A 57,671-nucleotide genomic window follows, 5' to 3' on the forward strand; every position below is an offset into this window, starting at 1 on the left:
TTTTACCGGCGAGCATTCTATTTTAGACCGCGGCTACAGCCCGATGACCGTTAAGTTCTTTATTTTGCAGGCCCACTACCGCAGTACACTCGATTTTGGCAACGAGGCTATGGAAGCATCTGATAAGGGCTTTAAGCGTTTAATGAATGCCGTTAGCCTGCTGGATAGCCTGAAGCCATCAGCCACCAGCGATGTTGAAGTGGCGCCGCTAAGGCAGCGTTGCTATGATGCCATGAATGATGATTTTAACAGCCCGGTATTAATTGCCGAGTTGTTTGAGGCCAGCCGCATCATCAACTCTGTGCATGATGGTAAACTGAAACTGGACACGGCTAATCTTGAAGTTTTAAAAAACATCATTACCACTTTTGTGTTTGATGTTTTGGGATTAAAAGACGAACAAGCCGCTAATGATGACCTCCCTAAAGTATTGAACCTGATTGTTAATTTACGCAACGAAGCAAAAGGTAACCAGGACTACGCCACCTCTGATAAAATACGGGACGGGTTGCAAAAAATAGGCTTCCAGTTAAAGGATAGTAAAGAAGGAACAAACTGGAGTAAAATTTAATTCAGTAATTAGCGTTAATAAAAAATAAAAACAGGACTTGGTCCGAAAATCGACCCGATAAACATTAATTAATAAATCTCCCTAACTCACAAAAAATGAAAAAAATTGCATTGGCTACCATCTCCTTTATCTGTTATGCCGCTATAGCTGCAGCGCAGGTACCTGCCCGGGTTAGTAAAGTAGTTGAAGCCGAAGATGCCTTTAATAAATTGGTTGCCCGTAAGGGTATTAAAGCAGGCTTTTTAGCCGTTGCTGACCCCGAAGGCATTGTATTCAGACCCAAAGTTGTTAAAATAGCAGATTTTTATAATAGCGTTGAAAAACAACCCGGTACCCTGCAGTGGGAACCAAAATTTGCGCGCATATCCTACAACGGCGACCTGGCTTTTACCGCCGGCCCCTACGTTTATTTGAACGGTAAAAATGAGGATGATAAAGTATATGGCGACTACGTTTCGATCTGGCGGGCTGACGCTGATGGAAAAATGAAGTTGCTGATTGACCTTGGCATTCAACATCCCGAAATGGAAAAAGAAGCTACGGTAGATTTTAAAGAACCTGATGCTACCAAAAAACCGGTGGTGAACAAAGATCCGTTTAACGGGAAAAACATCATCATAGCTACCGATAAATCATTAAATCAAGCTTTAACCCTGTCGTCATTAGGTGCCTACAAAGAGTTTTTAAGCCCTGAGGGTCGTTATTACTTCCCCGGCTTTGAGCCCATGACCGGTACGGACAAAATACTGAAATTTTTAAATAACGAAGCGATCAGCATATCTGCCGAAAACATTAGTGGCGGCCGCTCAACCAGTAATGATCTTGCTTATACTTATGGCCGTGCCCGGATTAAAAAAGGTAACATCGTAAGCAATTACAACTATGTGCGGATCTGGGAGCTTGACGCTTCTCATAAATGGGACATATTGCTGGAAGTATTCTCTGCCATAGAAAATTGATTTTGGAGATTAGTAGTGACCCTTCCATAATAAAAGAGGCTGACCAACTGGTCAGCCTCTTTTATTATGAGGTATTTTTAGCCTTTTGAAGGGAATATAGTAACTAATCTCCAATCACTAAAATAACTGCGATATAATATCATCAGTAGATAAGCCCTCGGCCTCGGCGTGATAGCTGCGGACGATCCGGTGGCTTAATATAGGTTTGGCTACGGCTTGTACATCCTCAATATCAGGCGAGTATTTCCCGTGGATAACGGCATGGCACTTTGCGCCCAATATTAAAAATTGCGATGCACGTGGGCCGGCTCCCCAGTTTAGCAGGCGTTTTACCTGGGGTGCCGCAAATTCACCGTCGGGACGTGTTTTTGAAACCAGCTTTACGGCATATTCAAGCACATTGTCGGCCACCGGGATATTTCTGACCAACTGTTGGAAATAAATGATCTGTTGGGCATTTAATATTTTAGCAACGCTTTGGTTTATTGTGCTGGTGGTGTTTTTTACAATCTGCAACTCTTCTTTAAACGATGGATAGTTTAAAGATACCTTAAACATAAAACGGTCAAGCTGTGCTTCAGGCAGCGGGTAAGTGCCCTCCTGCTCAATGGGGTTTTGGGTGGCTAAAACAAAAAATGGTTGTGACAGCTTATGCGTAACGCCTGCGGCAGTAACCGATTTTTCCTGCATGGCCTCTAATAAAGCGGCCTGCGTTTTAGGCGGCGTTCGGTTTATCTCGTCAGCCAGAATAATATTTGAAAAAACCGGGCCGGGGATGAACTTAAAGTTGCGGTCTTCGCCCAGGATCTCAGACCCGATAATGTCTGACGGCATCAGATCGGGGGTAAACTGTATCCGGTTAAAATCAAGATCCAATACCTGCGCCACGGTGTGCACCAATAACGTTTTAGCCAGCCCCGGTACGCCCACCAATAAACAATGGCCGTTGCTGAATATAGATATCAGCACAAATTTCACTACTTCATCCTGTCCAACTATAACATTGCCTATTTCTTTACGAATTTGCTCGTAAGCATGTTTTAAAGCATTTGCAGCTTCTACGTCGGATTGGTGTTGCATGAGCTTTATGGGTTAACCTGGGCGCTGCTTGCTGTTGCCCAATCTTTTAGCACCGGGCAGGCCTGGTATTTAGGGTCGATTTTAATGTAAGTTTCTTTTCTTTTTTTAGCGAACCACTGGCTAACGGTGCGGTTTATTTTATCATCGGTTGCAAACGCCTTTATTTTAGGGAAATCCTGCTCCAGGTTAGCCTTATGCGCGTCAATTACAGATTTTAAATAAAATATGCGGTAGCTTTTTTTGCCTCTTTCGTCAGTATATAATACCGGTTTTGAAACACCGCCCACTTTCATGGTATCAACTACCAGTGCAACTTGCGGGTCTAATTTATCGGTTGGGATAAAAGACGTGCGCACTTCAACATTGTTGGGGTTTAGCATTAAACCACCATTGTATTTGGTTTCTTTATCGTCTGAGTAATCCGTAGCTATATGCGAGAAAACATCCGGCGTATGGTACTTGGCCACCAGTTTATATATGGTATCAGCTTTGCCTTTTGCCCTGTCTAAACTTTCGGGTGTAATAGGCGGGGTTATCAGGATATGGCGTACGTGTACCTGTTCGCCGCGGCGCTCAAGCACCTGCAAAAAGAAGAACCCATAATCCGGCGACTCAAAAACCGGCGAATATTCTCCGGCTTTTAACCTGAATGCCCAGCCCGTAAATTCTTTAACAAAAGTATTACGATCTGCAAAGCCGACATCACCGCCTTGTGCAGCTGATCCGGGATCTTGTGAGTAGGCAGTAGCCAGGGTGGCAAAATCTTCACCTTTCTTTATCCTGTCCAGCAGGTCCTGTGCTTTTTGACGATAAATATCTTTTTCTTCCTTGCTTAGTTTAGGCTCAAAAACTATCTCGGCTACCTCAACCTCTTTGTTAAAAGTGGGCAGGCTGTCGGTAGGTATTTTTCTAAAATAATCTCTTACATCCTGCGGGGTAGTATTTAATTTTTCGGTAATATGCGCCTGCATTTTTTGTGCAACCATCATTTCCTTTACGTCTCCGCGGATCTCTTCCTTATATTGCAATAATGAGCGGCCCAAAAACTGCTCAAGCTTGTCCTGTCCGCCGGCGCGCTGTGTCATGCTGCGCATGCGGCGGTCTATTTCCTGTTGAAGCTCATCCTCTTTCACATCAATACTATCTACCGCGGCTTGCTGTACCAGTAATTTTTGAGTGATTAAATTTTGTGTCAGTAAGCATTTGTCAGGATGCTGGTTTTGCACCTGGTACTGCGCATTTAATCCCTCGATGTCTGATTGTAATATAACACTGTTGCCTATAACTGCAATAATTTTATCTAATACCACTTGCTGCGCGTCAGCAACAGCTGTAAACAAAACAAAACCTAAAACTACTATCCCAAACTTTCTCATTTATGCTATTTAAATATGCTACGGGCCGGTACCCGTAAAAACGTCCGAATTTCGGTAAAATTTATCAATTTATAACTGTAAAACCTAGTCTTTTAATACGCCGGTTTTATAATTATGCGAATATGCCAATAAAGCTTCAAACACTTTAACTATTTTTGGTTAAAATTTGTTAAAGTGAGAGCAGACAACCCCGCCGCGTTAAGGTTTATACTTCAGGACGATATCTACCTGTTACCAGGCGACAAAACGCTTGCCGGGCCGGCCACAAGCCGCCCCGTTGCCGATGTGTTGCCTGAGGCCGCTTCACTGCCCCCTGCCGAACCTGTAAGCCACCCTGTTGTACAAACGCCGGCGGTACAATTTAATTACCTGGGTAAAAACAAAAAAGCATTTTTAATTATCACACATTATACCGGGCACGATTTTATTGACGATGTGCATTTAACCGCACTCCAAAATATATTGAAACGTAAAGAGCATGAGCTAGATGATATCGCTATCTTTAATATGGCTAAAAACCGCAATGCCGCATTAGATGAACTGTTAAGTTATTTTAAACCCCAAAGGCTGCTGATCCTGGGCAAAGATGCTTTGCCCGCAAATATGGAGGCGTTAGCGCTTAACGAGCTTAAAGATGCCGGGGGATATACGGCACTATACAGCTTTAGCTTTGATGAAATGATGGACAGCACCGCACACAAAAAAGCTTTCTGGGATCAAATGAAAAATTTGTAATACATGAAGCAATTAGTATTTGCAACCAACAACGCCCACAAGCTGGAAGAAGTTGAGGCTAAACTGGCCGGACGCATACAGTTATTAAGTTTTGACGATATTGATTGCCATGATGATATTGCCGAAACGGGTACCACCTTTCGTGACAATGCATCCATCAAAAGCCATTATATTTATGATAAATACCGGGTTAACTGCTTTGGTGATGACAGCGGACTGGAGATAGACGCTTTAAACGGCGAGCCGGGTGTTTACTCGGCACGTTACGCCGGCCAGCAGGGTAATCACGCAGCAAATAATGCCCTGGTTTTAAAAAATTTGGCAGGCAAAGGAAATCGAAAAGCGCGTTTCCGGACGGTGATCTCTTTGATGTGGGAAGGCGCGGAATATTTTTTTGAAGGGATGGTTGAAGGGACCATTCGCGAAGAATTAAGCGGCACCGCCGGTTTTGGTTACGACCCGATTTTTCAGCCTGACGGTTATGATATCACCTTTGCCGAAATGACGCTGGCTGAAAAAAACAACATCAGTCACCGTGCTGCCGCGGTAGCGCAGCTGATAACGTTTTTAAACGCGCAATAATCCTTTTATTAGGGTTTTAAAATGATGGATTTCCGCACTGCCGGTGCCGTGTCCTTTTTCACGCTGTCCTTACCCGTTTTTGGTATTGCCGGCGGCTTGGCCAATGTATCACGCTTTAAGTTAATTACGCCCGGCCTGGTAAGGCTATCCGTGTGTATTTTAAGATTAGCCGGTTTACCGGACGTGTCTTTACCGGCTTTAAGGTCTGCCGGTTTTTTAAGCGGGGCCTTGCCCGGTTTGGAAGCGGCGGCGCCGGCTTTTGCAGGCGGCTTTGGGGCAACAGCTTTTTTGCTGTGGTACGATGATAAAACAGACTCTTTGGATACCGGCCGGTCCTTTGGTTTCCAGATAAACCCTTTCAGGATCTTGTCGTCTTCTTTTACCTTCCCTATCGGCATCCCCCGGGCTTCGTATTTTTCTACAAAAGAGTTATTTGCCAGTTCGCCGTTTTCAAAATTAAAATAAGCTTTACCGCTCACCGTCCTTGACATATCTGTTACGATATTTTTTACCGTATCGCGCTTAAAATAAATGGTTTCGGCATTGCCGATAATTGCAAACGAATTTAATTTACCGTTTTTAAACGTGCCATGCATTCTCTTGCCGCCAAACTGATTGTAAAACGTAGAATCTTTCTTTTCAATATTTACAATGAAAGCCGCCGGGTACATATCCAGGTTATCCAGCTTTTTATTTTTCATTTGCAGGTTGATCGTATCACCCGAGAGTTGCGATGCCTGGGTCCAGATCATCGGGTTTACATACATCCGGATGGTTGAGTCGCTGCTGGCATAAAACATCGAGTCGGCCTTGGCCTGCAGGTCAGATTTAAATATTTTGGTGTGGTTATAAGCCCTCACTATCCTGATCCTTGCCGTATCACTCAGGCCTTTTGGCGCCAATAGGGCCAGCGAATCGGCTGTTTTTTTACGCCGTAACGTATCCTGGGCCGTAGCTTTTGGTTTATCTCCTTTTTTAGGGGCGGCCGGTTTGGGTGGGGCAGGTTTTCCAAAATATTCGCGGCGGATAAAGCTGGTATCTACCGGCCATTGCATCGGCTCAAGCTTAATAAACTTAGGGGCTTTGGTATAAACGATCGGCGCTGCCTTTTTTACAATTTTAATTGACGTGTCGCGGTGGCTGGCATCATATTGCTGTTGTTTTAACGCCTTAAGCTGCTTGTACGTTATTACTTGTGTGGCCAGCGTATCGCCAACCAAAAACAGAGAGTCGTAATGGATATTAGGGCGCGCCTTAGGTACGTCTTTTACTGTATCGGCAAATTTGTAGACACTGGTAAAGGTTGGGATGATTTTTTTAACGGTTTGTGCCTGCGTGGGAGATAAAGGCGTGTTTTTTAGCCCCGGTAATTTTTTGTTGACCGAGTCGGTCAGGCTTTTGATGGTACTGCTTTTGACCGGAATGGTTGGCCTGGGGCCTGCCGGCAGTTTTTTGGTAATCGAATCTGTTATGCCTTTCAGCGTAAGTTTTTTATCGCCGGGCTTAATATCACCCTTTAATGCCGGTGCCTGTTTAGCAATACTGTCGACTTTTAAAAGCCTGGTCGCTTTGGTTAGCGCTGCAGGCTCGGTCGCCGCTTTTTTATCGGCGGCAGGTTTCGCGGCCGTGCTATCTTCCGTCACAAAGATCATGTAGGCGTTCCGCGTCATCACCGCTTCTTCATTTGATTTATAATATTCGCCCAGGTCTCCCTTTAGCGTTATCCGCTGTTCGCTGTCATTAAAAGTAACATGCCGGGTTGCGCGGCCATAACCTTTAAGGCGGTCATAAAATAAACTATCGCCCCTGAGTGTTTTGGTTTGCTGGGTGTATAAATTCCTTTTGCCAAAAAAAGCCTGCTCGGTAATCGTATTATAGGTGCCGTTTTCGGTGTACAAGTTATCTTTATCCTTACCCGTTATAATGGTGGGCCCATAAAAATAGGTAATCCGGGTGCCCGAGTTATAGCGCATGGTATCCGTTTTAATCACCGCATCAGGCGTGGTGCAAACAACATCATACCTGAAATAAGCGTCGCGGGAGAATGCAAAATAGTAGCCGTTTTTACTTACAAGCGTGTTGCCTTTGTTTACCAGTTTGCCGCCATCAACATAAGTACCAATGCGGGTGGCTGTATTATAGGTAAAGTTATTGGTGGTTAAGGTAGCGTCCTTATCAACCATTATCACGTGATCTGTTAATAAGGCAATTTTAGTGTTACCGTTATAGTTTAACTTGTCTGAGTAGATGTGTACCGTATCGCCCTGGTTAATAACAACGTGACTAAACGCGTCAACCATGTTCAGATCCGGGTAAAAGTAGGCGCTGTCAGAGGTTAATGTTGAATAGTCCTGTTTAAATACGCCGTTATGCACCTTGATTATCCGGCCGCCGTTTGGGCCCGGTACGGCCCGCATGGTGCTTGAGCTAACCAGGTTTACTTTTGATTTGCTTTGGCCCCAAACCGACGCTGCCGCCAGTAAAAACAATAAACTTAAAACGTATTTATTCACTGCTGCAAAATTAGTTTTTTGTTGGGGTTATTAAATTAATAATTTTGATGATGCTCCCGGATAAAAAATTCACCGATTTTATTGACCAAAACCGCCTGTTTGAACGTAGCGGCACGCTGCTGGCCGCGGTAAGCGGCGGTATGGATTCTGTATTAATGGTGCATTTATTAAAATCATCCGGTTATAATTTTGCAATTGCGCACTGTAATTTTCAATTACGCGGCGCCGAAGCTGATGCCGATCAGCAATTTTGTAAAACCCTTGCCCAACAAAATAACGCAGCCTTTCATACCATCAATTTCGACACCCAACAATATGCCGCTGAAAATAAAATATCCATCCAGATGGCAGCGCGCGAGTTACGGTACACTTGGTTTGAGCAGTTAAGGCAACAAAACAATTACACCGTCATCGCGCTGGCGCATCACCAAAACGACGCGATTGAAACAATATTGTTAAACCTGGTGCGCGGCACCGGCATTGCCGGCCTGCATGGCATTTTACCAAAAAACGGATGGCTGGTAAGGCCCCTGTTATTTTTAACGCGCGGCGAGATAGAAGCGCTGATTAAGCAAAACGGCTACAGTTATACAGAAGACAGCTCAAACGCATCTGTAAAATATGCCCGAAACAAATTAAGACATGAGGTGATCCCCAAGCTGCAGCAGCTTAATCCCAACCTGGAACACACTTTCGAAAATAACCTGCGGCATTTCAGGGATATGGAGGTGCTGCTTGGACTGCGCCAGGCCGAACTAAAAAAAGAGCTGTTTATTGATAGTGGTGATGATGTTTATCTGCAACTGGATGCTGTTAAAGCCCTAAACCCGCAAAGGCTTTTGTTGTTTAAGCTGTTGCAGGATTACGGCTTTAATGAGACCGCCGTGGATGATTTGATATCGGTATTAAATAAACATTCGGGTAAGGTTTTTGAGGCGGCAAATTTTAAGCTGATACTTGACCGGGACAAACTGATCATCACCCCAAAAAATAAGCCGGCAGATGAGCCGGTCGAGCTATCGGGTACTGATAATAGTATTAATTACGGCGATTATAAACTAACGGTATTGCATGATGATACACCCCTTATTGTAAAAGATAACCCGATGGCAGTTTCTGTTGATGCGGATAAACTGGTTTATCCATTAAGCATCCGTACGTGGCAGCAAAGCGATGCTTTTTATCCCCTGGGGATGAAAACGCGCAAAAAACTGAGTGATTTTTTCATCAATCTTAAAATACCGCTGCACGAAAAAAATAAAATACCGTTATTAATAAATGGTAACGGCCACATTATATGGATAGGCGGCCACCGGCTTGACGAACGTTATAAAGTAGCTGATAACACCAAAAAAGTAACTATATTCGAATTGTATAAAGTAAAATGAGCGGAAAAACAGTTTACACCGAGAAACAATACCTGGGCAGGGAATTTATCCCGCTATCCATCCGTTTGGTATTGGCTATATTTTGTTTTGCCGCCTACGCCCTTACCGATGTGGACGATAAAAACGGCGATTTGCTGGCGGTTGTCGGTTTTGCTATTTTGATTATTTCTATCATCATGGGTTTCCTGCTGCATTTCAGAACCCGGGTTGAGAATAAAAGCATTTTGCTAAATGGCCTGTGGACAACCCGCCTGGTTAAAATTGATCTGAACAGTATCGTTAAAGCAGAAATAGCGCCTTACAGCCGTTATTTATTTAACAACCCGGTATACAACCTGCACACCAAAGGCACCATCCGCTTTTTTGCTGCCGGTAAAGATGCTATCCACTTAACAGACAGAGATGGATTGGTTTACATCATTGGCTCGCAGCACCCGCACGAATTGTTAAGGGCCATCAAAGCTGAGATGGATGGCAAATTGTAATTTACGGGCCGACACAGCTTTAGTTTTAACAGGTATAGCCGGTAATTTTATTAGCCGGGTATTATTAACAGCGATTTTTCTCGTCGGTTCCCTGGGCGCCGTATCAGCCGCTCAACAATTTATTGATAGTACGGTTACCATACCGTTGGGCGGTAATAGCTGGCTTGCCCCTAATGCAAAGGCTTCAATTACTGACGAAGGTTTAACCAACTGGTATAACAGCGACGATGTGGTCAGCATTTATTTTCGCGCCGAAGCAACGGGTAATTTAAATATAAGCTTAAAGCTACGCGTCAACAGCGGATCAAGCGGAATAGGTGTTAACGTTTTAAATAACAATTTAATCCGGTCAGTTTCAAATACTGAATTTCAAACAGTGAATTTTGGCAGTATAACGGTTAAAGAACCCGGCTATATTAAAGTTGAGCTACGCGGTCTGTCAAGAACCGGGCCTGTCTTTGCCGGGATAAGCGACCTGGTATTAGCCGGGCCGGCACTAAAAAATGGCGCGGCTTACGTTAAAAACAACCAGGGCAATTATTTTTACTGGGGACGGCGCGGCCCGTCGGTGCATTTAAACTACGTAGTACCTGCAGAAGCAAAAAATACAACAGAATGGTTCTATAATGAGGTTACGGTACCGGTTGGGCAGGATGTTACCGGGTCTTATTTTATGGCAGATGGCTTTAGCGGTGGTTATTTTGGGATGCAGGTAAACTCGGCAACTGAACGGCGCATTTTGTTTTCGGTATGGAGCCCGTATGCTACTGATGACCCCAAAAGCATCCCTGGTAATTTAAAAATACAACGCTTAAAAAAAGGCAGTAAGGTTCACAGCGGCGAGTTTGGCGGCGAAGGGTCCGGCGGGCAAAGTTATATGATCTATCCCTGGGTGGCAGGGCAGACTTATTGCTTTCTGATCCATGCCCAGGGTGATATAGCAGCCGAGACCACGATATATACCGCTTATTTTAAACCGCTAAAGTCAGCCGGCTGGCAATTGCTTGCCAGTTTTAAACGGCCGCAATCCGGGTCGTATTTAAAGGGATTACATTCGTTTTTAGAAAATTTTGATCCGGAAAGAGGCGATAAGTCAAGGAGTGTTTCTTTTGGTAACCAATGGATAGTTGATATCGACGGCAAATGGTATCCGCTAAATGAAGCGCTTTTCACCGGCGATGCAACCGCAAAGATCAATTACAGGAAAGATTATAACGGCAGTGTTGCAGGTAGCCTGTTTTATCTGCGTAACGGCGGTTTCTTTAATGACTTTACGCCATTGCTTACGCCGTTGACAAGATCAGTTACCGGTAACCCGCACCCGCAAATTGATTTTACCAGTTTACCTTAAACAACAAACAGGCATACCGGGTTATGATATGCCTGTTAAAAGTTACTTATAAACGCTAAACTATTTCTTCAACCCTATTTCGCGAAGGCGCTCATCCAGGTATTCGCCGGCGGTAATGTCTGTATATAGTTTTGGATGCGCGGCATCAACAGTTGAAGGTAAGGACGTCAGATCCATATCAGACACCGGGTGCAGGAAGAACGGAACCGAATACCGCGAGTTCTTCATTAATTCGCGCGGCGGATTAACCACCCGGTGAGTAGTTGATTTTAGTTTGTTGTTGGTTAAACGTTGTAGCATATCGCCCACATTAACTACCAGGTCCTCGCCATGCGCTTTCACCGGGAACCATTTATCGTCACGGGTAAGCAGTTCCAGGCCGTCGGCGCTGGCGCCAATCAGTAAAGTGATCAGGTTGATGTCCTCATGCGCGCCGGCACGTACAGCATCCGCCGGTACTGAATCCGGGTCCTCGATAGGGAAATAATGCAGCGTGCGTAAAATAGAGTTACCGTTATGCACCTTATCATCAAAATAATGCTCATCAAGGCCCAGGTATACGGCAATAGCGCGCAGTAACTGCTTGCCGGCTGCTTCCAGCTTGCTGTAAACCTCTAAAGTGGTGGTATTAAATTCGGGCAGTTCTTTTACTACCAGGTTCTTCGGGTACTCTGCTTTAAGTGCCGGGTTATCGGTAACGGTTTGGCCAATCTGCCAAAACTCTTTCAGGTCGGGGGTTTTAAATCCTTTGGCGGTTTCTTTTCCCTTGCCGGTATAGCCGCGCTGGCCGGCAAGTTCAGGTATCTCATAGCTTGATTTTACGCTGTCGGGCAGGGCAAAAAGCGCTTTTACCTGTGCGTAAAGTTTATCAATTAATTCTTTGCTTAAACCGTGATTGGTAATGGTAACAAAGCCGGTTTCATTAAAAGCTTTGCCAATATCGTCCGAAAATTGTTTACGCTCTGCCGCAGTACCGTTTACATAGGTATTAAGGTCAAGGCGTGGAATATTTACTTCTGTGCTCATATTATGATCTGATAAAAAATGAATGTAAAAATATTCAAATAAAAATTGTTTAGTATAAGGTGAACCCGATTGTTGAAATTTAAGCCGCTGTTTTGTTTGCGATGGTTACTTTTAATATATTTAGGCATCCTATGAAATGCCTTTATCTATCAATTCTCGCACTGTCGCTTTGTGTTTTCTGCCGGGGGCAGGACACCGTAAAAAGCAATTTCGGTAAATATTATTCAGTAAACCAATTAAAAACTGATTTTGTTTTCTTTCGGACGACTTTAGAAAAGGCCCACCCAAGCCTGTACCGGTACGAGTTTAAGGATACCATCGACTATTATTTTAACCAGGCTCAGGTTAAGCTTGACCATCCAATGAATGAGCTGGATTTTTGGAAAGTGCTTCAAACAATGGTAGTCAAAATAGAATCGGGGCATACCCATGTGTCTTTTGCAGACGAAACTATCCGGCAGTTAAACCTCACGCCCGCATTGCTACTGCCGTTTACTATTTATACCGAGGATAACCGGCTGTTTATAAAGCGCCGTGCCCGGGCAGACGACTCGCTGTTAAAAGCCGGGAGCGAAATTTTAGTGATCAATAATGAACGCGGCACTTCAATATTGCAGCAAATGCATAGCCTGGAATCAGGTGATGGCTATAGCAACAGCTTTAAGGATTTTAGAATTGAAAAGGAGTTTAACTGGCTGTATAATTTATTGCATGGCAATCAGGGACAATTTTTAATTACCGTTAAATATAAAGGGGTAATTAAAACCCGTCTTTTTAAGGCAGCCAAAGTAATGCCGCGCACTATAAATCCCGAAAGATTGCCCTCGGTTAGCTATCCCGCAGATATGCCAAATACGGCGTTTTTGCGCGTCCCCGATTTTGTCTATAAAAAAGAATATGAATCATTACACCGCCAACTATTTAAGGATATTAAACAGCATAAGGCAGAGAACCTGGTAATTGACCTGCGCGATAATCCGGGCGGTAAAACTTCGGTAGCGGCGGACCTGATGGGCTATTTCATGACCAACGATTTTAAATTTACCCTGGCCGATGAAATGTATGTAAATCCTACCTTTTTTAAGCACCTGGCCGACAATACTGCCAAAGACATGACTATCCTGCATGATATCGAAAATATTAACAGGCAGCTGTACCGCGAGGTTTATAATGATGATGTTATACAGCAAACCCGGATGGGTAGTTTTAAAGGCAATGTTTACCTGTTAATAAACGGCGGCACCTTCTCGGCAGCCGCCCTTTTTGCGGCGGCTGTAAAACAACAGCGCAACTGCACAATTATTGGCGAGGAAACCGGTGGCGGCGCTGCCGGCTGCGATGGCGGCATACTGGTAGATGTTACTTTGCCAAATACCCGTTTAAAACTGCATTTGCCCTTGTTTTGGACCTATGCGGTAAATGCTAAAAACGACCGGGGCAGGGGCCTGCTGCCTGATATCCGGATGACACCTGAAAAGAATGAAAAATATTTTGGTGCGGGCCTTGACCCGGTTATAGAAACCTTAAAGGAGGTTATTAATACAGCCGCTAATAAAACGCCGTAAAGCGCCTGCTTTATTTAAAACAATTAGCGGGCTAAACGTTTTATATTTTGTTAGGTCAAATCAGTAAATAAAGTGATGGATCGCTTTTCAAAATATAAAACTATGAAAATCTTAAATAAAATAGCGGGCATTGGCCTGTTGGCGTTGTTGCTGATAGTTGCCGCGCCGCGCGAAACCAGGGCTCAGGACTATGGGATCTCTGAGCAGGATTTCTATGATAATTTAGCCCCTTACGGTACCTGGGTAAGCGACCCGGTGTATGGGGATGTTTGGGTACCCGATGTTGACGACGATTTCAGGCCTTATGCAACGCGGGGGCATTGGGTGCTGACAGAATATGGTAATACCTGGGTGTCTGACTATCCGTGGGGATGGGCAACTTTTCACTACGGCCGCTGGCGCTATGATGATTATTATGGATGGGAATGGATACCGGGTTATGAGTGGGCACCTGCGTGGGTTAGCTGGCGCCATGGCGGTGGCTATTACGGCTGGGCACCATTACTGCCGGGGATAAGTATAAGTTTATCATTTGGCAGCAGTTACCGGGTGCCGAGCAGCTATTGGGCATTTGCACCCGAGGCTTATATCACCCGCCCTAATATTTACGACTATTATGTGCCGCATACCCGGGTGGTTAATATTATAAACCGCACAACTGTTATCAATAATACTTATGTAAACGGCGGCAGCAGGTATATTGCCGGCCCGCGCGCCGCAGATATTCAGCGGTATACGCATAGCCGTCCAACTGTTTACGCTATTAACAATGCCAACAGCCCCGGAGCTATGAGGGTTGAAAACAGAACGGTAAATATTTTCAGGCCGGCCGTAAGGCGCGCACCTGATGCCCGCCCGGCGCGTGTGGTAGATGCAAACGCTTATAAACAACAAAACCCTAACCAGGGCATAGCCCGCAGAGGACCGGGCGGGGCGCCCGGATTTGACCGTGTTAATGCGGCAAAATTGGCTACAGTGGCACGCAGTGCTAACGATAATAACAACGTAGTGCGCGTAAACCGCCGCCCTGATAACAATAATGGCAACCAGGGGCAGCCTGCTAACCGTCCTAATCAGGGTAATCGCCAGCCTGATCAGGGCCAACCGGCTAACAGGCAGAGTGGCCGCGGTCGTCCCGAAAACAGGCCTAATATAGCGCCGCCAAATCAGCAGGCGGGCAACAACGGGCAGCAATTGCAACAACAGCAGGCCACACAGCGCGAACAGCAAAGGCAGCAGCTTCAACAGCAGCAGGGCCAGGCTCAGCAGCAACAGCGCGGCCAGGCACAGCAAGAGCAACAGCGCGTGCAACAACAGCAGGACCTGCAGCAAAAGCAACAAACCATACGGGACGAAAAGCAAACTTTGCGCAGGGAGCGTGTACAACAAAACCAGCAACAGCAAAATATGATCCGACTGGGGCAGGGCGAACAGGTGCAACAGCAGTTGGATCAGCAGGCAGCCGGGAATACGGTGCAACAGCAGCAGGGGCGGGCTGTCCGGGGTCAGCAACGCGATATGCGTGATCAGCAGGCGCAGCAAAACCAGCAACAGTTCAACCAGCGCCAGCAGGCGCAACAAGCGGCCCAGCAGCAACAGGCTCAACAGGCCGCCCAGCGCCAGCAGCAGCAAGCGGTCCAACAGCAGCAGGCTCAAGAGGCCGCTCAGCAACAACAGGCTCAACAGCGCCAGCAGCAACAACAGGCTGCCCAGCAACAGCAGCAGGCTCAACAGGCCGCACAGCGCCAGCAGCAAGTTCAGCAACAGCGCCAGCCGCCACAGGCCCGGCAACAACCAAAGGCGCAGCCTCAGCAGCAACGCCAGCCCCAGCAGCAGCGGCAGCAACGCCGGCCGCCGGTACAGCAACAGCAGCAATAATGATATTAATGTGAAATAAAAAAAGCCTGCTCCTGATATACAGGAAGCAGGCCTTCACATTTAACCGATCAACAACAAACGATTAAAACTCTTCTTAAGGCTATTGCGCTACACACCCCGGATAATTTATACCGGGAAGTAGGTTGCAATAGAAATATAATTTATTTTTATACCTGAGTTGATATAGCAGTTGGCCGGATTTTTAAATAAAGGCTGATCCCCCTCGGACCAGCCTTTCCTTCTATAGTGAATCTTTATTAACCGTCGATGTCGAGTCAAAACGGGAGGGTCAGCGCTTACAAATAGTGCACGTATGGTTAGTATTGTTGTAGCAATCAATCAAATCCTAATAAATGTGCCTGTAATGCTGGCCCGATAAAGATGTACAAGAGGCTTATTAAATTATCGGGTGCCGTATTGCTTATAAAGCAACGGTAAATGGAGGATAGATACCGGGGCGGCAAAAAGCTATACCTGCACGTGCCACAGCACGCGGTTATCAATTAATAAATAATATTGACAGGATTGTTAGCTAGTTACAGCTGATATCTTTTTTGGTGCTACCAAAAAACGTGGAAAGGGAACAGAAAATCTGCGTTTTGAAGCGTATATCTGTGGTCGTTATATCCGGAGAAAAAATTAAAATGCTTGATACAGGCGGTGCCGCTTTGGGGCGACAAATAAGCCGTTGATATCGGGTTGTTTACCTTATGAACCTGGCGTATGGCTTCCTGGTTGCCGCCGATAAGATTAAATTTAATAAAAGGATTTGCCGGGACATTTTCATTACGGAAAGCCTTTGATATGGTGGTGTGTTTATTGTTTTGATAAGATGGAGCAAGCGGCTTGCTTTTGCCCGCAAAAAATGCAACGCAAAGCAGCAAGAGGGTAATTGATTTTAAGAAATGTTTCAGCTCCAATTTCATTAAAACGATATGCTATATATAAATATAAGGAAAACTATTTTATTTAGTGTTAATAATTTCCTTTTTTTCTTCCTGTTTTCAAGATCCTTCTGTTTCGCCGCCCTTATTAAACAGTGTATCAGCACCGATGGCGGTTTACCGGGCCGCCTGTATTTTGGGGCCATAAGTTTAAATATGGCCGGCTAACTCATTACAGCCGGCCATTATTTTTGCTGTTACAGTTCCTCGTCGTGCTGGCTAACATCCAGTCCGACAAGCTCTTCCTGCGGGGTTACACGCAGCGGGCTTATCAGGTCTGTAATTTTTAATAAAATAAAGGCGCCTATAAATGCAAATGCAGATACGGCAACCAGGGCTATAAGGTGTTTAACAAACAAACCGGTTTCGCCATAAAACAACCCTTCGGCGCCGGCGCTGTTTACACTTTTGGTAGCAAAAACACCGGTAAGTAACATACCTACCATGCCGCCCACACCATGGCAGGGGAATACGTCGAGAGTGTCATCGATGTTGGTTCTGCTTCTCCAGATCACCACCAGGTTACTCACTACTGCTGCAACGATACCTACTATTAATGAACTTGAAACAGTTACAAAGCCGGCAGCAGGTGTTATGGCCACCAAACCTACAACCGCACCTATACAGGCGCCAACTGCCGAGGGTTTTTTGCCTCTTAAGATATCAAAGAAGATCCATGCCATAGCTGCTGCGGCCGATGCGGTAGTTGTAGTAGCTAATGCCGTTGATGCTAATTCGTTAGCGCCCAGGGCCGAGCCGGCGTTGAAGCCAAACCAACCGAACCAAAGTAAACCGGTACCTAATATTACGTAGCTGATCCGTGCAGGGGTATGTGATGCCGGAATTTCATTGCGTTTTTTAAGATATAAAGCGGAAGCCAGCGCAGCCCAGCCTGCAGACATGTGTACGACGGTACCACCTGCAAAATCCAGTACGCCCATTTTAAAGAACATGCCTTCGGGGTGCCAGGTTGCATGCGCAAGCGGTGCGTAAATAAATACAATAAACAGGGTGATAAAAATAAGGTAGGAATTAAAGCGAATACGCTCGGCAAAGGCTCCGGTGATCAGCGCTGGTGTAATAACCGCGAATTTTAACTGGAACATGGCAAATAAGATAACCGGGATAGTGCCCCATGGAACGCCCAGGGTGTTTTGCATCATAAAGAACGATTTGGGGTTGCCTATCAGCCCCAAGCCGCCAACGTCCTCGCCAAAGGCAAGGCTAAAGCCAAATACTACCCATATAATGGTGATCAAACCCATACAGACAAAGCTTTGCAGCATGGTTGAGATAACGTTTTTCTTTTGAACCATACCGCCGTAAAAAAAAGCGAGGCCGGGTGTCATTAATAATACCAGGGCGGTTGATATCAGCAACCACGCGGTGTCTGCCTTGTCAATAGGTGTTTTGGATGCAGGTGCCACTGTTGTCCCCGGGAAGGCGAACGCCAGGATGACTACAATAATAAGAATGCCAAAGGGTACGAATTTTTTCATGTTGAAATTGTTAAAGGTGATTAAATAAGAATGCAGGATTGGAACTATGATTTGCGGTAACAGCAAAAATGAATGCTCCGGCTTTCGCCTGCATCAAATTCAAAAACAATAAAATTTCCTGGTGAAATTGATAGCACCGCCAATGGTGCGCCTGCTGACAGGCCCGGTGAGGGTTTTTTGAATAAGTTTTTGACAATCATAGTTGGTTGGTTTAAATAAATTGAGTTGAAATGAATTAGTGCCGGTTTTGACACGTAATTATTTAACAAAATGTTAAAAAACAATAAAGAACGCTATGATTTGATCGATTGCTTTTGCTAAATTAACAATATAAATAGTTTTTCCTATAAAATTTCGCAAAAAATGTCAAAAAAATATAGAAATACAATTTTTAAGAATAGTTTAAGCTGAAAAGAAACAAAAATAAAAAGGTTATCCCATATTTGACCGGATCATGCCAGTTTTTTAACGCCATGTTGGTATTAAACAGGAGAATTCACGTTTATCAGGAATGGTAATATGGAAATAACAAAATATTGTCACGCTGGCTGCAACGCTTTTATAAAAAACGCGTCGTATGGCTTTACCTTATCTGTAGTGATGTATGAAGAATATTCTTTTAGCCTTTGTATTTTGCGGCGTAACAACAAATGTCGCCGCACCCAAAACTGATCCTGATCACAAATTCTCGCCCCGGCAACTTAAAGCCGATCTGGCTTTTATGGAAAAACAGCTTTTTGACGCCCACGCTGATCCGTTCACCGAATTATCCAGGCCGGCCTATGAGAACGTTTTTGCCGGGATTAATGCCCGTTTAAAAGACTCAATGACAGCTACCGCTTTTTTTAAGCTGATAAAACCCTGCATCGCGCCGCTGTCTGATGAACACTCGCAGTTAAGCATTGACACGGCACTGCAAACCGGCGACTACAAAAATGGAACTACCTTTTTACCCTTCAGTCTGCTGAAAAAAGGAAAGCTCTTTATTGTAGATGAATTACTGGCCGAAGGCACGGGCCTGCAGAAAGGCCAGGCTATAAATGCTATAAATGATGAACCGGTAAGTACATGTTTGGCCAGATGCGCAGGCTATAGTACCGGTTTCCCTTCGCAGCGGATGCACAATGCGCTTGAACAGTTTGGGTACCTGTATACCATATCCCGCCCCGGTACTTACTATAGTTTCAGGGTAAAGACGGCGACAGGCAAACTGATTACTTTAAAAGGTGTAAAACTTAGTGCCTGGCAAAACTATATGACCGCGAAGTCCGGGCAAAACAGCGGGCAGGACCACGAAATTACCTACACCCGCTACGGCAACGCCGGTTACCTCAATGCCAGCTCCTTTTACGTTGGTGATGACCGGCAGCTGGATTCGTTAAAGAAACAGCTATCCGGCATGTTCAAACAAATGAAAGTTGACGGCGTAACCAGCCTGTTTATTGATGTAAGCAGGAACAGTGGCGGTAACTCGGCCGTTGGTGACGCATTGATCGGTCATTTTTATGACAAGCCTTACCGTAATTACCAATGCAATTTCAGGCGGAGTGACGAGTATCTGAACCTGCTTAGATCGTGGGGATTTAATGATGAGGCATATGCCAGGGAAGCGCCGGGAAAACTGATCCATTCCGAATCATCAGAAAGCTATCCGCCGGCGAATGACCCCGACCGGTTTAAAGGGAAGGTATATGTTATTGTGGGCAACGGCACATTCTCAAGCGCAATGATGTTTGCTACGGTTATAAAAGATAACCATATTGCTACATTGGCGGGCCAGATCCCCGCCGAAGGCCATCCTAATCATTTTGGTGAGCTCTACAATACCAAATTACCTAATACCAGGTTAGATCTTAGGTTCGGCGTAAAAGAGTGGGTGCGCCCCGCAGGCAAAACCAGCGACAATGTACTGCGCCCGGACATCATCATAAACGTTGACAAAACCCCTGAAGAGATGATCAAAGCGATAACAAAATAATCACCCTAAAACCGCTATCAATAAAAAAGACCCGCGGTTTGGCGGGTCTTTTTTATTATTCATCAGGATCGTTTGCTTATTCTTCTACCATCTCACTGTTTGGTGCGCTTTCCTCAGGCACCTCCTGCTTGAAGTAGTGTTTTTGAAATATCAGTATTAAAATAACGCCAATGGATATCGAGGCATCAGCCAGGTTAAACACCGGGCGGAAGAAAATAAAATCCTCGCCACCCCAAACCGGTACCCATTTAGGGAAATTGCCGGAGATCAGCGGGAAATAAAACATATCTACAACCCGGCCGTGAAACAACGGCGCGTAATGATAAACTATACCGTAAAAGGTTGAGTCGATGATGTTACCCACGGCGCCGGCCAGTATCAATGCGCCGTTCATGATCAGGCCGCGATGGTATTTGTGTTTAATTAAATAAACAATGCCATAAGCTATAGCGATAACGGCAACAATACGAAACAGCGTCAGCGCCAGTTTACCCCAGTCGCCGCCCAGTTCCATGCCAAACGCCATACCGTTGTTTTCGGTATAGTGCAGCATGCCCCTGTCGCCTAAAAATTTGATCTCTTCACCCTGGTACATGTGCGAATGCACCCAGACCTTGATGAGCTGATCGGCAATAATAATCAGTAAAGCAGTTAAAAAAGGTTTGGTATAAGCCGCCTTCATTTATTGCTTTAATTTAGCTTCCATGGTAAGCGTAGTATGCGGCACGGCGCGTAAACGCTCTTTAGGTATCAGTTTACCTGTTTCGCGGCAAATACCGTAAGTTTTATTTTCAATACGCACCAGGGCGGCCTCTAATTGCTCTATAAATTTTTTCTGACGGGCAGCCAGTTGATTGATCTGCTCTTTCTCTAAAGTGGCCGATCCGTCTTCCAGTGTTTTATAGGTACCGGCGGTGTCATCGGTACCGTTGGCATTTGGCGAGCTTAAAGAGGTTGCCAAAGCATTCAGCTCTTCTTTAGCGCTGGCTAATTTATCTAATAACAGGTCCTTAAATTCTTTTAACTCAGAATCACTATATCTGGTTTTTTCGTTTTCTACTTTCATTTATACTTTATTAATAGCAATAATTATTTCATTATCTTCAATGGTGGCGCTTTCGCCATCATTAAGCTGATTATCAAGCGTTATGCTGTCAGCCAAAATTTCGGCGCAAATATAGGATAAATTATTATTTAGTGCTCGGCTAATAAATGGATGATCTGTGAGCCTTACGGTTACCCTGTCGGTCACTTCAAATCCCTTGGTTTTGCGCAGATTCTGTATACGGTTTATCAACTCCCGTGATATACCTTCTTCCTTCAATTCTTCGGTAAGGGTAACATCCAAAGCTACGGTTAGTTTTCCTAAATTTGCTACCTGCCATCCCGGCACGTCCTCAGCAATAATCTCAACGTCGTCGGCGGTTATCAAGTACTTAGCATCCAGTATGTTGACACTGCCCGCTGTCTCCAACTGAGTAATGTCATTTTGTGTAAAATTATTTATAACATCGGCCACAACCTTCATATCCTTACCCACTTTAGCGCCTAATGCTTTAAAATTAGGCCTGATCTTTTTCTTGATAAAACCCGCGGTGTCGGTTATATACTCTATATCCTTGATATTTGTTTCAGAAAGGATCAAATCTTTTACCTGGTCAACCTGGTTTTTAAATTCTTTATCCAGTATCGGCAGCAGGATCTTGCTTAACGGCTGCCTGACATTGATGCCCACCTTTTTACGTAATGATAATGCCAGTGACGAGATATCCTGCGCCATTTGCATGCGCTCTTCCAGCTTTACGTTAACCAGGTTGGCTTTATATTCCGGGAAATAGGCCAGGTGAACTGATTCAAATTGCTCTTTTTTGGTGATGCTGTTCAGGTCGGTATATAAACGCTCGGCAAAGAAAGGCGCTATGGGCGACATCAGCTTGGCTACCGTAGTTAAACAGGTATATAACGTTTGGTAAGCCGAAAGCTTATCGGCCGAGTTGTCCGACTTCCAGAAACGGCGGCGGCTTAAACGCACGTACCAGTTGCTTAAATGCGCGTCAACAAAGTCCTGTATGGCACGGGCGGCTTTGGTAGGTTCAAAATCGGCATAAAAAGCATCAACCTCTTTGCTCAGGGTGTTTAATAACGATATGATCCACTGGTCAATCTCAGGACGGTCATTAATAGCTATCTCCGGCTCGGCATAAGTAAATTTGTCAATGTTGGCATACATCACAAAGAAGGTATACGTATTATAAAGCGTCCCGAAGAACTTACGGCGGACCTCATCAATCCCGTCAACATTAAACTTCAGGTTATCCCAGGGCGCGGCGTTACTGATCATGTACCAGCGCGGGGCATCGGCGCCAAACTGCTCGATCGTAGCAAACGGATCGACCCCGTTGCCTAAGCGTTTTGACATTTTGTTGCCGTTTTTATCAAGCACCAAACCGTTTGAGATAACGTTTTTAAACGCTACGCCTTTATTGCCAACTTCGGCATTAATTTCTTTGATCTCGTCGCTGGCCTCGCTCAGCATTACCGCTATGGCGTGCAGCGTAAAGAACCAGCCGCGGGTTTGATCCACACCTTCGGCAATAAAATCAGCAGGGTAGGAGTTTTTAAATTCTTCTTTGTTTTCGAACGGGAAATGCCATTGCGCATAAGGCATGGCGCCACTGTCAAACCAAACGTCAATCAGGTCGGGCTCGCGCAGCATTTTATTGCCGGTTGATGATACCAGGATCACATCGTCAACATAAGGGCGGTGCATATCCTCTAAAACAAACCCTTTTGGCATAAAGCCTGCGGCGATAGATTTTTCAATTTCGGCAGTTAGCTGCGCGATAGAGCCGATGCAAATTTCTTCACCGCCGTCTTCTTCGCGCCAGATAGGTAACGGCGTACCCCAGTAACGCGAGCGCGACAAGTTCCAGTCTACCAGATTCTCCAGCCAGTTGCCGAAGCGGCCGGTACCGGTCGACTCCGGTTTCCAGTTGATGGTTTTATTCAGCCCCACCATTTTATCCTTAACGGCCGTGGTTTTAATGAACCAGCTATCTAAAGGATAATAAAGGATGGGCTCATCGCTGCGCCACGAGTGCGGGTAGCTGTGCTCATATTTCTTAACGTCGAACGCTTTGTTCTCGGTCTTTAATTTGATGGAGATGAGTACGTCGGTAGGTTTAAAGCCTTCAACCGCGCGCTCTTCTGCGCTGTAATATTCTTCTTTAACGTAGCGTCCGGCAAAATCAGTGACCTCGTTAACAAAACGGCCCTGTTTATCAACCAACGGAACATCTTTTCCGGCTTCGTCCTGTACCATTACCGGCGGTACGCCGGCTTCTTTGGCTACCCTGAAGTCATCCGCGCCAAAAGTTGGGGCAATGTGCACTATACCGGTACCATCCTCGGTAGTCACAAAATCGCCTGCGATAACACGGAAGCCGTTTTTCTGCAGATCAGCATTGGTTACGTAAGGTAACAGTTGCTCGTAATGAATGTCAACCAGCTGCGAACCGGCAAAGGTGTCTTTGATGGTCCAGGGGATCAGCTTGTCGCCCGCTTTATAATCAGCAAATGAAGCATTTTCGCCATCGGCTTTAAATAACTTGCTCACCAGGTCCTTTGCCAATACAACTGTAATAGGCTCGAAAGTATAAGGGTTAAAGGTTGCTACTTTTACATAGCTGATCTTTTCGCCCACGGCTAATGCACTGTTTGACGGCAGGGTCCACGGGGTAGTGGTCCAGGCTAAAATAAACAGGTCGGTATTGATATCGCTATACAAAAACTCCGAATCCTTATCCCGTTTAACTTTAAACTGCGCTGTAATAGTAGTATCCTTCACCATTTTATAAGTACCCGGCTGGTTCAGCTCGTGCGAGCTCAGACCGGTACCCGATTTTGGCGAGTAGGGCTGGATAGTATAGCCTTTATATAAAAATCCTTTATCGTGCAATTGCTTCAATATCCACCAAAGCGATTCGATATAGTTATTCTCGTAGGTGATATACGGGTTTTCCAGGTCAACCCAGTAGCCCATTTTTTCGGTCAGGTCGTTCCAGATATCGGTATAACGCATTACCTCCTTGCGGCAGGCGTCGTTATACTCTTTAACGGTTATTTTTTTGCCGATATCTTCTTTGGTAATGCCCAGCGCCTTTTCAACAGCCAGCTCAATAGGCAGGCCGTGGGTATCCCAGCCGCCTTTGCGTTTTACCTGGTAGCCTTTAAGCGTTTTATAACGGCAAAAAATATCTTTAATGGCGCGCGCCATTACGTGGTGAATGCCCGGCATGCCGTTGGCGCTTGGCGGGCCTTCATAAAATGTATATGGGTTATCGGCAGGGCGGCTGCTGATGCTTTTTTCGAAGATGTTATTCTTCTTCCAAAACTCCAGCACATCTTTGCCGGTTTGCGATAAGTTTAACTGCTTGTATTCCTTGTACATTTATATATTATCCCCTCGATTTTAGAGGTTGCAAAAGTACGGAATTTAGGTTAAAAAATGTATAAGATATGAAGATGAAATTGCAATGTATGCTATTAAAATAACAGAATCTTCTTTTCCGCGCAGCGAAAAGGGGGGTGGTGGGTTCTGGTTGCTATGTTAGACGCGCGCTGTGGACTCACCCGGTCATCGCTTTGCTCGACCACCCTCTCTTCGCCTTCGGCGGAAAGAGGGGAAGGAAATAAATCAGGTAGTTAGATGCTCTTTTATTTTTTCTAACACCTGTAAGGGGTTAACAATGATATCATCGTTCCTGAATCTTATAATGTTTAAGCCCAAACCTTTTAATACTTCATCTCTGTTTTTGTCGTACTCCTTTTTAAATAAATGAACAGGGCCATCGGCCTCTATTACCAATTTGGCTTCATGGCAATAAAAATCAGGTATATAATATAAACGCTTTCCAAAAGATGATGTAATACAAACAGGATATTGTCTCAGGAATTTTTGATTGCAAAACTGTCGGCTCCGAAGATATGACCATAAGACTTTTTCGGCAACAGTTTCCCGCTGGCGTAATTCTCTGCATATAGCTATAATAGACGGCATCTTAAGCAAGATAATAAAACAAAAGTAGAAAACCCTCTTTCCGCGTAGCGAAGAGAGGGTCGCGCTCGCAGAGTCGCGGGGTGAGTCAACGGCGCGCGTTTATTGCCGCCAGGCTCCGCTTCCCTATCGACTCACCCGATCATCGCTTTGCTCGACTACCCTCTCTTCGCCTTCGGCGGAAAGAGGGTAGGGAGATAAATAAGGCAAGATAATAAACAAAAATAGAAAACCCTCTTTCCGCGCAGCGAAGAGAGGGTCGCGCTCGCAGAGCCGCGGGGTGAGTTAACGGCGCGCGTTTATTGCCGCCAGGCTCCGCTTCCCTATCGACTCACCCGGTCATCGCTACGCTCGACCACCCTCTCTTCGCCTTCGGCGGAAAGAGGGGAGGGAGATAAATAAGGCAAGATAATAAACAAAAATAGAAAACCCTCTTTCCGCGCAGCGAAGAGAGGGTCGCGCTCGCAGAGCCGCGGGGTGAGTCAACGGAGCGCGTTCGCTACGCCCGACCACCCTCGCTTCCCCTCCGGTGGAAAGACGCCCACTTGTTACTGCTCTATTTTTAATTAAATTTACGTTCGCCATTCTTACCATAATCATGAAAAAATACCCGTTAAACCTGTATATCATTATTTTGATAACCCTTCCATTTTACGCACCGGCGCAAAGCAATGATAAATTTAAAGTGACCGACCGTTTTTTTGGTGTGCATTTTGATTTTCATGCAAACCCGGATACCCGGGAAATAGGCAAAACACTTACGGCTGCCAATATTGATTATATGCTGGATAAGGTGCAGCCCGATTTTATCCAGGTTGATACCAAGGGCCATCCCGGTATAGCCAGCTACCCAACTCGGGTAGGGGTGGCCGCGCCGGACATTGTGTTGGACCCATTAAAGCTTTTCAGGCAGGAAACCGCGAAGAAAGGCGTGGGCCTGTTTTCGCATTTCTCGGGGATACTGGATGCGCAGGCGGTTAAAGACCACCCCGACTGGGCGCGGGTAAACCGCAACGGGAAGCCGGATGCCGGGGCGACCTCTATATTTGGCCGGTATGCCGATGCTTACTTTATCCCGCAGATTAATGAATTAAGCAGCCGGTACCAGGTAAATGGTGTTTGGGTTGACGGCGAATGCTGGGCCCTGCAGCCGGATTACTCGCCGGCGGCCATCGAGGCCTATAAGAAATTCAGCGGGAAACAGAACGTCCCTTATTCAGAAAATGATGCGGATTGGGCGGCCTACAAACAATTTACCCGCGACGCCTTTCACCGGTATTTAACCCATTATATCAAAGCCATCCATAAGTTTAACCCAAAGCTTATTGTAACCAGCAACTGGTCGTTCTCCTCGTTCATGCCGGGGGTAGTTGATGCGCCGGTAGATTATTTATCAGGCGATTTTACCAGTGACGCCGTGCCTGACGTTGAATTTGAGGCCCGGGCCCTGGCGCCGCAGGGCAAGCCGTGGGACCTGATGGCCTGGGGTTTTATGGCCGATAAAAACGGTAAGGGCCATTTCTGGAAAAGCGCCCGTCAGCTTGAACAAAAAGGCGCCCTGGTTTTGGCGCATGGCGGCGGCTACCAGGTTTATATCAATCAAAACCGCGACGCATCCTTGCCATTAACAACAGTACCGATGCTGACCGAGGTTTCTTTGTTTTGCCACGACCGAAAAGATTATTGCTATCAAACAACGCCGGTTCCGCAGGTGGCCCTGTTGCTGTCAGAAACCGGGCATTATAATGAGTCGCCGGGGATCTTTGAGAACGGGCAGGGCGGCAACAACAATATAAAAGGCACGCTGGCTATGCTGCTAAACTCGGGATACAGTGTAGAGGTTTTGCAGGAGCATCACCTGGAGAATACGTTAACCAGATATCCACTGCTGGTTATTACCGAGTGGCGTACCTTATCACCCCAGTTTATCAGCAGGGTAGAGGACTATGTGCACCAGGGCGGTAAAGTTTTAGCCATAGGCGATAAGCACCTGTTCGCCAAAATATTGCCCGCGACCGTAGCGGTTGGCACGAATAATATAGCCGGGTTGCCGGTGCGGATGCAAACTTACGGTAAAGGCGCTATTGCGTGTATTGACGATAATATATCGCTTAAATACGGCAAAACCGGCAATGATACCCTGCGGCAGGCAGTTGCCGGGATAGTTGCAAAGCTGTTCCCTGATCCCAAAGTAACTATCAGCAGCCCGGCAAAAATCCACGTTACGTTAAACAGTAAAAACAAGAGCACGCTCATTCATTTAGTTAACGTGAATGATCATTTTGATACATCAAGTAATAACGAGCCCGACTTTAAACTGCCGGCAATTACCGAGACAATAAACATAGCGCTAACCACAACAAGGCCGCACACCATTAAACTGCAGCCCGAAAATACAGACTTGCCGTTTACGTATGAAAACGGGGTGGCCAGATTTAGTGTGCCGGGTATTGATGTGTATTCGATTGTGGAGGTAAAATAGTAAATAATACATTGCCTGTTCGCCAACCCCGGGCTTAATCCCGCAACATAAATCGCGCTCACCGCACGGCAAAATCTTTTTATGCTATTAGAGGCTATTTTTTTAACTATTAGGGTGTTCCGGTTAACCATAAGGGTGTTCCACTTAACTGTTAAGGGTGTTCCGCTTCGTTCCAGGGTGTTCCGCTTCGTTCCGCTCAGGCAAAGTGGAACACCCTGTGGTTATTGGTTAAAGCCGGCCGGCACATCTCCTTTCTTTTCGTTAAATTTGAGGCAATGAAAAAACTCATCCGCAGTTTTGGTTATGCATTTAAAGGATTGGGCCATGCCGCCAAAACGCAGCTTAACTTCAGGATACACCTGGTAGCTTCCCTGTTGGCTATATTTATGGGCTACGCGCTGCATATTGCGGTAAACGAGTGGCAATGGATCATCCTGTGCATCGCGCTGGTGCTGATGGCCGAGCTGTTTAATACGGCCCTGGAGTTCCTGGTCGACCTGGTATCGCCCGATTATAATGAGCTGGCGGGCCATGTCAAAGATATTGCTGCAGGCGCGGTAGTGATTGCCGCGTTGTTTGCTGTGGTAACCGGTGCTATCATTTTTTTACCCAAACTGCTGTTGTTGATCCATGCTGCATAAAACCCGGGGCATCGTACTTAAAACTACCGACTATGGCGAAACCAGCGTTATCGTACAGGTTTTTACCGAAAAGCTGGGTTTGCAATCGTACATCATCAACGGGGTAAAGAAGCCCAGAGCCAAAATAAGCCGCAATATGCTGCAGCCGCTGCATTTGCTGGACATGGTGGTGTATCATAAAAGCGCGGGCAACGTGCAGCGCATAGCCGAGTTAAAGACGTCGCCGGTATTACAAAGTATCCCGTATGATGTGATCAAAAGCAGCATGGCTATGTTCCTGAATGAGGTGCTGTATAAATCTATCCGGCAACAGTCGGCAGACGAGAATTTATTCGATTTTGTTTTTAGCGCGATTGAATGGCTGGATCATCAAACAGTTGGGCTTGCTAATTTCCACCTGTTATTTTTGGTGCAGCTTACCCGCTATTTAGGTTTTTACCCGGATAGATACCAGGCAAATGAAGCAGATTATTTTGATCTGAAGAATGGCGTTTTTATCAGGTACAAACCTGATAGTGTTTTATACCTGTCGCCGCCGCACACCCAAAACTTCGGCAAATTATTACAATGTAATTTTGAAAATCTGGCAACGCTAAAATTAACCAACGATGAGCGCCGCTATTTAATAGCCAAGCTGCTTGAGTATTATGCGCTGCATATCGAGGGCTTTGGCAACATCAACTCGCACGAAATATTGGAAGAGGTACTGGGTTAAATGTGCAGCCCTAAAACCTGTTTCTTAATAAAATCGATAGATGAATCGGGCAACTGTGCGCCGCCGGTTTGGGTTAATGTGCCGTCGTTATTTATTTTAAGCTCGGCCTCCATATTTTCATCAATTTTAACATGCAGCATTTGCTGCTCTTTCTCTACCAGGCAAGGCACTTCGCGGCCCGAGTAGTTTAGTTGAAATTGATATTTTCCGTCTTTATCTGCTGGTATGGTATCTTGATGTTCAATCATGGCGTAGTGTTTTATTTTTATAACACCATAACCCGCCCGATGTTTATTTAATTAATTAAAATAAAGCCATTAATCAAAAAGAGAGAACTTTTAGGGGGCTCTCTCTTTTGTATTAACTGACTCATTAACTTACCATAAAGAACAATTTGGTTTAGTTCGATAATAACAATTACACAAATATATACCCGATAGATTTAGCAGACTAATTTTTTAACCTATTTTAACATATTATTTTTGCACACTTTGTGTATTAATTAACATTTATGGTGTCGGGGCTTATTTAATTGATAAAATCGTAAAAATGAGCACTATAAATAAAATTAAGACTACCTGATTAGGGCAACATAGCCGCTGATTTTCGGCGTATTATTATTAAGATCAATAACATAATAATAAGTGCCCGCAGGTAAAATATGATCATTGATTGTGCCGTCCCATGATTTACTATAACCTTTTGACTGATAAAGCCTCGTGCCAAAACGGTTATAGACAGTTACCTCGCAATTTGGATATGTATTTAATCCGGCAATTTGCCATGAGTCGTTTATACCATCGCCATTGGGTGTAAATGTATTGGGCGGAGTAACAACTGGCGGGGGTAATACGGTTTCTGCTAATGGTAAACTGGTTGCCGGCGTCATGCAACTGGTATTTGAGGAAATAGTACAGGTAATTTTATCGGCATTTGATAGAGAGGAGGTGGTAAAAGTACCGCTATTGGTACCGGCATTTATCCCATTTACCTGCCATTGATAATTAATGTTACTAACCGGATTTATAACCGTAGCTGTAAATGTAACCGGGTTGCCGGCATACACACTATTTGCCGATGCGGTTATGGTAACCGTTGGTGCCGGGCTCGCCGGGCTGATAATATTTACCGTTACGGGTGGAGATGTTAAAACCGGCGGGGTAAGGCATAGCGTACTTAAATCGGTAAACGTACAGGTAACCTTATCGCCATCGGCAAAGTTACTGCTGGTATAGGTAGCGCTGTTACTGCCAACATCAACCCCGTTTATATGCCATTGATAAGTGGTACTGACTTGATTTGAAGTCGCCGTAAAAGTAACCGGTGTGCCGGCGCAAACCGGCCCGGATGCGGTTGAATTTATATTTGCCGAAAATGTGACAGAGGGTATTACAGTAACGCCGGTATAGGTGCCTGAGCCCGTTGCGGGGCAGGCAGCATTATTGGTAACAATACATTTAATAACGTCGGTACCGGTAATGGTGTTCGTGCTGAAACTTGCATTGTTTGTGCCGGCATTAATTCCGTTGACTAACCATTGATAGCCGGGATTGGTGAGTGTACCCAGATTACTGACATTGGCAGTAAAAGTTACCGGAAGCCCCTGGCAAACACTGGCGGCGTTTGGAGTGACGGTTACCAGAGGCGCAACCGGTGCGGTAACTGTCAAAGTTTGCGATTTTGGTGCGGCATCATTATACAAATTATTATCGCCGGGCTCGGATGCCGTTATTGTGGTTGTGCCGGCGCCAACAATATGTACCAGTCCGCTGTCATCAACTGTGGCTACAGCGGTGTTGCTGCTTAAATATTTAATTGGAAACAGTGATGAGGTTTGGCTGGTAGCCGCCGTGCTAAAATCAACATCACAGGTAAGTTTATTAGCTATCGCCGGAAAAACAACAAATTGATTTCTTTTAATATTTTGTATCTGAATGGCAGTGCCGGCAGTGAAATGTGTAGTTGCAGCCTGCGATGCGGTGATTGTTGTAGTGCCCGGTGCCAATATATGCAAAACGTTATTTGCGTCAACAAAAATAATTGAGGGGTCGCTGCTGGTAAATAAAATAGAGGTTTCGGTATTATTGCTGTTGGCAAAGATGGTAATGGTATTATCCGGGTTGATCCTTGACGCCGGATTGCTGAAAGTAATGACAGTGGGTGTAACCTGAAGAGTTATTACGCCGATATTTACGATTGTTGTACTGCTTCCGCCGCCATTATAAGCGGTTATTGAATATGGGGTGGATGGCGTTAACGCGGTTGGTGTGCCGCTGATAATGCCTGTGGTAATATCAAATGATAGGCCCGCGGGTAGCGGTTTGTCGATAGTATAGCCCGATACAATTATTTTCTTTATTAAATTGTTACCACTGTCAGCCACATATAAATTACCCCGGCCGTCAAGTATCAGGCCGATGGGCCCGTTAAAATTTCCATTGGTGGCAATAGCTGTTATAACCCCGGTTGGTGAAATGCGTTTAATACTGTTACTGTTTTGTTCGGTCACATAACAGTTGCCGCTGCCATCAATTCTGATTTCACGTGGAAAATTTAAACCGGTTGCAAAAGTTGTAACAACACCTGCCGGGCTGATTTTTCTGATGGCGCTATTTCCAGCATCGGCTACATATAAATTGCCGGCGGCATCTATGCCAACGCCGGTTGGCGTACTAAAACTTGCTGCTGTACCGGTTGCGTTTATAAACCCGCTCCCGGAATGTCCGGCTACGGTTGACACGACACCGGCCGGTGTGATTTTTCTGATCAGGTTATTTCCCTGGTCTGCAACGTATATATTCCCTGCCGGATCTATTGCTAATCCTCTGGGGTTATAGAAACTCGCAGAGGTGCTGCTGCCATCAGCCGATCCCTGTAGCCCGCTACCTGCAAATGTGGATACCTGACCGGCCGGCGTTATTTTTCTAATCAGGTTATTGCCTTGATCGCCTATATATAAATTACCTGCCCCATCAGTAATAATCCCATCCGGCTCGTAAAAAGTTGCAGTGTTACCCGGGCCATTATTAGCACCAACATTACCCGTGCCGGCCATTGTCGTTAACTGTCCGGTAAGTATATTTATCTTTTTGATTTGATTGTTTCCCCAGTCATCCACATAAACATAATCCGCATCTACCCCTACCGCGGTTGAGGCGTTGAATCCTCCGCTGGCAAAGGTGCTAACCTGACCGTACACGGTAGCTGGGACCGCGCCTCCTGTATTATTTGGAGCTAAGGGCGTAATAGGGACATTGATGTCGTAATTTTGCGGTGTTACGTAACTGATATTTGGGGCGGCGATTGCCGGTGGGGCAGATGAATTTGCATTTACTGTAATATTCACAACAGTACTGCTCATCCCGTCTCCATTATGGGCAGTGACGATGTAGTTGGTAGCAGGTGATGCCGCTGTTGGGGTGCCGCTAAAAGTCCCGGTTAAAGAATCAAATATAATACCTGCGGGGGGCGGCAGGTCAATAGTATAGCCGGTGGGATTGACTTTCCGGATCAGGTTGTTATTTTGATCGGCAATATATAGATTGCCTTCAGCGTCAATAGCTACGTCCTGCGGACGATTAAACGTTGCCGCATCGCCGGTTCCGTCTGCCGACCCGCTTATGCCGGCACTATTGCCCGCTATAGCAACCAGGGCACCTGCGGCGGTAATTTTAAAAATTTGATTTTTGTTTAAACTGGCAAAGTATATATCGCCGGCCGCCTTGATTTTTATCCCGCCGGGAATACCAATATTTGCCAGCGCAGCGGGCACCCCGGGCAAAACACCCGCAATGGTGGTAACCACGCCGGCCGGCGTTACTTTGCGGATAGCGTTATTGCCGCCATCCGAGACATAAATATTTCCTGCGGCGTCAACAGTAAGATAGCCGGGCAACGTAAACCTGGCGGCGGCGCCTGTACCATCGGCTTGTCCCTTGGTACCATTGCCTGCAAGTGTGGTCACTACACCGGCAGGGTTTATTTTTCTGATAGCATTATTGGCCAGGTCGGCAACGTATAGATTGTCATTCGCGTCAATGGCCAATCCATAAGGCTGGTTAAACCTTGCTCCGGTACCTGTTCCATTTATAAACCCGGCTGTTCCGCTGCCGGCAAAAGTGCTCATTATACCTGCCGGTGTAATTTTGCGGATAGTATGGCCCGCGTAATCCGCAATAAACATATTACCGCCGCTGTCAAACACCGCAGATGTAGGGCCTAAAAAAGTGGCGACTGTAAGCGGGCCGTTTGTAGTGCCGGGTGTATTTAAGATCCCTGCAAAAGTTGTAACAACGCCCGCCGGGGTGATTTTACGGATGATCTTATTATAATATTCAGGCACATATAAATTGCCTGCTGCGTCAATGGTTATTGACTGGGGCGCATTAAAACTGGCAGCAGTACCGGTAGCATTGGTACTGCCCACTAATCCATTACCGGCAAAAGTGCTTACAAACCCATAGCTGTTTGCCAGTACCGCGCCGCCGCTATTGGTTGGTATTAGTGGAGTTATTGGGGTGTTTACGGTGTAAACTTGTGGGGTAGGATAGCTGATATTGGGTGCCTGCCCAAAACAAGGTTTAACTAACGCAAAAAATAAAACAAATAGTAATGTGCGGCGAATATTGCCACATAGGTAATAGAAAATTGATATGAGGTTCAAAGTGTACATAAAGCGGCACCTATCAAAAATAAAAAAAATACTTAAACAACAGCGGATAACTAAGTGAGAAGTCAGGGTATATTATGCATGCATAATATATATGCGCTAAATTTTCCTAATTTTGTTTGTATCAATAAAGGTGTTATGGAAAGTGTTGCCTACCAGTCTGTTAATAAAATACGTTTCGTTACCGCGGCTTCGCTTTTTGACGGGCATGATGCTACCATAAATATCATGCGCCGCATATTACAAGCCAGTGGTGCAGAAGTAATACACCTGGGACATAACCGCAGTGTTGATGAGGTAGTAAATTGCGCTATCCAGGAAGATGTACAGGGCATAGCACTTACCAGCTACCAGGGTGGCCATGTAGAGTATTTTAAATACATGCATGACCTGCTGGCCGCGCGCGGCGCGGGCCACATCAAGATATTTGGCGGCGGTGGCGGTGTGTTTCTGCCGAAGGAGATTGCCGAACTGCAGGATTACGGTATCAGCAGGATCTACTCGCCCGATGACGGGCGGACCATGGGCCTGCAGGGCATGATCAACGATATGCTGCGCCGGTGCGATTTTAAAACCGTGACCCATTTAAACGGCGAATTGAAACATCTGCCCGAAAAAGATGCGCACGCCATAGCAAGCCTGATCACCCTGGCGGAAAATGAAGGATTCAGCCTCACCAGGCCGCTGGCCGAAGAGGACGGCGCCGGTACACGCGGAAAGATTCCCGTTATTGGCATTACCGGCACGGGCGGCTCAGGCAAATCATCATTGGTTGATGAAATAGTGCGCCGGTTTTTAATGGAGACGGATAACACGCTGGCTATAATTTCTGTAGATCCCAGTAAACGCAAAACAGGTGGCGCGCTTTTGGGCGACCGGATCAGGATGAACGCCATCAATGATCCGCGGGTATATATGCGCAGTTTGGCCACGCGGCAGGCAAACCTGGCTCTAAGTAAACATGTGCAGGAGTCGGTTGATATTTGTAAGGCTGCCGGGTATGATTTAATTATAGTCGAGACATCGGGCATCGGCCAAAGTGATACCATGATAACAGACTACTGTGATCTTTCACTTTATGTAATGACCCCCGAGTTTGGTGCGGCAACTCAATTGGAAAAAATTGATATGCTGGATTTTGCCGACATGGTGGCCCTGAATAAATTTGATAAACGCGGCGCATTGGATGCCATCCGCGATGTGCGTAAACAATATAAGCGCAATCATAAATTATTTGACGCAAAGGATGATGAGTTGCCAATTTATGGTACCATGGCTTCGCAATTTAATGACCCGGGAATGAATGCGCTTTTTGCAGCATTGATCAAAAAGATTGAAGAGAAAACGGATGTAGTCTTTAAATTAAAAGACATTGTAAGTATAGGCGGGACAGATCAGGCCGGGAAGATATACATCATACCGCCCGACAGGACACGCTACCTGGCAGAGATTGCCGAGAGCAGCGAAGCCTATACCAAATGGGTAAATGACCAATGCGGCGTAGCGCAAAGGTTATGGCAGGTTAAAGGGGTAATCAAAATGGTTGGGGCGTCTTCTGACGGTCAAGATGTCACATCCCTGCAGCACTTGGAAGAACACCTGGAACAACAATTGCACCCGGATTGCAAACGCCTGCTTGCCGATTGGCCCGCAACGGTAGAAAAATATAAAGCAGAAAACTTTAGCTATAAAGTAAGGGATAAAGAAATAAAACAGCCGCTGTTCTACACCTCACTATCACAATTGCAGATCCCCAAAATAGCTTTGCCTAAATATGAAGCCTGGGGCGATATTTTGCGTTGGTTGTTAACAGAAAACGTGCCCGGTGAATTCCCATACGCTGCAGGTGTTTTCCCGATTAAGCGCGAAGGCGAGGACCCAACCCGGATGTTTGCCGGAGAAGGCGGGCCGGAGCGGACCAACAAACGGTTCCATTACGTATCATTGGGCCAGCCTGCGCACCGGTTAAGCACGGCGTTTGATTCGGTTACGCTGTATGGCGAGGACCCGCATATAAGGCCCGATATCTACGGAAAAATAGGAAATGCCGGTGTTAGTATAGCCACGCTGGATGATGCAAAAAAATTATATTCGGGGTTCGACCTCTGCCATGCATCAACTTCGGTATCCATGACCATAAACGGCCCGGCGCCCATGTTGCTGGGGTTCTTTATGAATGCCGCTATTGATCAGCAATGCGAAAAATATATTGTCGAAAATAAACTCGAACATTTGGTTGAGGCAAAGTTTAAGGAGTTTTATGACGACAGGGGATTAAAGAGGCCGGAATATAATGGGGGCGAATTACCCGCCGGTAATAACGGCCTCGGCTTAATGTTACTTGGCCTTACTGGCGACCAGGTTTTACCGGCTGATATCTATCAAAAAATAAAAGCTTACGCGATAGCTTCCGTACGCGGCACGGTACAGGCAGACATATTAAAAGAGGATCAGGCACAAAACACCTGTATTTTTAGTACGGAGTTTGCACTGCGGATGATGGGCGATATGCAGCAATACTTTATTGATGAAAAAGTGCGCAATTTTTATTCGGTATCCATATCAGGTTATCATATCGCCGAAGCGGGGGCCAACCCGGTTACGCAACTGGCATTTACACTATCAAACGGGTTTACGTATTTAGAGTATTATTTGAGCCGTGGGATGCATATTGACGATTTCGCTCCCAACCTGTCCTTCTTTTTCAGTAACGGTATTGATCCCGAATACTCGGTTATAGGCCGGGTGGCCCGGCGCATTTGGGCTAAGGCGATAAAAAATAAATATAAGGGTAATGACCGTTCGCAAAAGTTAAAATATCATATACAAACCAGCGGGCGCTCTTTGCATGCGCAGGAAATTGACTTTAATGATATTCGTACCACGTTGCAGGCGCTGTATGCTATTTATGATAACTGTAACTCATTACATACCAATGCTTATGACGAAGCCATTACTACCCCTACCGAAGAATCGGTACGGCGGGCCATGGCTATTCAGTTAATTATTAACCGTGAACTGGGCCTGGCCAAAAACGAAAACCCTATACAGGGCGCGTTTATTATTGAGGAGCTTACCGATTTGGTAGAGCAGGCGGTAATGACCGAGTTTAAGAATATTAATGACCGCGGCGGTGTTTTAGGCGCTATGGAAACCATGTATCAGCGGAGCAAGATCCAGGAAGAATCATTGTATTACGAAACGCTGAAACACAATGGGGAGTACCCTATAGTCGGCGTAAATACTTTCCTTAATAAAAACGGATCGCCCACTATAACCCCTGCCGAGGTGATCCGCGCTACCGAAGAAGAAAAACAATACCAGATTGCGGCCCTGCATGCTTTCAGGCAACGCAATGAAGATGTGGTACCGCAATTACTAAAGGACCTGCAAAAAACAGCCATCGCCGGCCAAAACATCTTTGCAAGCTTAATGGAAGCCTGTAAATATTGCTCGTTAGGGCAAATATCACATGCGCTTTATGAGGTTGGGGGGCAGTACAGGCGGAATATGTAAAAGCTTGCGGTGTTTGTAATTACGCCTTATAAAACTTATTGTACCGTTGTCTTGGTTTTATAATCTTTAAGGGCGCTGATTATAACCTGCACAATCTCATCCTGCCCGGCGTCTGATGTCAGGTATTCTTCGTCAGCCGGGTTATTGATAAAGCCGGTTTCTATCATCACGGCAGGCATAGCGCTGTGCGCTAATACCAGTATCCCCTGTTCTTTAACGCCGATGGTTTGGCGGCCCTGTCCTTTAAATTCGGCGTTAAGCAAATCGCCAAACAAGATACTTTGCTTGCGGTATTTTTGCATATAAGCGTTTAGCAGGATCCGGTTTACCGGGTCATTCTCATCATAGCTTTGGTACTTGGTCTTATAGTCTTTTTCAATCATGATGGAAGCATTTTCACGAATGGCCTCCAGCTGCTCCTTAACCCGGTGAAAACCATATACCAGCATCATGGTTCCCTTTTGTTTATGATCGCTGTAGCCCGTGCCCTCTGGCGATGAGTTGCAGTGGATAGAAATAAACAGGTTGCCATTATGCTCGTTGGCAATGGCCGAACGCCTGTCTAACGGAATAAAAGTATCGTCCGACCTTGTCATTACCGTATTTACATTAGGTATCTGGTCCTGTATGGCGGCTCTTAATTTGCGGGCGATTGATAGCGCTACGGTCTTCTCGTTTGAGTGTAAACCATGCGTGCCCGGGTCCTTGCCGCCGTGCCCGGCATCTATTACCACTGTTTTAAATCTGAAAGTGCTTCTTTTTGCACTATCCTGCTGCGTGGTAAATGAGCTTAAGGATATAATAAGAGCCAGCAGGATGCTGTTTAAGGTAAGCAACTGTAAACGTGGTGAAGTTTTATTCATTTAGCCGTAAACGGTATATTATAGGTTATTTATTAAGGCATTTGGGGCATAGGCCGACAGCGCTGAAACTTAACTTCTCTAATTTAAATCCGGCCGGGAGCACAATCGGCGGCATATCTAATTCATCAAGACAATATACGTTTTTACAGTTGGAGCAATTAAAATGTAAATGCTCGTCATGATGATGGTGCTCATCACAATCGTCAGCGCAGATGGCGTAATTGGCGGTGCCGTTTAAATCAAATACTTTATGGATAATGCCCTTTTCTTCAAAGGCGCTTAATATCCGGTATAGCGTAACCCGGTCAACATCACCAATAACACTTTCCAGATCAGGCTGCGAGGTTGCCGTTTTTTTGTTCACCAGCAAAGACAAAACCCTTAACCGGGCTTCCGTGCGTTTAAGCTGGTGCCTTTTTAACAGGTGTTCAAAATGTTGATTATAACTCATTTGCTGATCGTGCTTACAAAATTACTAAGAATTAACCAATTTGCAGCTTAATGCTTTTTGGGGTGATTATGTTTTAAATGAAAAAATTGATCGGTGCTATTACACACGCCCACATATTTAAAGTTAATAAAATGGGCAAAGGCTATGGTTAACCCTCCGACAGGTACAATAATAGCTTCTATCCATCCCCTTAAATAAATATGCCCGCCAATAACCAATATAAAGCCACTTAAAAGTAACAATAATGGCAGCGCCCTGCGATGGGTACGAAAGTAAGCCAGGAATATGGACGACACGCCCAGTAAAAGCGCCAGTACAATCATGCTCCACTCAAACAGCGGATTAGCCAAAAAACCCAATCCCGCCAGAGGTAAAAAAGTAAGTAAAACCGGTACCACCGCGCAATGTATGGCGCATAAGGTTGATGCCGTCATACCGATACCATCCAAACGCGAACCCAATTTTCTAGCTGCCATGGTGCAAATATAGCTTAATGCAACTTTATTGCATTTTATTTTTTATAAAATTATACTTCGCTGACAGTTAATTTCCTTTGGGGCAATTAATAATAGTCTCACTATTTTCTTTGTTATTGTTGCAAATGTTTATTCAATATTGTTTGTATATTTAATGTCAATAAAACAACTTTGTTTTTTATGCCTAGTACAACGTATAGGAATATAACCTTTTAAAAGATAGTCCGTATAAGTTTTGTATATGAATCCTGATAGCAACCCAGTAAGTATATTATTAGTTGATGATGATGAAATAAACAATTTCATCTCTATAAAGCTGATAAAAAAAGCTGTAGATAATGCAGCAATATCGGCCTGTTTAAATGGAAGGTTTGCGATAGAGGAATTGGTAGAGATACAAAAACATGATCCTTCACTATTACCCGATTTTATCTTGCTGGACATCAATATGCCCATCATGAACGGATGGGAGTTTTTAGATGAATATAAACGGCTCAATATTGATCCGTTAGGTAAAAGCAAGATCTATATTATATCATCTTCTGTTTTTAGTAATGATATTAATAAGGCGCGCTCATACCCATTGGTAAAGAATTTTATATCTAAACCCTTAAGCGTTGATAAAATAAAAGAAATGTTTGCGGCCAATTAATGCCGTGGACTTTCTGAAAAAATAGCGTTGGGTTTAAAATCCAACGCTATTTTTTTATGCAGGCTTAATGGTAAAATGATCGCCGTTATAATTAATCGTACCAACCGGGGTTGATTTAGCATGATAAAATAAACAGGTCCACCCTTCGGCAGCGGCTTTCTTACCATATTCGTCGCGCAGCTCCATTGCTTTTTGGGCGTCAAAATCATATTTGGCCTTGAACCTTCGGATTAGTTGCTCGGGCTCGGGCAATTCATCGCCGCCAAAAAAGCATTTATCCGGGCCATCCTCAATCCAAAATACCTGGTGGTACTGGCAATGGCCGCCAGATAGCTCATATTTTATCCCCGGCTTAAACTCGCCCGATCCTTCAACATAGGTAATGGCTACCGATCGTTGCAACGATTCAAAGATCTCTTTATGGTATGATGATGATTTGCCGCTGAAAGCAGTTTCCCACTCGCCGCGTTGTATAACATGTTCTGCACCGGGGAAGCTTGGCTCCAGCTTACCGTTGCGCTCAACCACCAGGCCGCCCGAGTGATCATAATGCAGATGCGACATTAATACCAGCGTAACATCTTCCGGATCAAAACCCGCGTTACGGATATGCTGGTGCAGAAAAAGCTCGTCACGGGTATCTTTATAACCCAACCCGCAATCAAATAAAATCAGGTCGGTGGCTGTTTGAACCAGGAATGGGTTAACATGTATAAAGAGCGAACCCGGGCGGTCGCGGAAATTATCAACCTGCGGATCAAAGGGAACAAACTTTTTAGAGCCATCTACCGAATAAGACCCTTCACCTAATGCAAAAATTTTCATATTAATTATTAATGTGCAAATATGCGGCTGTGCGATTATGCAAATGATCTGTAATATTTAGATCAGACGCGTTATATATTTGCACCTTTGAAATCTGCACATTTGCATATCCGCACATCTGCACATTTTACATATATTTACTGTTTTAAGCGACAAAGATATGAATAAACGGTGGGCGATAAGAGACATGCCGGCTTTTGATGAAGTTGCCAACCTGGCAGCCGAACTTAATATCGACCCTGTTTTAAGCACTTTGTTATTACACAGGGGCATTAAAAACTATGAAGAAGCCAAATATTTCTTCAGGCCAGACCAGCGCCACCTGCATGATCCTTTCCTGATGCAGGATATGGAGAAAGCCATAGATCGTATTGAAATTTCCATCGCCGCAGGCGAAAAAATAATGGTTTACGGTGATTATGATGTTGACGGTACCACCGCCGTTGCCGTTGTTTACAGCTTTTTTAAAAACCACCACAGCAATATTGAATATTATATACCCGACCGTTATGCGGAAGGTTACGGCATATCAACCCAGGGCATTGACTACGCCCGCGAACACGGGTTTACACTGATCATTGCGCTTGACTGCGGAATAAAATCTGTTGATAAAATAGCTTACGCAAACGGGCTTGGCATTGATTTTATTATTTGCGATCACCATACGCCCGGTGATGAACTGCCTGATGCCGTGGCTGTGCTCGATCCTAAGCGGGCTGATTGCGCCTACCCGTTTAAAGAGCTGTCGGGCTGCGGCATAGGCTTTAAGCTGGCCCAGGCCTATGCCGAAAAGAACGGTTTACCCTTTGAAGATGTAAGCCGGTATTTTGATCTGGTAGCTGTTAGTATTGCCTGTGATATTGTGCCTATTGTTGGCGAAAACCGGGTGCTGGCTTACTTCGGGCTGCAGAAGCTAAACACTGACCCGTGTATCGGTTTAAAAACATTAATGGGCGTAGCCGGCAAAAGCATAAGTTATACTATATCTGATATTGTTTTTTTACTGGGCCCGCGCATCAATGCCGCCGGGCGCATTGATGACGCCAAACACGCGGTTGAGCTGTTAACGGCTTGCAATGACGAGGCCGCCCAGATAAAAGGCGATCTTATCAATCTGAAAAATACCGAGCGCAAGGGCCATGACCTGCAAATTACCGACGAGGCGCTGGGCATGATCAGCGATAGCCAGGTTTTAATCGACCGCAAGTCGACCGTGGTGTTTAATGAAAACTGGCACAAGGGGGTTATCGGTATAGTAGCATCGCGTTTAACCGAAAAATATTACCGCCCTACCGTGGTGCTTACCCGCTCAAACGGGCATGTGGCCGGTTCGGCACGCTCGGTTTTAGGGTATGATCTTTATGAGGCGCTTTGCGGATGCAGTGATTTGCTGATACAATTTGGCGGGCATAAGTATGCCGCCGGTTTAACCATGCACCCCGAAAATGTGGAAGCATTTATAGAAAAATTTGAAGAGGTGGTAAGCGCGACCATTACGGCCGAGCAGTTAATACAACAAATACAAATTGACGCCGAATTACGTTTAACACAGATCGAACCCAAATTTTTCAGGATATTGAACCAGTTTGCACCGTTCGGTCCTGAAAATATGTCGCCGGTGTTCCTTACTAAAAATGTGTATGTTAGCGGTAACCCGGTGCTGGTTGGGCAAAACCACATCAAAATGACGGTAATGCAGGAAGGGTCGGCCCTGTTTGATTGTATTGCCTTTGGGCAGGGCGAACAATTATCGCAAATAGTAAAAGATGTACCTTTTGATATTTGCTACAGTATTGAAGAAAATGTTTGGCGCGAAAGACGCACTATACAGTTAAATGTAAAAGGGATTAGAGTGTAAAATCAAAAGTCAAAATTAAAAAGTAAAAAAAAGCTTTTTGAATTTTGACTTTTAACTTTTGAATTAATGAATCTACGGGCAGAAAATTTAATCAAAAAATATAAGCAACGTGCAGTTGTTAACGACGTGTCTTTCAATGTATCGCAGGGTGAGATCGTAGGGTTGCTTGGTCCGAATGGCGCGGGTAAAACCACGTCGTTTTATATGATCGTAGGGTTGATAAAGCCCAACGGGGGCCATATATTTTTAGATGACGAAGAAATAACCGGCGACCCGATGTACCGCCGTGCGCAAAAAGGTATTGGCTACCTGGCGCAGGAGGCTTCGGTTTTTCGTAAGCTTACGGTCGAGGACAATATCAAAGCGATATTGGAAATGGGTAAAATGTCAAAAGAGGCCCAGCAGGAAAAACTGGAAACGTTAATTGACGAATTTAGCCTGCATAAGGTGCGCCGCAACCGGGGCGACCTTTTATCGGGTGGTGAGCGCCGCCGTACGGAAATTGCCCGTGCCCTGGCAGCCGAACCTAACTTTATTTTACTGGATGAGCCTTTTGCAGGTGTTGACCCTATTGCTGTTGAAGAGATCCAGGCCATGGTGGCTAAATTGCGCCATCGTAACATTGGTATCTTAATTACCGATCACAATGTCCAGGAAACACTGTCTATTACAGACCGTGCCTATTTGTTGTTTGAAGGAAAAATATTAGAGTCGGGCGTACCTGAGGTGCTGGCCGAAAATGAACTGGTGCGTAAGGTGTACCTGGGCGCCAACTTTGTACTGAAAAGAAAAACATTTGTCCAGTAACCTATATCGTATATGACAATTTTTAACTCTGTTTTTACCTGGTTCATGAAAAAGCGTATCCACCAGATAGAGCTTTTTATGAAATACCCTAATGAGGTACAGGAAGAATGGTTTGAACAATTGATATCAAGGGCAGAAAATACAGAATGGGGTAAAAAATACGGGTATAAAAGCATTACCAACTTAAACCAGTTTAAAGAACGCGTACCGATACAAACTTACGACACGCTTAAACCTTATATTGAGCGGATGCTTAAAGGCGAGCAAAATGTGCTCTGGCCGTCAGAGATCCGCTGGTTTGCCAAATCATCAGGCACCACCAACGACCGAAGCAAATTTATACCCGTTAGTGAAGAATCACTGGAAGAATGCCACTTTAAAGGCGGCAAGGACCTGCTGACCATCTACTTCAATAATCGGCCAAATGCCAAGATGTTTACCGGCAAGATCCTGACGTTGGGTGGCAGCCACCAGGTTAGCCAGCTAAGCCCCGATACGTCTTTCGGCGACCTGTCAGCCGTGATCATGAAAAACCTGCCCCTTTGGGCCGAATTTCACCGCACCCCTCACCTGGATATAGCCCTGCTGGAAGATTTCGAGGAAAAGATAGAAAAGATGGCCTACGCCACCAAGGATGTTAATGTAACCAGCCTGAGCGGGGTACCAACCTGGAACTTATTGCTCTGCAAACGCATCCTTGAAATTACCGGTAAAAACAACCTGTTAGAGGTTTGGCCAAACCTGGAGATGTATTTTCATGGCGCGGTTAATTTTACGCCGTATCGAGAGCAGTTTAAAAAACTGATCCCGAGCGATGATATGTATTATCTTGAAAATTACAATGCATCCGAAGGTTTTTTCGGCATCCAGGATACCATTGAGCCCGGCGAAATGTTGCTGATGCTGGATTATGGCATTTTTTATGAATTTTTACCGGTAGAAAATTTACATGACGAAAATCCTGAAACGCTGACGCTTGATGAAGTGGAACTGGATAAAAACTATGCATTGATCATTAGTACCAATGCGGGGCTATGGCGTTATTTAATAGGGGATACCATCAGGTTTACCTCGTTGGTACCTTACCGTATACAAATTACCGGCCGCACCAAGCATTTTATAAATGCCTTTGGCGAGGAAGTGATCATTGACAATGCCGAGCGCGCGCTGGAAGAAGCCTGCAGCCAAACCGGCGCGGTGATCCGCGAATATACCGCGGCCCCGGTTTATTTTAACGGTGATGAATGCGGCGCCCACGAGTGGTTGATTGAATTTGAAAAGAAACCCGCCGAGTTTGAGCGCTTTGTTGACCTGTTGGATGAAACGCTGCGCCGCATTAACTCTGATTACGATGCCAAACGTTTTAAAGATATGGCCCTGCGTCGCCCCATTGTACGTAAAGTACCCGAAGGGACCTTCTTTAACTGGATGAAAGAAAAAGGCAAGTTAGGCGGGCAGCATAAAGTACCCCGCCTGGCCAATAACCGCGAATATGTGGATGCCATATTAAAAGTGATTGAATTAGTTAGTTAGCCTATTTAAGTAATATGAAAAAACTGCTGTTATTTATTTCCTGTTTGTTGTTTACCGGGCTAATATATGCGCAAACGGCAATCCCGGCTTTTAAAAGTAACGCCCCGGCGGCTGACAACCCCTTTCCGTCAATAAAAAATTATGATCTGATATTGGCTTGCCGGTCGTATGATAATGTGGCCCACCAGTTAGCCTTTAATGTAATGGTGCTTAAAGCTGGCCACTGGCAAAAATTAAGCTTTAAACAACAGGCAGAAACGGTGCCCTTATCCGTAACAGAGCCCCGGTTAATAAGCAGCGCGGCTACCGATACGCAGTGCGATTCTTTATACCGGAAGCTTATTGCCGCCAAACTGTTCGTCATTGAGGATGACAGTAAATTGCCGAAATGTAATGAAACCCTCGACCTGGTTGACGGACGGAAACAGCTGGTTACCCACGCCATTGAAGAAGGCCCCGAAGACCGGATCTGGTTGATAACCCCGTCAAAAATCAGGTACCTGTATTACTACGCCCCCGGGTATTTCGCCACCTTTTGCCCAACCAATAAAGACCGCCAGGATGTGGTTAAAATAATTGGGTTGTTTAATAAGGGTTGGTAATTAACCACCCAGGCTCATCATAAATTCAATAGCGTTAGGCGAGTGCAGTGCTTCGGTTGATACCATCGTGCCGGCGGCGGTTGCCGAGGCCCTTAGCCGCATCTGTTGCTCGTAAGCGGTAATAGCCGCATGGATATCAGCGAAAGAATCATCCCGCAGGCACCTGCTCAACTCAACGGCGTCAAGCATAGCCATGTTCACACCCTCGCCGGCAAATGGCGGCATTAAGTGCGCGGCATCGCCCAGCATGGTTAAGTTAGGCTGCGCTTCCCAGGTTTGGTCTAAAGGCATGCAATATAGCGGTCGGGGTATAAAAATGCCTGTAGCATTTTCAAAAAGCTCCAGCCACACTTCGTCCCAGCCTTGATATTCGGCTTTGAACCACGCCAGTAATTGCGCCTTATCGTTAAAATCCAGTCCGCAGGTTTTTACCCAGTGTTCGTCTGTCTTAAAGCTGGGATAGAATACCAGGCTGCCATTGCCTTTTGCGCTTACGATCAAACTCTTGCTGTCGCCGAAGGCAAAGATCTTACCGCCATTTAAGAGCCGGTGTATTTTTGGGCTGTTGATCTCAGAATGATATACCGCTCCTTCAATAGCTGTAACACCCGAGTAAAAAGGTTTGATTGGCGTGATATATGGCCTCACCCTGGAATTGGCGCCATCGGCAGCAATTGCAAGGTCTGCAAACGCTTCGGTGCCGTTTTTAAATTCCAGCTTCCAGACGCCGTGTTTCTGCGTCATGGCGGTAAAGTGGCTATCCCAGATAACCGTGCCGGGCTTTAATGAAGCCAGTAATATTTCCTGTAACGGGCCGCGGTCAATTTCCGGCCGTGCATATTCGCCTTCCCCGTTTACGTCCTCTTCCAGTATCGAATTGGCGTTCATATCCATCAGGTGCATCCTGTCTGCGCCGGGGCGGTAGTTAGCCATAAATGCGTCCATCAGGCCGGCTTCGCGCAACGCTCTCAGCCCCGACTCATCATGGAGGTCCAGTGTCGCGCCTTTTGCCCTGGCGCTGCTGTCATGGTCGCGTTCGTAAACGTTAACGTCGGCGCCATTCATTTGTAAAAGCCTGGCCAGCGTTAGTCCGCCCGGGCCGCCGCCTATTATTGCTATCTTTTTGTCCTGTAAGTTCGTCATCTTTCCTGTACTTATTAAAGCAGACGAATGAGTGACTAAAACATTTTAAAAAAAATAAAATTTCAATTTGCACGCGCATTAGGGTTGATACCGGTAGTAAAAAAGGATGTTTTTCAGGCATCGGGCCTTATGCCGGTAGTAAAAAGCACCTCTTTTCGGGTATCAGGGCTTATGCCGGTAGTAAAACAGGGCATTTTGCGGGTATCAGGGCGTATACCGGTAGTGATATTTTTAGTTATTTATCTTATTGCCAATAACTTAATAAAATAAAGCTCAACAATCAGCTAAAAATAAATTTAAACTTTTATAAGAACGAATGATTTTATGGCGTTAGCTATCGCGATAAGCAACCAATCCGGAGAAATACAAAAATACGAAATTTTACCGGGAATGTTAAAGGCTGATGTAGTGCTATTCTGCAATTTGGGGTTATTGCTATACAGTGATTGATAAGCCTGTATTAAACCCCGCTGTAAATACCTGTGGTATTGTTTTTGTATACCTGTAGGCAACCAGCATTTATAATTATTTATGAAAAACTTAGCTACCACCCGGGCCATCACTTTAAAAACCTCTTACCAGGGCCGGCCACTTAATTTAAGTATTGTTGCTGCTGATGATAAATACAGCGTTTTGGAAAATGATAAACCCATAGGCTATATCAAACTAGGCAACGGCAGGCATACCTGGATAGTTGTCGACAGCTTGTATGTAGCGCCTCAACTGGTGAACGAGATTGCGAAAAGGATAGCTGCTTAAGTAGGTAAATAAAGCCCGTATTATTTGTTTTTAAGTTCCATAGCTTTAGAACTTAAAAAGCGATATGGCCAATTATTGTATCCGGAACAACTAACCTGCGCTGTAATTATAAATCCGGGTTAACAATTCTTATCTTGCATCACGCAAAAAGCAAGATGACCACCAAACCATTTAACCGCCCCATACGTGTTTTAGTTGCCAAAGTTGGGCTTGACGGGCATGACCGCGGCGCACGCATTATAGCCACTTCGCTGCGCGATGCGGGTATGGAGGTGATCTATACCGGATTGCGCCAAACGCCCGAGATGGTGGTAAATACCGCTTTGCAGGAAGACGTTGATGCTATTGGCATTTCCATCTTGTCCGGCGCGCATATGACGGTTTTCCCCAAGATACTGAAGCTCATCAGGGATAAGAAGATGGACGATGTACTGGTTACCGGTGGCGGCATCATCCCCGAAGAGGATATGGCGGCGCTGAAAAAACAGGGCGTCGGCGAACTTTTTCCGCCGGGCACCAATACGCATGATATTGTAAAATACATAACCGATTGGGTGCATGAACATCGTAATTTTTAACTTTGCTGCATGGTTTACCAGAATTTACTGATCGAGAACAAAGGAAAGATTCAATACCTCGTTATTAATCGCGAAAGCAAGCTTAACGCGCTTAATAAAGATACCCTGTTTGAGCTGCATATTGCTTTAGGCGACGCTTTGCAAAATAACAAAGTGGGTGGTGTTATTATAACAGGCGCCGGTCCGAAAGCTTTTGTAGCCGGCGCAGACATTGCCGAATTTGAAAACCTGGATGTTGAAGGCGGAAAAAACCTGGCACATGAAAATCAAAAGAACATTTTTAATATTATAGAAGGGTTTAGCAAACCAGTTATAGCGGCCATTAATGGCTTTGCCTTAGGCGGCGGACTGGAGCTGGCGCTGGCCTGCCATATCCGTATCGCTTCTGATAACGCTAAGATGGGCCTGCCCGAAGTTTCGCTCGGCCTGATCCCCGGTTACGGGGGCACGCAACGGCTAACCCATTTAGTAGGCAGGGGCAAGGCTTTAGAGCTGATCATGACAGCAGATATGATATCCGCTGCCGAAGCTTACCAGATTGGTTTGGTTAACTATGTGGTGAGCCAGGACGGGCTGATGTCAAAAGCCGAGGAGATCATGCAAAAAATATTAACCAAAGCGCCGCTGGCTATAGCTGCGGCAATTACGGCCGTTAATGCCGCCAGCAATAATGAGGTTAACGGCTTTGATGTAGAGATTAACCAATTTGCCGGTTGTTTTGGTACCGCGGATTTTAAAGAAGGCGTAGCCGCTTTTCTGCAAAAAAGGAAGGCCAATTTTAAAGGCCGGTAGTACATCCCTGCACAAATACCACGATTTATTACATTATCCTGACTAAAATACCCATATAGTCAAAAATTAAATCATTGTTAATCAATCGATTGAATAATGATGACATTTCTATGAAAAATCGTAATGGTTTTGTGACGTTAATTTGCACCGTGTTAAACAACACATACAACAATTAATATCATACAACCATGAAAAATTCATTAAAAATCACAGCAATTGTTTTAGGCTTAGCCGGTTTTACCTTAGGCGCTAAAGCACAAACCAACCCATCAGCAAAAACAACTACCAGCGGTATCCGCTACAGTATCGGCGTTGACGCCGGTATCCCTACCGGAAAATTATCAGATAGCTATAACTGGAACCTGGGTGGTTCATTACAGGTTGACATCCCTGTTGCATCTCAATTATTTGTTACCGTTAATGCCGGTTACAACAACTTTTTTGGTAAAGACCTTACCGTTGCCGGTGTAACCGTAAAGCAACCTAACATCCAATTGTTACCTGCAAAAGCCGGTTTAAAATTCTTCCCGGTAAATAACTTTTACGTGCAGGGTGAAGCCGGTGCAGCGTTTGTATTAAACAAAAAAGATTTTGGTGCTGATAAATCGGCAGCGTTTATTTACGCGCCGCAAATTGGCTACCAGTTTCCGTTAAGCGGCGGCAGCTATCTTGATGCCGGTGTACGTTATGAAGCCAGCACAAAATTAAACAGTGCAATTGATGACAGTAAAGTAAACTTTGTGGGTTTACGCCTGGCCTACGGTTTCTAAACAATCTTACCCTACTATTACCTATGATGTAAAAGCGCCCGCTAAGTTAGCGGGCGCTTTTTTTATAATGTGTACCGGCATAGCGGATAACTTAAAATTTAACATTTTTTTACATCAGTTTATAATGAGTTATTGAAAACGGATATTAGCTTTGCACAAATTTAATTTTTACCGATAGTTTTTGGTAAATTATACGTTGTTAATGCGGGTTTGCGTTTTAACACATTAATCTAAACAAATAATATGAAAATCACCGTTAAAGCGCTTGTTTACTCTGTCCTGTTCATATCCCTTGGTTCTGTTGCAAACGCGCAAATAAATGTGCCCGACAGTGTCAGGATCAGTATTGGTGCAGAAATAACCTCAACTACAGGTACAGATTTTGGCACCGGTGTAAATGTTGCCTCGGGTGGTAATGCAGCCTCTGCCTACAATTACGGGGCTGGCCTTAGTTTTCATATTGACGTGCCTGTGCTGTCACAACTATATCTTACGGCAACAGCAGGCTATATCAGCTTTTTTCCAACCAAAGACGGGGTCTACAGCCAGCAGGCCATCACCAACAGCCCGTTGCCAAACTTTAATATCATACCGCTAAAAATAGGCGCCAAATTACTTTTAGGTAACCGTTTTTATGTTGGCGCGGAAGCAGGCGAGACGTTATTAGCCAATAAAACAGCTTTATACGCGCTGTACAGCAACTCTTTTACCTGGGCCCCGCAAATAGGTTTGGTATTGCCGCTTAAGAAAAGACACACCTATATTGACACCGGTTTGCGTTTTGAAAGTACCTCAAGCTTTTACAACAACAGCACCCACAATACTTTCTGGGGATTGCATGTCGCTTATGCGTTTAATCTGTAGTTGTAGTAAATTGTTTTTATCGTCGCTTAAAATAATATCGTAAAAAAATACGTTTATCTCTGTCCTATGGTATAAAATATCAGGGGAATTAGCATTTTTGTGTAACTTACATCTTATAATTGTTACCAGTTAACCGAATTTGCTGATATGAAAAGAATCCTCATCATAGATGATGAAGTAAACGTTGCGGTATTACTATCCAAATTTTTAACACGCAACGGGTTTGAGGTAAGTACTGCATCCAGCGGAAATAGCGGCATGGAGTACCTTAAAAATGAGGAGTTTGACCTGGTACTATGCGATTACCGGCTGGAAGATACCGACGGCCGCGAAATGCTGCGGAAAATTAAAAGTAAATATCCCAAAACAGGGGTGATCATCATCACCGGCTACTCGGACATCAAAATGGCTGTCGAGCTGATAAAAATGGGCGCTTATGATTATATAAGCAAGCCTTTATATCCCGATGAAATATTAAACACTATTACCAAAGCCATTGAAACCCGGCAGGCGCTACTGGATAACGATGACGCACCCGCACCGGCAGCCGGCAAATCAGGAAAAAAACAGGTACAGCTGGCGGGCGGCGTAGTAGTAGGCACAAGCCGCGCATCAAAAGAGCTTTTACGGCAGATAGAACTGGTTGCCCCCACTAATTACAGCGTTATTATTTTAGGTGAAAGCGGATCGGGAAAGGAAGAAGTTGCTAAAAGTATCCACCTGCACAGCTTACGCAGCGACCAGCCGTTTATTGCAATGGATTGCGGGTCGCTCACCAAAGAGCTGGCGGCCAGCGAGTTTTTTGGACATGAAAAAGGTTCATTTACCGGCGCCTTCGCTACCAAAATAGGCCACTTTGAAATGGCCAACGGCGGTACCCTGTTTTTGGATGAAGTGGGAAACCTGTCATACGAGATACAGGCTGCGTTGTTAAGGACAGTACAGGAGCGTAAAGTAAAAAGAATAGGCAGTACCAAGGAAATTGACCTTGATGTACGCATTATTGTTGCCACTAATGAAAACCTGGTAGAGGCGATAAACAAAGGTAAATTCAGGGAAGACCTGTACCATCGTTTTAATGAATTTACCATGCACATGCCGCCACTGCGCGAGCGGGGCAATGATATCATGTTACTGGCCGACCATTTTTTACGCGCCGCAAACCTGGAGCTGGGCCGTAATGTAACCCATTTCTCGCCCGAGGTTATAGAGTGTTTCATGAATTACCGGTGGCCGGGGAACGTGCGCGAGTTAAAGAACATTGTAAAGCGTGCGGCATTAATAAGCGAGGGCAGCGAAATAATGATCAAATCATTGCCGCTTGAAATATCGAACTACAAAATACCCGCTTTTGATTACGGAAATCAATCGTCCTATAACCAGTCCCCGCAGCAACAGGAGCATCATCGTACAGAAGTGAAAGAGCAGCGGCACGACCTTAAAAATGCCGCGCTTGAGGCAGAGTATGAAACCATTTTACGGGTATTGCGCGAGGTTAATTTTAATAAAACCCGCGCGGCCGAGATCTTAAACATCGACCGTAAAACGCTTTACAATAAAATGAAGGCTATCAACCTGAAATAGATTTGATATGAGCAAAGGGACAGTGGATGCGGAAACGATAAGCAGGTTGCGGCATGATATTAAAAATCAGCTGTCAAACATTCAGCTGGCGCTGGAAACGCTGCGGTACGAAACCCCAAACCCGAGCGAAGATTTTACTTTTTGTGTGGATGCCATTTTTAGCAGCGCCACCAAAATAAATGAACTTTTAACAAGCCACGAATAAAAACTATTTAAAGTTTATTTGTTTATAGTCTTGTTAGCTACAGCACTTTAAATGTCAATTTTTAACTATAAACAGCGTAATACAATTATACTGGTCAGCATTATTGTGCTGGGTTGTTTTATACTGTATGCGTTAAGCAGCCTGTTTAGTTCAATACTGGGTGCAATTGTATTGTTTACTATCTTCAGGCCATTTTTTCTTTACATGGTCGAAAAAAAAGGCTGGAACCGGCCCGTAGCGGCGCTCATAATTATTTTTATATCGCTGATAGTAATTGTATTGCCGTTCATTGCTTTAAGCTTTATGGTGATAGGCAAGATCTCAGAGATCAATACCAGCACACTGCCTATACAGGAATGGTTAATTAAAATTGACAACTTTGCCGGATCGACCTTTAAACAACCCCACTTTGCCGAGAACACGCTGCAAAAGCTGGGGACTTACGCGACGGATCTTTTCCCTTCGTTATTGGGTAGTGCCGCAAGTATCATACTAACCTTGCTGGTATTATACTTTTTGCTGTATTTTATGTTTGTGCAAATAAGCGAATTTGAAGCCGGGCTGTTAAGATACGCGCCGTTTAGAGAGCAATATGCTGTAAAATTTGCCATCGCCCTGCGCAATTCAACTTACTCCAACGTTTTGGGGCAGGGTATAATTGCTGTAGTGCAAGGGGCGTTGCTGGCTAACGGCTTTTGGATATTTGGTATACCCGACCCGGTTTTCTGGGGGGTGATCGGTTCATTTATTTCGTTTTTACCGGTTGTTGGTGCGCCGACGTTGTGTATACCGGCTGCCCTTTTACTGTTTGCAAACGACCAGACATTAAAAGGAATATTGTTGCTGGCGTACGGATTATTGTTTATCGGCAATGTTGATAACGTTTTGCGGATGATTATAAACAAACGCATAGCAAACACACATCCGTTAATTTCCGTAATAGGAGTATTTATTGGCTTGCCTTTATTTGGTATATTAGGATTGGTATTTGGGCCATTATTGTTATCTTACTTTTTATTGCTGGTAGAGATATATGAAACCAACCGGATGGCGGCCGACAGGCTTGACCGGATACAAGCGGGCGCAGACAGTTGACCGCGGTTTTGAACACTTTAGTGAACAATTAAGAAGGCCGGCCCGGTTAAAAAATTATTTAATCATAGCTAAACAGATACAAAATGTCCGATTAAGTATATTTGGCAGGATATTTAGTCGTTATATAATCAAATGTTCAACTTGAAAACTTATTTAATATGAATGATAACACAAAAGTAGTTGTTGCCCTACTCGCAGGGTTAGCAGCAGGAGCGGCATTAGGAATTTTATTTGCACCGGATAAAGGTGATGAGACCCGTGATAAACTGGCCGAATCCTTAAAAAACCTGGGCGACTCCATCAAAGAAACGGCAGCAGCCGAGATTGATAACCTTGTTGGCTTAAAAGACAAGGTTGTTGAAAACATCAAATCAAAAATCAAGGGCGCCGAAGAAGAATATCAGGACGACCTTGAACACGCATAAATTAGTAAATGAGTTTGGGTTATGAGTGCCAGGTTTAATAAGATCTCACTCATAACTCACCGCTCATAACTCACAACTGATTACCAACCATGGAAGAAACCAAAAAAGAACCGCAACCCCCATTAATTGACCAGCTCAAAGAATACGCCGAAATTCGCCTGAAACTGGCGAAATATAAAGCTATTGATGGCGGCTCAACAATTTTTGCCAGCATGATAGCTGATGTTGTTGTTGTAATGAGTATGGTTGCGGCATTTGTATTTGCCAGCTTTACTTTGGCTTTTTACCTGGCAGATTTGTTTCAATCATACTGGGAGGGGTTTGGGTGTGTTGCTATCCTATATCTGCTTATTGCCTTGTTGTTTAAGGTAAACAAAGCCAGGATAGAGAAACCACTTGCTAACGCGTTTGTGAGAAAGATTTTTAAAAATAAGAACAATGACTAATCTGCCTATTAATAACCATACCGATCTGAAGAACGAAATCCTGCGCCTGCAAGGCCTGGAGCGTGAAAAAGGCGCCGCTATACAACAGCGTTTTAGTAGCCCGGGCGCTATCTTTTCATCCGTATTCTCGTTGTTTGGAAAAGGCGATAAGGAAGGTGCTAAAGACGGAGGTATATTTAACCAGGATTTTTTAGGCGTATTGTCCCGTTTTGCCATACCTTTTGCATTAAATAAAACCCTGTTCAGGAATTCTAATTTTATAATAAAAGCATTGGTGGGCCTGGTTTCACAAAAGGCCTCACATTATATTTCAGAGGATTCGGTAGAGACCGTGTGGGACAAAGCCAAAGGCTTATTGGGCAAGGTTACCCACCTGTTTGATAAAGAGCCTAAAAGAAAAAGCCCTGAGGTTACTTCTTTCAGGATGATAAAAAAAGATTAACCAGACGGTCATTTTTGTCCGGATACCGGTTTGTCAGGTGCGAAGAATTGTCAACCTGTCAGACAGTTTACCTTTTGGCTATATAAATCCTTCGCTCCCGGGATTATAAAAACTTTGCAGCTACAGCTCCAGAAAATGATCGAATGTATCGCTTCTGATACCCAGGCGCAGCGTCTCTAACGGTATTGCATCAGCCGGCGCGATATTACCCAGGCTTACATTTGCACCAATCAACTTAATAAACCAAACCTGCTGTGCTTTTTGCGGGGCTTCCCAGATTATGCTCTGCTCAGGTATCTGTGTTAAAATCTCGTCAACCAGGCCCTGCCTAACTTCTCCTGAGTCGCGGTAGATCCCGACATTGCCGCTTTCGCGTGCCTCGGCAATAACTTTCCATGAGCCGGCTTCAATTTCGGCTTTCATTAACTGGATCCATTTGTAGGGCGCAAAGATCTTTTGCACATCTTTTGATCCGACTTCCGAAATAACGGTAACCTGTTTGGCCAGCTTGCGGATATATTCGCATTTCTCATCGTGATCAATGGTGATCGACCCGTCTGATACTTCGGCATGTTGCAGGTTATATTTATCAAGTATGCGGCAGTAATCGTCAAACTGGCCGCGTACGATCATCGCCTCAAATAAGGTGCCCCCAAAATAAACGGGTATGCCGGCTTCCTGATAAAGCTTTATTTTCTGGTCGAGGTTTGGCGTTACGTAGGAGGTTGCCCAGCCCAGCTTAACAATGTCCGTATACGTGCCCGCAACTTCTATAAAATCTTCCACCTGCCTTAAACTAAGGCCTTTATCCATTATCATTGTTATGCCACTATTACGTGGTTTTTGCGTGCGCTCGGGAAGATTATTAATTGTATAATTCATAAATACCTTTAAGGTGGGTAACGGCTGTAAAAGTCTAAAAAAAAAGCTAAAACATGAAACGTTTTAGCTTTTTTAACGGTAAGTTAATCATTACTTAGAGTAACGGTTTATTATATCCAATATCACCTTGTTTTCCTGCAGCTGGGGCAGGTAATCAAATAATATAAAATGTTTTTCCGGATCGGCAGCCAGTGCCAGCTCCAGGTAATTGAGGGCCTCATTATATTCGCCTTTGGCAAACAGGTAAGCTACCATACGGTAATAAAGCTCGGCAGCCTCGGGGTTGTTTTTAATCGCATCCGAGATGATCTCAATAGCGCCGACCAATCTTTTATCCTCATAAAGTATTGACGAGTAATCCAGCCAGGCGTCTATATCCAGCGGGTTAAGCTCAACCACTTTTTCGTAAGCATCCTCTGCTTCTTTCATATGGCCCAGCTTATATTCGGCATCGGCTATGGCAAACCAGTAGTCGGCATTGGTCAGGTCAATATCCAGCGCTTTTTTATAGAAGTGCAGGGCCTCAAAATAACGTTCTTCAAAATCAAGTGTCACCCCTATACCAAACCAGGCATCGGCAAGCCGGGGGTCCATTTTAACTGATTTTTTATAGAATGCGCGGGCATCGTCCATCTGCTCTAATTTCTCATAGCATTCGCCGATGGCGCAATAAGTGTCAGCATTAGGCTGCTCATACTCAAAAGTATGCCGGTATACTTCAATAGCCTCGGCATATTTCTCCAGGTTAACCAGGGCATTGCCTTTGTTAAAATAGGCTGATGCAAAGCTATCCTTAATCAGGATGGCGTAATCGTAAGCGTCTATCGCTTTCTCAAACAGGCTTAGTTTGGTAAACGCATTACCCAGGTTATACCAGGCAGCATAGCTGTAAGGCTCGGTATCTATATATTGCTGGTAAAACTGTACGCTTTCTTCCTGGTTGTCCAGTACGTCATAGCAAAAAGCCAGTTCGTAAAGGGCATCCTGGTTCTCCATATTTTGCTTTAAGCAAAGTTTTAAGTAGGTAATGGAGGTTTCGTAATCGCCCATGTTTTGGTAAACGTAGGCAATATGTAACAGGATCTCGTCAGTTTCTTCAGCCAGCTCAAGGGCCTTTTCATAGTTCTCTAAAGCCTCGGCATAGCGTTCCATGCTTTCATACATATTGCCGCGGATAATATAGATATCCGCGTCTGATGCTTCCAGCATAGCCGCCTTATCCAGGGCAGCAAAGGCCGCGCCGGTATGGTTGGTTATGGCCAGCAGCTGTGCCTGCTTAATTAAAAATACTGCGGCAAAAGGATGTTGATTAATAGCATACTCGGCTACCTGCAGAGCCTTGGCGGGATCGTTTTTTTCGATGTAGTAATCGATAATGTTCTCAAACGCCTGGGCATCAAAAAAGTACTGGTCATGATTCCTGATCATTTCCTCGTACCGCTCTACCGAAAACTTTGGATCTTCGGTAAAACCAAATTCAAATTCTTCTTCCATTCATTAGTGTTTCAGAACATTGTTTAATTAGTCCGTTTTTTGTTAGACTATTAAACTTTAGTTGTGTTTAAATTACAAGTAAAAGTGTCCATCCAGCAATTAAGTTTTCAACATACAAACATTTTTAACATCGCTGATTGCAAAGCATTGATTATTAATACAAAGCATTTGGGAGGGCGGTGGGATGAGCTGATACTAGTGCCTTAGTGGCTTTTACCTTTGATCATACAAAAGTAAACATTATAAGCGTGTTTGTTACCCGCCCGCTAAAACATTTACATCCAGATAACACTTATAGACTGTATAAGCTGCGCAATTTACCTGAGGGTTAAGCGTTGTTAAACCTTACCACCGGTTCTGTCCAATCAAGAAGTGCCATTTGGGCCCTCTGTTTTAGGGAGGATCAGGTAGGTTCTTTTTTATGATTTGCGGTTTTTATAATATCTTACACAAAATTTAAATAAATGAATAATTTACGGAATTACCTTTTCGGTTCCGCGCTATGCGGCGCTTTGTTTTTGAGCCTCAATATATCTGCCCAAACGGTGACGGCAACGCAGGCCGATCCGCCAAAAAACTGGCACCAGCTTGATTTGAAAAAGGATGGTTTTTACGGCATCAGCCTAAACAACGCCTACAACTTTTTAAAAGGTAAGAAAAGTAAAACCATAGTGGTAGCCACGATTGATAGCGGCATTGATACTACCCAAACCGACCTGAAAAGTATTCTTTGGGTAAATCCTAAAGAAATACCGGGTAACGGCAAGGATGACGATCATAACGGCTATGTTGATGATGTACACGGCTGGGATTTTTTAGGAGGCCCGGGCGGTAAGGTTGATTATACCGAAACTACCGAAGAAGTGCGGGAATACAATCGCTTAAAACCAAAATATGAAGCTTTAACCGCTGCGCCGGCAGGGGATGAAAAAGGATATGCTTACTGGCTGAAAGTAAAAAGCGTCCATGATGCCACCGTTGCCAAATCGTCAGGCGAGTTACAGCAGATGGGCTCAATGATGAACGCATTGATGGTTACCAGCGGTTATATTAAAAGAGAATTAAAATTAAGTCCGTCTGCAACTTTTGTGAAGGCCGATCTGGATAAGATAACAA

The 57,671-nt window shown here is 44.9% G+C and carries 50 protein-coding genes (2 of these 50 only partly in view); 31 read left to right on the forward strand and 19 right to left on the reverse strand.

Features of this window, described 5'->3' with window-relative positions; translation table 11 throughout:
* Positions 1 to 571: the end of a cysteine--tRNA ligase gene (gene cysS / locus LJ658_RS07495; RefSeq protein ID WP_230545860.1), read on the forward strand. It extends 890 nt beyond the left edge of the window; only the last 571 of its 1,461 coding nucleotides appear in the window; its start codon lies beyond the left edge, outside the window; it ends in the stop codon at positions 569 to 571.
* Between the two features lie 95 nt (positions 572 to 666).
* Positions 667 to 1,530 carry a nuclear transport factor 2 family protein gene (locus tag LJ658_RS07500; RefSeq protein WP_230545861.1) on the forward strand — a complete coding sequence of 288 codons (864 nt, stop codon included), beginning with the start codon at positions 667 to 669 and terminating at the stop codon, positions 1,528 to 1,530.
* A 117-nt stretch (positions 1,531 to 1,647) separates the two neighbouring features.
* On the opposite strand, the gene LJ658_RS07505 is transcribed toward LJ658_RS07500, so the two are convergent.
* Both LJ658_RS07505 and LJ658_RS07510 read right to left on the reverse strand, forming a co-directional pair.
* Positions 1,648 to 2,610: a MoxR family ATPase gene (locus LJ658_RS07505; protein ID WP_230545862.1), complete on the reverse strand. Its 963-nt coding sequence runs from the start codon at positions 2,608 to 2,610 to the stop codon at positions 1,648 to 1,650.
* Between the two features lie 5 nt (positions 2,611 to 2,615).
* On the reverse strand, positions 2,616 to 3,986 hold the full coding sequence (locus LJ658_RS07510; protein ID WP_230545863.1) for a peptidylprolyl isomerase: 1,371 nt from the start codon (positions 3,984 to 3,986) through the stop codon (positions 2,616 to 2,618).
* 174 nt (positions 3,987 to 4,160) lie between these two features.
* On the opposite strand from LJ658_RS07510, the gene LJ658_RS07515 reads away from it, so the two are divergent.
* Both LJ658_RS07515 and LJ658_RS07520 read left to right on the forward strand, forming a co-directional pair.
* The gene (locus LJ658_RS07515) at positions 4,161 to 4,721 is read left to right on the forward strand and encodes a hypothetical protein (RefSeq protein WP_230545864.1); all 561 of its coding nucleotides are present in this window, start codon (positions 4,161 to 4,163) and stop codon (positions 4,719 to 4,721) included.
* A gap of 3 nt (positions 4,722 to 4,724) precedes the next feature.
* Positions 4,725 to 5,303, forward strand: coding sequence for a non-canonical purine NTP diphosphatase (locus tag LJ658_RS07520; RefSeq protein WP_230545865.1), 579 nt, complete (start codon positions 4,725 to 4,727; stop codon positions 5,301 to 5,303).
* Positions 5,304 to 5,311: 8 nt separating this feature from the next.
* Here the strand turns inward: LJ658_RS07520 and LJ658_RS07525 are convergent, their stop codons facing one another.
* On the reverse strand, positions 5,312 to 7,816 hold the full coding sequence (locus LJ658_RS07525) for an OstA-like protein (RefSeq protein ID WP_230545866.1): 2,505 nt from the start codon (positions 7,814 to 7,816) through the stop codon (positions 5,312 to 5,314).
* 47 nt (positions 7,817 to 7,863) lie between these two features.
* On the opposite strand from LJ658_RS07525, the gene tilS reads away from it, so the two are divergent.
* Genes tilS through LJ658_RS07540 form a run of 3 tightly spaced genes read left to right on the forward strand, consistent with a single transcriptional unit; the run spans position 7,864 to position 11,040 of the window.
* On the forward strand, positions 7,864 to 9,204 hold the full coding sequence (gene tilS / locus LJ658_RS07530; RefSeq protein ID WP_230545867.1) for a tRNA lysidine(34) synthetase TilS: 1,341 nt from the start codon (positions 7,864 to 7,866) through the stop codon (positions 9,202 to 9,204).
* Positions 9,201 to 9,689: a hypothetical protein gene (locus tag LJ658_RS07535; RefSeq protein ID WP_230545868.1), complete on the forward strand. Its 489-nt coding sequence runs from the start codon at positions 9,201 to 9,203 to the stop codon at positions 9,687 to 9,689. The genes tilS and LJ658_RS07535 overlap by 4 nt, the downstream gene beginning before the upstream one ends.
* Positions 9,676 to 11,040: a DUF5077 domain-containing protein gene (locus LJ658_RS07540; protein WP_230545869.1), complete on the forward strand. Its 1,365-nt coding sequence runs from the start codon at positions 9,676 to 9,678 to the stop codon at positions 11,038 to 11,040. The genes LJ658_RS07535 and LJ658_RS07540 overlap by 14 nt, the downstream gene beginning before the upstream one ends.
* Before the next feature lie 60 nt (positions 11,041 to 11,100).
* Here the strand turns inward: LJ658_RS07540 and LJ658_RS07545 are convergent, their stop codons facing one another.
* A complete protein-coding gene (locus LJ658_RS07545; protein ID WP_230545870.1) occupies positions 11,101 to 12,066 on the reverse strand; it encodes an isopenicillin N synthase family oxygenase in 966 nt (321 codons plus the stop codon).
* Between the two features lie 131 nt (positions 12,067 to 12,197).
* Here LJ658_RS07545 and LJ658_RS07550 point away from each other — a divergent pair, with 131 nt between their 5' ends.
* Both LJ658_RS07550 and LJ658_RS07555 read left to right on the forward strand, forming a co-directional pair.
* The gene (locus LJ658_RS07550) at positions 12,198 to 13,631 is read left to right on the forward strand and encodes a S41 family peptidase (protein WP_230545871.1); all 1,434 of its coding nucleotides are present in this window, start codon (positions 12,198 to 12,200) and stop codon (positions 13,629 to 13,631) included.
* Between the two features lie 102 nt (positions 13,632 to 13,733).
* The gene (locus LJ658_RS07555; RefSeq protein WP_230545872.1) at positions 13,734 to 15,509 is read left to right on the forward strand and encodes a DUF6600 domain-containing protein; all 1,776 of its coding nucleotides are present in this window, start codon (positions 13,734 to 13,736) and stop codon (positions 15,507 to 15,509) included.
* Positions 15,510 to 16,069: 560 nt separating this feature from the next.
* On the opposite strand, the gene LJ658_RS07560 is transcribed toward LJ658_RS07555, so the two are convergent.
* Complete coding sequence (locus tag LJ658_RS07560) at positions 16,070 to 16,435, reverse strand: hypothetical protein (RefSeq protein WP_230545873.1); 366 nt, start codon at positions 16,433 to 16,435, stop codon at positions 16,070 to 16,072.
* Positions 16,436 to 16,650: 215 nt separating this feature from the next.
* Positions 16,651 to 17,952, reverse strand: a complete 1,302-nt coding sequence (locus LJ658_RS07565) for an ammonium transporter (protein ID WP_230545874.1) — start codon at positions 17,950 to 17,952, stop codon at positions 16,651 to 16,653.
* Between the two features lie 604 nt (positions 17,953 to 18,556).
* Between LJ658_RS07565 and LJ658_RS07570 the strand changes: the two genes are divergently transcribed.
* The gene (locus LJ658_RS07570) at positions 18,557 to 19,930 is read left to right on the forward strand and encodes a S41 family peptidase (protein ID WP_230545875.1); all 1,374 of its coding nucleotides are present in this window, start codon (positions 18,557 to 18,559) and stop codon (positions 19,928 to 19,930) included.
* Positions 19,931 to 20,006: 76 nt separating this feature from the next.
* Here the strand turns inward: LJ658_RS07570 and LJ658_RS07575 are convergent, their stop codons facing one another.
* The 4 genes from LJ658_RS07575 to LJ658_RS07590 form a co-directional block, all read right to left on the reverse strand.
* Positions 20,007 to 20,612, reverse strand: coding sequence for a lipoprotein signal peptidase (locus tag LJ658_RS07575; protein WP_230545876.1), 606 nt, complete (start codon positions 20,610 to 20,612; stop codon positions 20,007 to 20,009).
* Positions 20,613 to 20,996 carry a TraR/DksA C4-type zinc finger protein gene (locus LJ658_RS07580; protein WP_230545877.1) on the reverse strand — a complete coding sequence of 128 codons (384 nt, stop codon included), beginning with the start codon at positions 20,994 to 20,996 and terminating at the stop codon, positions 20,613 to 20,615.
* On the reverse strand, positions 20,997 to 24,380 hold the full coding sequence (ileS, locus tag LJ658_RS07585) for an isoleucine--tRNA ligase (protein ID WP_230545878.1): 3,384 nt from the start codon (positions 24,378 to 24,380) through the stop codon (positions 20,997 to 20,999). It abuts the gene before it with no gap.
* 246 nt (positions 24,381 to 24,626) lie between these two features.
* Positions 24,627 to 24,989, reverse strand: a complete 363-nt coding sequence (locus LJ658_RS07590; RefSeq protein ID WP_230545879.1) for an endonuclease domain-containing protein — start codon at positions 24,987 to 24,989, stop codon at positions 24,627 to 24,629.
* Positions 24,990 to 25,584: 595 nt separating this feature from the next.
* On the opposite strand from LJ658_RS07590, the gene LJ658_RS07595 reads away from it, so the two are divergent.
* From LJ658_RS07595 to recO, 3 genes are all read left to right on the forward strand, one after another.
* Positions 25,585 to 27,468 carry an alpha-amylase family protein gene (locus tag LJ658_RS07595; protein ID WP_230545880.1) on the forward strand — a complete coding sequence of 628 codons (1,884 nt, stop codon included), beginning with the start codon at positions 25,585 to 25,587 and terminating at the stop codon, positions 27,466 to 27,468.
* Between the two features lie 275 nt (positions 27,469 to 27,743).
* Positions 27,744 to 28,109 (forward strand): diacylglycerol kinase family protein, encoded by a 366-nt coding sequence (locus LJ658_RS07600; RefSeq protein WP_230545881.1) that lies wholly within the window; start codon positions 27,744 to 27,746, stop codon positions 28,107 to 28,109.
* Positions 28,099 to 28,824 carry a DNA repair protein RecO gene (gene recO / locus LJ658_RS07605; protein ID WP_230545882.1) on the forward strand — a complete coding sequence of 242 codons (726 nt, stop codon included), beginning with the start codon at positions 28,099 to 28,101 and terminating at the stop codon, positions 28,822 to 28,824. The genes LJ658_RS07600 and recO overlap by 11 nt, the downstream gene beginning before the upstream one ends.
* On the opposite strand, the gene LJ658_RS07610 is transcribed toward recO, so the two are convergent.
* Both LJ658_RS07610 and LJ658_RS07615 read right to left on the reverse strand, forming a co-directional pair.
* Complete coding sequence (locus LJ658_RS07610; RefSeq protein WP_230545883.1) at positions 28,821 to 29,072, reverse strand: hypothetical protein; 252 nt, start codon at positions 29,070 to 29,072, stop codon at positions 28,821 to 28,823. The two genes, recO and LJ658_RS07610, sit on opposite strands and share 4 nt — an antisense overlap.
* Before the next feature lie 326 nt (positions 29,073 to 29,398).
* Positions 29,399 to 33,487, reverse strand: a complete 4,089-nt coding sequence (locus tag LJ658_RS07615; protein ID WP_230545884.1) for a gliding motility-associated C-terminal domain-containing protein — start codon at positions 33,485 to 33,487, stop codon at positions 29,399 to 29,401.
* Positions 33,488 to 33,631: 144 nt separating this feature from the next.
* Between LJ658_RS07615 and LJ658_RS07620 the strand changes: the two genes are divergently transcribed.
* Positions 33,632 to 37,009 (forward strand): methylmalonyl-CoA mutase family protein, encoded by a 3,378-nt coding sequence (locus LJ658_RS07620; protein WP_230545885.1) that lies wholly within the window; start codon positions 33,632 to 33,634, stop codon positions 37,007 to 37,009.
* Positions 37,010 to 37,044: 35 nt separating this feature from the next.
* Here the strand turns inward: LJ658_RS07620 and LJ658_RS07625 are convergent, their stop codons facing one another.
* Genes LJ658_RS07625 through LJ658_RS07635 form a run of 3 tightly spaced genes read right to left on the reverse strand, consistent with a single transcriptional unit; the run spans position 37,045 to position 38,799 of the window.
* Positions 37,045 to 37,872 carry an N-acetylmuramoyl-L-alanine amidase gene (locus tag LJ658_RS07625; RefSeq protein WP_230545886.1) on the reverse strand — a complete coding sequence of 276 codons (828 nt, stop codon included), beginning with the start codon at positions 37,870 to 37,872 and terminating at the stop codon, positions 37,045 to 37,047.
* Between the two features lie 25 nt (positions 37,873 to 37,897).
* A complete protein-coding gene (locus LJ658_RS07630; RefSeq protein WP_230545887.1) occupies positions 37,898 to 38,323 on the reverse strand; it encodes a Fur family transcriptional regulator in 426 nt (141 codons plus the stop codon).
* 47 nt (positions 38,324 to 38,370) lie between these two features.
* Positions 38,371 to 38,799 (reverse strand): MerC domain-containing protein, encoded by a 429-nt coding sequence (locus LJ658_RS07635; protein WP_230545888.1) that lies wholly within the window; start codon positions 38,797 to 38,799, stop codon positions 38,371 to 38,373.
* Positions 38,800 to 39,040: 241 nt separating this feature from the next.
* On the opposite strand from LJ658_RS07635, the gene LJ658_RS07640 reads away from it, so the two are divergent.
* Positions 39,041 to 39,451 (forward strand): response regulator, encoded by a 411-nt coding sequence (locus LJ658_RS07640; protein WP_230545889.1) that lies wholly within the window; start codon positions 39,041 to 39,043, stop codon positions 39,449 to 39,451.
* Positions 39,452 to 39,505: 54 nt separating this feature from the next.
* Here the strand turns inward: LJ658_RS07640 and LJ658_RS07645 are convergent, their stop codons facing one another.
* A complete protein-coding gene (locus LJ658_RS07645; protein WP_230545890.1) occupies positions 39,506 to 40,276 on the reverse strand; it encodes an MBL fold metallo-hydrolase in 771 nt (256 codons plus the stop codon).
* Positions 40,277 to 40,436: 160 nt separating this feature from the next.
* Here LJ658_RS07645 and recJ point away from each other — a divergent pair, with 160 nt between their 5' ends.
* The 4 genes from recJ to LJ658_RS07665 all read left to right on the forward strand — a co-directional run bounded on the left by recJ (position 40,437) and on the right by LJ658_RS07665 (position 45,076).
* The gene (gene recJ, locus LJ658_RS07650) at positions 40,437 to 42,134 is read left to right on the forward strand and encodes a single-stranded-DNA-specific exonuclease RecJ (RefSeq protein ID WP_230545891.1); all 1,698 of its coding nucleotides are present in this window, start codon (positions 40,437 to 40,439) and stop codon (positions 42,132 to 42,134) included.
* A 66-nt stretch (positions 42,135 to 42,200) separates the two neighbouring features.
* A complete protein-coding gene (gene lptB, locus LJ658_RS07655; RefSeq protein WP_230545892.1) occupies positions 42,201 to 42,941 on the forward strand; it encodes an LPS export ABC transporter ATP-binding protein in 741 nt (246 codons plus the stop codon).
* A 12-nt stretch (positions 42,942 to 42,953) separates the two neighbouring features.
* Complete coding sequence (locus LJ658_RS07660; RefSeq protein WP_230545893.1) at positions 42,954 to 44,474, forward strand: GH3 auxin-responsive promoter family protein; 1,521 nt, start codon at positions 42,954 to 42,956, stop codon at positions 44,472 to 44,474.
* A gap of 14 nt (positions 44,475 to 44,488) precedes the next feature.
* Positions 44,489 to 45,076 carry a hypothetical protein gene (locus LJ658_RS07665; protein ID WP_230545894.1) on the forward strand — a complete coding sequence of 196 codons (588 nt, stop codon included), beginning with the start codon at positions 44,489 to 44,491 and terminating at the stop codon, positions 45,074 to 45,076.
* On the opposite strand, the gene LJ658_RS07670 is transcribed toward LJ658_RS07665, so the two are convergent.
* A complete protein-coding gene (locus tag LJ658_RS07670) occupies positions 45,077 to 46,219 on the reverse strand; it encodes an NAD(P)/FAD-dependent oxidoreductase (RefSeq protein WP_230545895.1) in 1,143 nt (380 codons plus the stop codon).
* 531 nt (positions 46,220 to 46,750) lie between these two features.
* On the opposite strand from LJ658_RS07670, the gene LJ658_RS07675 reads away from it, so the two are divergent.
* The 11 genes from LJ658_RS07675 (at position 46,751) to LJ658_RS07725 (ending at position 54,179) form a co-directional block, all read left to right on the forward strand.
* Entirely contained in the window at positions 46,751 to 46,978 is a 228-nt protein-coding gene (locus tag LJ658_RS07675) for a hypothetical protein (protein ID WP_230545896.1), read from the forward strand.
* A gap of 155 nt (positions 46,979 to 47,133) precedes the next feature.
* Positions 47,134 to 47,556 carry a cobalamin B12-binding domain-containing protein gene (locus LJ658_RS07680; protein ID WP_230545897.1) on the forward strand — a complete coding sequence of 141 codons (423 nt, stop codon included), beginning with the start codon at positions 47,134 to 47,136 and terminating at the stop codon, positions 47,554 to 47,556.
* A 9-nt stretch (positions 47,557 to 47,565) separates the two neighbouring features.
* The gene (locus LJ658_RS07685; protein ID WP_230545898.1) at positions 47,566 to 48,348 is read left to right on the forward strand and encodes an enoyl-CoA hydratase/isomerase family protein; all 783 of its coding nucleotides are present in this window, start codon (positions 47,566 to 47,568) and stop codon (positions 48,346 to 48,348) included.
* Between the two features lie 188 nt (positions 48,349 to 48,536).
* Complete coding sequence (locus LJ658_RS07690) at positions 48,537 to 49,118, forward strand: porin family protein (protein ID WP_230545899.1); 582 nt, start codon at positions 48,537 to 48,539, stop codon at positions 49,116 to 49,118.
* 243 nt (positions 49,119 to 49,361) lie between these two features.
* Entirely contained in the window at positions 49,362 to 49,982 is a 621-nt protein-coding gene (locus LJ658_RS07695) for a hypothetical protein (RefSeq protein ID WP_230545900.1), read from the forward strand.
* A gap of 147 nt (positions 49,983 to 50,129) precedes the next feature.
* Positions 50,130 to 51,566, forward strand: a complete 1,437-nt coding sequence (locus LJ658_RS07700) for a sigma-54 dependent transcriptional regulator (RefSeq protein ID WP_230545901.1) — start codon at positions 50,130 to 50,132, stop codon at positions 51,564 to 51,566.
* Between the two features lie 7 nt (positions 51,567 to 51,573).
* On the forward strand, positions 51,574 to 51,771 hold the full coding sequence (locus LJ658_RS07705; RefSeq protein WP_230545902.1) for a hypothetical protein: 198 nt from the start codon (positions 51,574 to 51,576) through the stop codon (positions 51,769 to 51,771).
* 51 nt (positions 51,772 to 51,822) lie between these two features.
* Positions 51,823 to 52,866 carry an AI-2E family transporter gene (locus LJ658_RS07710; RefSeq protein ID WP_230545903.1) on the forward strand — a complete coding sequence of 348 codons (1,044 nt, stop codon included), beginning with the start codon at positions 51,823 to 51,825 and terminating at the stop codon, positions 52,864 to 52,866.
* 158 nt (positions 52,867 to 53,024) lie between these two features.
* Positions 53,025 to 53,291, forward strand: coding sequence for a YtxH domain-containing protein (locus tag LJ658_RS07715; protein ID WP_230545904.1), 267 nt, complete (start codon positions 53,025 to 53,027; stop codon positions 53,289 to 53,291).
* A gap of 89 nt (positions 53,292 to 53,380) precedes the next feature.
* Positions 53,381 to 53,737 (forward strand): hypothetical protein, encoded by a 357-nt coding sequence (locus LJ658_RS07720; protein ID WP_230545905.1) that lies wholly within the window; start codon positions 53,381 to 53,383, stop codon positions 53,735 to 53,737.
* Positions 53,730 to 54,179 (forward strand): hypothetical protein, encoded by a 450-nt coding sequence (locus tag LJ658_RS07725; RefSeq protein ID WP_230545906.1) that lies wholly within the window; start codon positions 53,730 to 53,732, stop codon positions 54,177 to 54,179. The genes LJ658_RS07720 and LJ658_RS07725 overlap by 8 nt, the downstream gene beginning before the upstream one ends.
* A gap of 120 nt (positions 54,180 to 54,299) precedes the next feature.
* Here LJ658_RS07725 and LJ658_RS07730 read toward each other — a convergent pair whose 3' ends face one another.
* Entirely contained in the window at positions 54,300 to 55,061 is a 762-nt protein-coding gene (locus LJ658_RS07730; protein ID WP_230545907.1) for a phosphosulfolactate synthase, read from the reverse strand.
* 90 nt (positions 55,062 to 55,151) lie between these two features.
* On the reverse strand, positions 55,152 to 56,555 hold the full coding sequence (locus LJ658_RS07735) for a lipopolysaccharide assembly protein LapB (RefSeq protein WP_230545908.1): 1,404 nt from the start codon (positions 56,553 to 56,555) through the stop codon (positions 55,152 to 55,154).
* Positions 56,556 to 57,019: 464 nt separating this feature from the next.
* Here LJ658_RS07735 and LJ658_RS07740 point away from each other — a divergent pair, with 464 nt between their 5' ends.
* A protein-coding gene (locus LJ658_RS07740) for a S8 family serine peptidase (protein ID WP_230545909.1) crosses the window boundary here: on the forward strand, positions 57,020 to 57,671 show its beginning. It continues 989 nt past the right edge of the window; 652 of the gene's 1,641 nt are visible here — the first part of the coding sequence; it begins with the start codon at positions 57,020 to 57,022; its stop codon lies beyond the right edge, outside the window.

It is taken from the genome of Mucilaginibacter sp. UR6-11 (assembly GCF_020880695.1).
Classification (GTDB): domain Bacteria; phylum Bacteroidota; class Bacteroidia; order Sphingobacteriales; family Sphingobacteriaceae; genus Mucilaginibacter.

What these genes read in the sequence shown, in the direction of transcription:
- LJ658_RS07595 (WP_230545880.1), top strand. Translation starts at nt 25,585, where the DNA reads ATGAAAAAATACCCGTTAAACCTGTATATCATTATTTTGATAACCCTT.
- LJ658_RS07580 (WP_230545877.1), bottom strand. Translation starts at nt 20,996, where the DNA reads ATGAAAGTAGAAAACGAAAAAACCAGATATAGTGATTCTGAGTTAAAA.
- LJ658_RS07705 (WP_230545902.1), top strand. Translation starts at nt 51,574, where the DNA reads ATGAGCAAAGGGACAGTGGATGCGGAAACGATAAGCAGGTTGCGGCAT.
- LJ658_RS07645 (WP_230545890.1), bottom strand. Translation starts at nt 40,276, where the DNA reads ATGAAAATTTTTGCATTAGGTGAAGGGTCTTATTCGGTAGATGGCTCT.
- LJ658_RS07590 (WP_230545879.1), bottom strand. Translation starts at nt 24,989, where the DNA reads ATGCCGTCTATTATAGCTATATGCAGAGAATTACGCCAGCGGGAAACT.
- LJ658_RS07680 (WP_230545897.1), top strand. Translation starts at nt 47,134, where the DNA reads ATGACCACCAAACCATTTAACCGCCCCATACGTGTTTTAGTTGCCAAA.
- LJ658_RS07620 (WP_230545885.1), top strand. Translation starts at nt 33,632, where the DNA reads ATGGAAAGTGTTGCCTACCAGTCTGTTAATAAAATACGTTTCGTTACC.
- LJ658_RS07625 (WP_230545886.1), bottom strand. Translation starts at nt 37,872, where the DNA reads ATGAATAAAACTTCACCACGTTTACAGTTGCTTACCTTAAACAGCATC.
- LJ658_RS07510 (WP_230545863.1), bottom strand. Translation starts at nt 3,986, where the DNA reads ATGAGAAAGTTTGGGATAGTAGTTTTAGGTTTTGTTTTGTTTACAGCT.
- LJ658_RS07565 (WP_230545874.1), bottom strand. Translation starts at nt 17,952, where the DNA reads ATGAAAAAATTCGTACCCTTTGGCATTCTTATTATTGTAGTCATCCTG.
- LJ658_RS07545 (WP_230545870.1), bottom strand. Translation starts at nt 12,066, where the DNA reads ATGAGCACAGAAGTAAATATTCCACGCCTTGACCTTAATACCTATGTA.
- LJ658_RS07555 (WP_230545872.1), top strand. Translation starts at nt 13,734, where the DNA reads ATGAAAATCTTAAATAAAATAGCGGGCATTGGCCTGTTGGCGTTGTTG.
- LJ658_RS07600 (WP_230545881.1), top strand. Translation starts at nt 27,744, where the DNA reads ATGAAAAAACTCATCCGCAGTTTTGGTTATGCATTTAAAGGATTGGGC.
- LJ658_RS07700 (WP_230545901.1), top strand. Translation starts at nt 50,130, where the DNA reads ATGAAAAGAATCCTCATCATAGATGATGAAGTAAACGTTGCGGTATTA.
- LJ658_RS07715 (WP_230545904.1), top strand. Translation starts at nt 53,025, where the DNA reads ATGAATGATAACACAAAAGTAGTTGTTGCCCTACTCGCAGGGTTAGCA.
- LJ658_RS07725 (WP_230545906.1), top strand. Translation starts at nt 53,730, where the DNA reads ATGACTAATCTGCCTATTAATAACCATACCGATCTGAAGAACGAAATC.
- LJ658_RS07570 (WP_230545875.1), top strand. Translation starts at nt 18,557, where the DNA reads ATGAAGAATATTCTTTTAGCCTTTGTATTTTGCGGCGTAACAACAAAT.
- LJ658_RS07520 (WP_230545865.1), top strand. Translation starts at nt 4,725, where the DNA reads ATGAAGCAATTAGTATTTGCAACCAACAACGCCCACAAGCTGGAAGAA.
- LJ658_RS07610 (WP_230545883.1), bottom strand. Translation starts at nt 29,072, where the DNA reads ATGATTGAACATCAAGATACCATACCAGCAGATAAAGACGGAAAATAT.
- LJ658_RS07560 (WP_230545873.1), bottom strand. Translation starts at nt 16,435, where the DNA reads ATGAAATTGGAGCTGAAACATTTCTTAAAATCAATTACCCTCTTGCTG.
- LJ658_RS07735 (WP_230545908.1), bottom strand. Translation starts at nt 56,555, where the DNA reads ATGGAAGAAGAATTTGAATTTGGTTTTACCGAAGATCCAAAGTTTTCG.
- lptB (WP_230545892.1), top strand. Translation starts at nt 42,201, where the DNA reads ATGAATCTACGGGCAGAAAATTTAATCAAAAAATATAAGCAACGTGCA.
- recO (WP_230545882.1), top strand. Translation starts at nt 28,099, where the DNA reads ATGCTGCATAAAACCCGGGGCATCGTACTTAAAACTACCGACTATGGC.
- LJ658_RS07500 (WP_230545861.1), top strand. Translation starts at nt 667, where the DNA reads ATGAAAAAAATTGCATTGGCTACCATCTCCTTTATCTGTTATGCCGCT.
- ileS (WP_230545878.1), bottom strand. Translation starts at nt 24,380, where the DNA reads ATGTACAAGGAATACAAGCAGTTAAACTTATCGCAAACCGGCAAAGAT.
- LJ658_RS07710 (WP_230545903.1), top strand. Translation starts at nt 51,823, where the DNA reads ATGTCAATTTTTAACTATAAACAGCGTAATACAATTATACTGGTCAGC.
- LJ658_RS07685 (WP_230545898.1), top strand. Translation starts at nt 47,566, where the DNA reads ATGGTTTACCAGAATTTACTGATCGAGAACAAAGGAAAGATTCAATAC.
- tilS (WP_230545867.1), top strand. Translation starts at nt 7,864, where the DNA reads ATGATGCTCCCGGATAAAAAATTCACCGATTTTATTGACCAAAACCGC.
- LJ658_RS07550 (WP_230545871.1), top strand. Translation starts at nt 12,198, where the DNA reads ATGAAATGCCTTTATCTATCAATTCTCGCACTGTCGCTTTGTGTTTTC.
- LJ658_RS07730 (WP_230545907.1), bottom strand. Translation starts at nt 55,061, where the DNA reads ATGAATTATACAATTAATAATCTTCCCGAGCGCACGCAAAAACCACGT.
- LJ658_RS07635 (WP_230545888.1), bottom strand. Translation starts at nt 38,799, where the DNA reads ATGGCAGCTAGAAAATTGGGTTCGCGTTTGGATGGTATCGGTATGACG.
- LJ658_RS07690 (WP_230545899.1), top strand. Translation starts at nt 48,537, where the DNA reads ATGAAAAATTCATTAAAAATCACAGCAATTGTTTTAGGCTTAGCCGGT.
- LJ658_RS07575 (WP_230545876.1), bottom strand. Translation starts at nt 20,612, where the DNA reads ATGAAGGCGGCTTATACCAAACCTTTTTTAACTGCTTTACTGATTATT.
- LJ658_RS07630 (WP_230545887.1), bottom strand. Translation starts at nt 38,323, where the DNA reads ATGAGTTATAATCAACATTTTGAACACCTGTTAAAAAGGCACCAGCTT.
- recJ (WP_230545891.1), top strand. Translation starts at nt 40,437, where the DNA reads ATGAATAAACGGTGGGCGATAAGAGACATGCCGGCTTTTGATGAAGTT.
- LJ658_RS07535 (WP_230545868.1), top strand. Translation starts at nt 9,201, where the DNA reads ATGAGCGGAAAAACAGTTTACACCGAGAAACAATACCTGGGCAGGGAA.
- LJ658_RS07675 (WP_230545896.1), top strand. Translation starts at nt 46,751, where the DNA reads ATGAAAAACTTAGCTACCACCCGGGCCATCACTTTAAAAACCTCTTAC.
- LJ658_RS07665 (WP_230545894.1), top strand. Translation starts at nt 44,489, where the DNA reads ATGAAAAAACTGCTGTTATTTATTTCCTGTTTGTTGTTTACCGGGCTA.
- LJ658_RS07720 (WP_230545905.1), top strand. Translation starts at nt 53,381, where the DNA reads ATGGAAGAAACCAAAAAAGAACCGCAACCCCCATTAATTGACCAGCTC.
- LJ658_RS07505 (WP_230545862.1), bottom strand. Translation starts at nt 2,610, where the DNA reads ATGCAACACCAATCCGACGTAGAAGCTGCAAATGCTTTAAAACATGCT.
- LJ658_RS07670 (WP_230545895.1), bottom strand. Translation starts at nt 46,219, where the DNA reads ATGACGAACTTACAGGACAAAAAGATAGCAATAATAGGCGGCGGCCCG.
- LJ658_RS07695 (WP_230545900.1), top strand. Translation starts at nt 49,362, where the DNA reads ATGAAAATCACCGTTAAAGCGCTTGTTTACTCTGTCCTGTTCATATCC.
- LJ658_RS07640 (WP_230545889.1), top strand. Translation starts at nt 39,041, where the DNA reads ATGAATCCTGATAGCAACCCAGTAAGTATATTATTAGTTGATGATGAT.
- LJ658_RS07540 (WP_230545869.1), top strand. Translation starts at nt 9,676, where the DNA reads ATGGCAAATTGTAATTTACGGGCCGACACAGCTTTAGTTTTAACAGGT.
- LJ658_RS07660 (WP_230545893.1), top strand. Translation starts at nt 42,954, where the DNA reads ATGACAATTTTTAACTCTGTTTTTACCTGGTTCATGAAAAAGCGTATC.